Below are 57341 nucleotides of genomic sequence, written 5' to 3'. Positions count from 1 at the left end.
CAACGTCGACGAGGCCGAACTCGGCAACGCGGCGTTCCTCGACGAGCTGCGGGCGCTGGTCGCCCCGGCCGAGGCGGTCTTCATGGACGCCAAGGTCGAGTCGGAGCTGATCGACCTGCCCGAGGAGGAGGCCCGCGAACTGCTGGAGTCGATCGGCCAGGCCGAGCCCGGCCTGCACCAACTCATCCGGGTCGGCTTCCGGACGCTGGGCCTGCAGACCTACCTGACCGCCGGGCCGAAGGAGGCCCGGGCCTGGACGATCCCGATCGGCGCGACCGCGCCGGAGGCCGCCGGCGTCATCCACTCCGACTTCCAGCGCGGCTTCATCAAGGCCGAGGTGGTCTCCTTCGACGACCTGGTCGCCGCCGGCTCGATGTCGGCCGCCAAGGCGGCGGGCAAGGTCCGGATCGAGGGCAAGGACTACGTCATGCAGGACGGCGACATCGTCGAGTTCCGCTTCAACGTCTGAATCCGGCCCGTTCCCGAGACCAGGGATCAGTCTCGGGACGTGGGTGACATGTCCGGCTTGACGAGTCCGTCGATCGAGAGCCGCACTTTGCGTTTTTCCGCCTCCTCGGGCCTGCCGGGCTGAAGAATGAGTCGGTGGCTGATGGTAGGGCCGGTGGCCGGTCGACCGGACGTGGCCGAAACCAGCAATCTCCTGGTCAGAAGGTGGAAAGCAGCTCGGCGAGCGCGGCAGGCCTGACGCGCCGGGCGAACTTCCTGGAGTTGTTCTTCGACCTGGTGCTGGTCTTTGCCCTGCTGGGGGTCGTCTCGCGGGTCGTGCTGGACATGTCCGCCGACAGCTTCCTCCAGCCGTGGGCGGGGCTGTTGTATGTCCTGGTGCTGGTCCTGCCGATCATGTGGTTGTGGACGACCACCTCCCACATCACCAGCCGCTTCGACCCGCGGCGACCGGCCGTCCAGGTGGTGGTGCTGCTCACCGCACTCGGCGTGGTGTTCATGGCATCGTCGTTGCCCTACGCGTTCATCGAACGCGGCTATGCGTTCGCCGTACCGTACGTGGTCCTTCAGGTGGGGCGGCCCCTGGTCCTCGTCGGGCTCCTGCGGGATCGCCTGCAGCGAGCCCTGTACATCCGGTCGGCGATCTGGTTCACCGTTTCGGCCGTGCCGTGGCTGGCCGGCATCCTGGTCCAGGGCGGGGCCAGAGTGGGCCTGTGGGCGGTGGCCATCGCGATCGATCTCGTGGCGGCCCGCTTCTCCTGGCCGGTGCCCGGCATGGGCCGGCAGTTGGACAGCGCCTGGGACCCCGCCAAGACCCATCACCTCGCCGAGCGGTACGAACAACTTCTGCTGATCGCACTCGGCGAGAGCGTGCTGGCGCTGGGGCTCACCTACACCCGGACGCCGGTGTCACTGGCCGCGGCGCTTGCTCTGGTGGTCGGCTTCGCCACCACGGTGTTCCTGTGGCGGATCTACTACTACCGGGCGGGGCAGGTGCTTCCCGAGGCCGCGACGCGGCCGGAGACCGGGTCAGAGCCGGCCGCAATGTCGGGCGCGCCCATGTGCTGATGGTCCTGGGCATCGTGCTCGTGGCGATCGGCTACGAACTTGTCGTGACCCACCCGGTGGACCACATGCGCCCAGCCTGGCTGGTCGTGATCCTCGGCGGGCCGATCGTCTTCGTCATCGGTCGGATCGGACTGGAACGCGTGGTGTTCAACCGGGTCTCCCGAAGCAGGCTCATCGGCATCGCGGCTCTGGCGGCCGCGGCGCTGCCGCTGGCCTTCACCACACCGTTGATCGCGGGGACAAGCGCCCTCGCAATCCTTCTCGGCATGGCCCTGGCCGACGCCCGGCACGCCCGGGGTCGACCACTGGAAGCCCCGTCGCCAGCGACGGAACCTCCCGGCGCCCCGAACTGAGCCTGACCAGCGCGTCAGCCTGTCGCGGGTTGCGGAAGCGACGGTCCAGGTTCCGCTTCAACGTGTGCGGTCGGCGGTCACCAGTCGCGCCACTCGTCGGTGAGTTCGTGGCGGGGCATGCCGTGTCGGGCGGTCAGTGCCGCCACGTCGACTCCCGCGTCGGTGAGCGAGTCGTCGATGTACAGGCACAACTCCTCGCGCTCACCGGTCTCGATACCGGTCCCGGTCTGCCGGTAGTTGACCTCGTTCAGTGCCTCGACGACGCGTCGCACCACCTCGAAGACCTGCTTGTCGTCGGGGGCGGTCAGGGCGCGGACGTCGGCCTCGAAGGCGGTGAGCACCGCCTCGGTGTCGGTGATGAGCTGTTCCGGCCAGAGCCGGTGGGCGTATGCCTTCTCGGCCGGCAGCGATCCGTCGGCCATGGCGGTCGCCTCTTCGTCGACCCGTCTGCGCCACTCGTTCGTCGGTCTCGTCGGCATCCGGGGAGCTTAGCGGCGGGGTCCGACGGCCACGGTTTGAACCCTTGCGGGTCGCTTCCGTGATCGGTTGACTACGCACCGACGGTGCGTCCGTCGATCCTCGACGGTCGCGCCGCCGGTCGGACCGGTGGGAGAGAGCGAGATCTACATGGGGCAGGCGAACGACCTGTTGCGGAATGCCCGGCTGAACCGGCCGTCCACGTCGGGCTCGGGCCGGGCGATGTCCCGTCAGGAACTGGCCGAGGCGGTCAATGCCCGGATGTTCGCCGTGACCGGACGGGTGGGCGGCCTGGACGGCAACTACGTCGGCAAGCTCGAACGCGGCGAATACCGCTGGCCGGGCGCCGACTACCGGGCGGCGTTCCGCGCCGTGCTCGGCGCGGCCAGCGACGCCGACCTCGGCTTCTACGTGAACCGTCGGGCACCGGGCCGGCTGCCCGCCGCCATCCGGCCGCCGGTGCCGGTCGACGACCTGTCGAACGGGGCGGCTGATCCGGACCGGGACGGGACGGCGCTGCGGCTGGTCGTCGTACCCGGCACCGCGATCACGGTCGCGGTCGGGCCGCTCCAGCTACGGATCGAGGCGACCTCGGAGCGGTCGGGCGTGGCGGAGCGGGCCGCGGTCGTCGCCGCCGGGGCCGGGGTCTACACGCTCCAGCGCCGGGCGGGCTGAGAGCGCGGCGGCGCGTCTAGGAGATGTAGTGGAGGATCACGTTGTGCACGTGGTGGCTCTTCTGGTCGCCCCGGAACTCGATCTCGTAGGTGTGGGTGCCGACGTGGATCGCGATCGCCCCGGTGGAGAAGAAGTTGCCGGTCCATGACCGGTTGCTCACCACGCTGACGCTGGTGATCTTCGAGTAGGGGATGCTGGTGATCGCGATCTTCTTGCCGACGAACGACTTGTCCTGGAGGATCACCCGCCGGTTGGTGAGGCCGATGAAGCCGGTGCCGACGCCGATCGCGTCGTAGACCGCGATGATCTGCTCGTTCTGGAGCAGGCCGGACTCGATCTGCTGGAGTTGTTCCCGCCGGTCATAAGTCGCGTTCGCCATGCGTCCGAGGGTAGATCGACAGTGCCACCGGGCCCGCCGGGTCGGGTGCCGGCGCCAGCGGCGAACCGGCGGACGGGCCGGTGGCCGCGGGTACGGCCGGGGTGGCGCTCGGGGCCAGCTGGATCGGCGTGGCCGTCGCCGTCTGGGTCGGGATCCGTACGGTCTCGATCGCCGGCTCGATCCGGCTGGCCGGGCGCGGCCGGTCGGCGACCGGCCCCCGCTGGGCGGGGGTACGTGGCTGCCGGGCCAGCTCGTCCTGAAGGACGATCTTCGGGATCTCCATCGTGATGTCGCCGGCGTGGTCGGGCGTACCCGGCCGGGCGGGTCGAGCCTGGCCGGCCCGCTTCGACTGCCACACCTCGCGGCGCCACAGCACGATCGGCGTGATCGACACGAGCAGTGCGACGGTCGGCCACAGCAGGGCGGCCGGTGCGGCGTGGCCGAGGGCGAACGCGACGCCCAGCGCCCCGGCGAAGACCACCATCCAGCCGATGTGGTTGCGGAACGTACGCAGGCCGTCGCTGCTCGACGACTCGCCCTTGGGGGTGACGACGAACCGGGCCGGCCGGCGCAGGAACGTGCTCACCAGCATCGCCGCGTAGATCGGTGCGGAGATGACCGACATCAGCATGCCCTTGAGGCCGGCGGAGCCCTCCGCCTCGTACGGGCTGACGTTGTAGCGCCGGTTGCTCAGGTAGAGCCACAGCGAGAAGGCGGTGGCGTCGACGTACAGGGCGAACCAGATGGTGGGGGCGACGATGATGCCGCTGACCCCCAGCGCCAGGAACAGGATCGCGTTGACCGCGCCGAGTAGCCAGCCGACGGCCATCGAGGGATAGAAGGTGGTGATCAGCCCGTAGTGCAGCAGCCGGCCGGGGGAGAGCCGGAAGACCCGCTTCCAGAACTCGCCGTGCAGGATCTCGAAGGTGCCCCGCGACCAGCGGCGCTGCTGGCTGAAGTAGTCGGACCAGCTCGACGGCCCCTCACCGGCGGCGAGCACGTCGGGGGTGTAGACGGACTTCCAGCGCCGCCGGGTCTGCGGGTTGCGGGTGGTGTGCAGCTTCAGCCCGGTGGCCATGTCCTCGGTGATCGAGTCGCTGAGGCCGCCGATGCTGCGCAGCGCGGAGATCCGGATGGCGTTGTTGGTGCCGACGAGCATCGCCGCGTTGTATCGGTTGGCCGCCCGCTGGATGACACTGTGGAACGGGAACTGCTGTGATTCGGCGGCCCGGGTGACGAAGGTCTCGCTGTTCTTGTAGCACTGCGGGCCGACGACGTACGCCACGTCGGGGTCGCGGAAGTAGCCGAGGATGCGTTCGGCGAAGTTGGCCAGCGGCACGTGGTCGGGGTCGACGGAGAGGAAGACGTCGTACTCGTCGCCGTGCCGGTCGACCCAGGCGTTGTAGTTGCCGTGCTTGGTCTTGGCCCGGAACGCGCCCTTGTGCTGGTTGTAGTGCTCGATCCCGTTGCGGGAGAAGTGCCGTACGCCGAGTTGCTTGCACAGCGCGATGACGGCCGGGTCGTTGCCCTCGTCGAGCAGCCACACGTCGAAGACCCCGCGGTGCCGGATGCGCAGGGCGGCCCGCAGGGTGTCGCGTACGACCGACAGCGGCTCCTTGCTCGGCACGATCGTGGTCAGGAAGGCGACCCGCATCGTGCTGTCGGGCGCGACCGGCACGGGGTCGCGGGCGGCCAGTGAGGCCAGCGACAGCGACACCACATTGATCAGTCGGAGCAGCTCGACCAGACCGATCGAGCAGATCACGAAGACGTTGGCGACGGCCTCCCACCGGCCCGGGTTCGGTTCGGCGAAGTGGCCCGGCCGCAACAGCCAGAAGACGAAGAGGCCCTCGAAGGTCAGGTTGAGTACGGCGATGAAGACCGCCTTGCTGAGCCGGCCGAGGCCGTCGGTCTTGCGCATGTCGCGGTAGCGGACCCGGTAGGGCCGGTCGGTCGGCACTTCCCGCAGCGGGCCGGCCAGCCGGCTGAAGGCTTCGAGCCGTTCCCAGGAGCCCGCTTCGGCTGACGGGTTTGACGATGGGCTCACGGTGTCCTCAGGTTCGGTCCGAGCTGTCGCGGTGGCGAGCATATGTGTGCGGTGGTCGTGATCGACAGACGTTTGTCTGCTTCGCGCCGTATCCGCGGTGTCCGGGGCGGGATCGACGGGCGGGGAGGGTGACCGGGCGGCTGCACTACGCTTTGCAGACGACGAGGAACGGATGGCATCGATGATCGTCAGAAGGTTCGGGTTTCGTGGCCGGCTGCTCGCGGGCACCGGCGCGGCCCTCGTGGCGCTGGTGGCCGGCTGTTCCGGTGCGCCCGACGAACCCGACCCGCCGCCGTCGACGCCCCGGGCCGACGGGCCGGCACCCGGGCTGGCCGTGCCACCGGGCGACAACCCGCTCGCCGGGATGACCTTCTTCGTCGATCCGGACACGCCCGCGGCGGGGCAGAAGTCGCGCTGGGCGGCGGCGGGCCGGACCGACGACGCGGCGCAGATCGACAAGATCGCCAGCCGGCCGATCGCGTACTGGCTGACCGCCACCGACCCGGCCGAGATCACCGCCGAGGTCGACTCGGTCGTCCGCCGGGCCGGTGCCGCCGGGCAGATGCCCGTGCTGGTCGCCTATCACGTGCCGCAGCGCGACTGCGGCAGCTACTCGGCGGGTGGCGCGGACAGCGCCGAGGAATACCGGGCCTGGATCCGGGCGGTGGCGGCGGGCATCGGCTCGCAGGCCGCGACCGTGGTGGTCGAGCCGGACGCGGTCGCGCACGCCCTCGACGGCTGCAAGGCGTCGGCCAGCGAGCGGTTCGCCCTGCTCGACGACGCGGTCACGGTGCTCAAGCAGGGGCCGTCGACCCGGGTCTACCTGGACGCCGGCAACCCGACCTGGATCCGCGACACCGGGGCGCTGGCCGACGCGCTGCGCAAGGCGGGGGTGGAGCGGGCCGACGGGTTCGCGCTGAACGTCTCCAACTTCGTCTCGACACCCGACAACGTCGAGTACGGCGGGCGCCTCGCGCAGGCTCTGGGCGGTGCCCGGTTCGTGATCGACACCAGCCGCAACGGCGCCGGCCCGTGGCCCGGCGGGGAGGTCGACGGCGGGCCGAACTGGTGCAACCCACCCGGGCGGGCGCTCGGCGCCGAGCCGACCAGCGACACCGACCTGCCCGGGGTGGACGCACTGCTGTGGATCAAGCGCCCCGGCGACTCCGACGGTGCCTGCCGGCCGGGCGAGCCGGTGGCCGGCGAGTGGTGGCCGGACTACGCCCTGGGCCTGGCCACCCGGTCGTGACGTCGGGACGTATCGGCCCGGGATCGGCCGGGCCGACACGTCAGTCGACAACCTGGACCCAGTGGGCGGCCGACGGCACGCCCATCCGGTTGGTCAGGAAGAGCATGTAGTACCCCGGTGGTACGACCGCGGCCTCGGTCGGGATCGTCACCGTCACCTGGTCGCCCCGCTCGGTGAAGTCCAGCGCGATCGACCGCTGCTCGACGTTCGTGCTGTGGGTGACGGCGCTGGGCCGGACCAGCCGGGCCTTCTCGATGCCGGCGTAGTTCGCCGGCACGGTGAGGGTGGCCTCGTCGCCGTACCCGACGCTGGCCGGACCGGCGCTGATCACCGGTCGCGCGCCCTGGAAGAGGTAGGGCGGGCTGTAGATCTCCAGCCGCTGCTCGAACTCGCCCGGGATCAGGTTGTCCTTGTCCCGGAAGAGCGGGTCGGAGCCGGCGGTGAGGACGCGGCCGTCGGGCAGGAGGATCGCCGAGCCGTGGTAGTTGCGGCCGATGTTGGGGTCGGCGGCGAGCGTCAGGGTGTTGGTGTCCGGGTGGTAGATCCGGGCGTTGTGGTTGTCGCTGTTGCCCTTGCCCCGGTAGTCGCGGGACCCGTTGGTGATCAGCGTGGTGTCGTCGGGCAACTGGACCAGGTTGGGGTAGCGGGTGCCCTCCGGCAGGTCGGGGCCGGGTACGAAGCGCGGGGCGGCGTCGTCGAGCTTGATCAGGTCGATCCGGGCGCTGGAGCGGGGTGACTCGCCGATGCCGCCGCCGCCGACCACCATGATCGTCTGGTCCTGCACCGGGCCGACCCACCCCGAACCGCTGGTTTCCATCAGGTCGGCGTCACGCAGGCCGGGTACCGGCTCGAAGGTGTTGTCGCCGAGGTTCCAGAAGCCGGGCTGCCGGCCGTCGTCCTCCGGGCCGTAGCCCGTGCTGGAGCCGGTGTAGAAGAGCCGGCCGGGGGTGCTGGTCTGGAAGAGCGCCGGATACGTCGGGAAGTACTTGTCCAGGTCCGGCTGTACGGTCCACTTCTTCGTCTTCGGGTCGTAGATCTCGTTCACCGAGCCGTCGAGGACCTGGCCGGCACCGTCGAGCCCGGCGACGGAGAGCACCTGCCCGTCGGGCAGCCCGGTCAGCGTCGGATACCAGCGCTTCTCGGCCATGTCGCCGACCCGCTCGTACTCCTCGGTGCGTGGGTTGAACTCGTAGGTCTCCTTGGTTCCCTGGTAGTCCTGCTTGTCCAGGGTCATCTTGTCGGCGAGGCCGTAGAGGTTCTGCCGGTCGACGCCGGTCAGCCCGGTGATCGCGTACTGGGTGGGGGTGGCGCTGACCGAGCCGCCGCCCTCCTCCACGGCGTCCACCCAGAGGCTCGTCTCGCTGGCCGTGACGGTCACCCGGCCGCCGCGGAACTCGGTCTTGGTGGCGGGCTCGACGGTGAACTCGGCGGCGGCCACGTAGCGCCGGCCGTCCGGGGCGACGAACTCGGTGCCCTTGGGGAAGGTGCGGACGTCGTCGTCGGGGGACTCGTTCTTGACGATCATGGTCCCGCCGGCGCGGGTGACGTCCGGGGCGAGCACCTCGTAGCGCAGCGTGCCGCCGGCGACGAGCAGGTTGCCGTTCGGCAGGAACGCGTGCCCGGCGCAGAAGAGGTCGGTCGGGGTGCGTACGTCCTTGGTGTAGCCGCTGACCGGGTCGTAGACCAGGGTGCGGAACGATCCCGCCTCGAACTCGGCCCGGTTGTTGCCGGAGCCGGCGATCAGCAGCAGCTTTCCGGTGTCGAGCAGGGCGGCGTGGATGGCGTTGATCCGTACGTCGGACGGCAGTTCGATGACCTGCCACTGCCCGTGCCGGGCCTTGTAGGCGTCGCTGTTGATCTCACGTTCGTGGGCGTACGCCGAGACGAAGTTGTAGATCGGTGGAGCGTTGGCGGTGATCAGTACGGCCACGGCGAGCGCCTGGAGCGCGATTCGCCGGGGGAAGAGCCTGCGGCGGCGCTTCTCAGTGGTCATCGAGCCTCCATCCGACTGAAGCACGGTAGAGGCCGACTCGTCCCGGTTCAATGCCGGTCACGCGTCCCGGTGACGGGGTGGCGCGGACTATCGGCGGCTGATCAGCCCGAATCCGACGAATTGCTGAGAAAAGGCGAGACGAAAATCACCCCTGTATCGGGGTTTGAGTCACGAGATGGCGGTAACCGCGCGATACGCATCCTCGATACGCGCGGCGAGTGCGATCTCGCCCTCTGTGATCGGGCCTTCGTTGCGGCAGCCCACTCGGATCTGCGTGTGCCCGTCGAGGCGCCGGATCTCGGGCTGCAGATGCAGGGCGTCCGAGACGACCTTGATGCGCTCGGTGAGGGCCGCGTGCTGGCTGTCGTCGATCGTCAGGGTGCGTTTGATCTGGCAGCCCTCACGGGTCCAGCCGCTCAACTGGGTGAGGGCGTCGCTGAGGTAGTCGCGGCGGGTTCGACCGCTCCACAGGGCACGCATCGCCACACCTCCCAGGCGTCGTTGCCGGCTTGTGGCCAAATCGTCGCCTTCTCGTGTCATGGTCGGTGCTCCCAGTCTTGCCGCTGGGCGGCTGGGTGTCCACGCCCACATTTCCGTCTTCTGGTGTCCTACAGGACGGCTGCATTACCCGATTTACCGATTGATCTGGCACCCTGATTGCCCGTGGGGAACCAGCAAACGGCCCGCCGGGTCGTGGGGGCGGCGATCGTCGAGGCCGGTCGCGTGCTCGCCTGTGCCCGGTCGAGTCCGCCCGAGGCGGCCGGGAAGTGGGAGTTTCCCGGCGGCAAGGTCGAGACCGGAGAATCCGACGTCGCGGCGCTGATCCGCGAATGCGAGGAGGAACTGGGCGTCCGGATCGAGGTCGGCGACCGGGTCGGGCACGACGTGCCACTCGGGCGCGGCGACGCGGTGCTCGGGGTCTATCTGGCCCGGCTGCGGGACGAGGTGCGGCCCAGGCCGCTGGAACACGCCGAACTGCGTTGGCTCGCCCCCGACGAGCTCGACACCGTGACGTGGTTGCCCGCAGACGTGCCCATCGTCGCCGCCCTCCGTCCGATCCTGGCCAGCTACCCGCGCTGACCTGGTCCACCCTGCTCCGTCCGGCACGCCACTTCTGGCTGACACGCCGGACTTATGTAATAAAACCGGCATATGGCAACGGGGGTCGTGGAGCACAGCCCCACGACCCCCGTTGCTCGCGTCCTCAGTCGCCCTGCCGCGGATGGTGGTAGTTGAGCCTCTCGCTCGGCAGCGGGAACCGTACGTCGTCACCGAACGGCGACGGCGCGGCGGCGTTCTCCGACGTCAACTCGGTCAGCGGCAGCCGCCCGTTCTGGTCCACCGCCGAGGTCTGCGGTCGGGGCACCTGCCGGTGCCAGTTGACGCCGCGTTCGGCCTCCGCCTCCGGGCTGTGGTCGCCCCGGGCGGGCAGTTCCGACGCCGGCAGGCCGGTGGCGCCGACCTGATCGAGCTCGCGCTCGCTCTGGCCACGCCGGAAGATCTTGCTGCCCAGCCAGACCAGCGGGTCGTAACGCCGGTCGACGACCCGCTCCTTCATCGGGATGATCCCGTTGTCGGTGATCTTGATGTGCTCGGGGCACACCTCGGTGCAGCACTTGGTGATGTTGCAATAGCCCAGTCCCTGCGCCTGCTGCGCGTACTCCTTGCGGTCGGTCCGGTCGTCGAGCGGGTGCATGTCCAACTCGGCGGCCCGGATGAAGTAGCGCGGCCCGGCGAACGCCTTCTTGTTCTCCTCGTGGTCACGCACCACATGGCAGGTGTTCTGGCACAGGAAGCACTCGATGCACTTGCGGAACTCCTGCGACCGCTCGACGTCGACCTGCTTCATCCGGTATTCGCCGGGCGCCAGGTCGGCGGGCGGGGCGAACGCCGGGGTCTCCCGGGCCTTCTCGTAGTTGAAGGAGACGTCGGTGACCAGGTCCCGGATGACCGGGAACGTCCGCAGCGGGGTGACGGTGACGGTCTCGGTCTCCTCGAAGGTGGACATCCGGGTCATACAGCTCAGCCGGGGCATGCCGTTGATCTCCATCGAGCACGACCCGCACTTGCCCGCCTTGCAGTTCCACCGGCAGGCCAGATCGGGCGCCTCGGTGGCCTGCAACCGGTGGATGATGTCGAGGACGACCTCGCCCTCGTTGACCTCCACCTGGTAGTCCTGGAGGTCGCCGCCGTCCTCGTCACCGCGCCAGACCTTGAAGTGCCGCTTGCCCATCACGCCTCACCCTTCAGCGCGGTCTCGGCCGAGTCCGCGATCTGTCCGCTCGCCTTGCCGGCGTCGAACGCCGTGAGCTCGTCCTCGGTCAGGTACTTCGCCAGCTCGGCGCGATCGAAGAGCTGGACCAGGTCGGAACGCATCGTCGGCAGCGGCTTGTGCTCCAGCCGTACCTTGTCGCCGTCGAGCGAGCACACCAGGTTGACGGTCCGCCACTGGGCCTGCATGGCCGGGAAGTCCTCGCGGGTGTGGCCGCCGCGCGACTCCTCCCGCTCCAGCGCCGCCAGCGCCGTGCACTCCGACACGACCAGCATGTTGCGCAGGTCGAGGGCGAGGTGCCAGCCCGGGTTGTAGCGCCGGCCGCCGGTCGCCCGGACGTTGCGCAGCCGCTGGCGCAGCTCGGCCAGCCTGACCAGCGCGTCCTCCAGCTCGCCCTTGCGCCGGATGATGCCGACCAGGTCGCCCATCACGGCCTGAAGGTCCTGCTGGAGGTGGTAGGGGTTCTCGCCCTCGGTGCGGTTCAGCGGGGCGAGAGCGTGCTCGACCGCGTCGGCGGCGGCCGACTCGGCGACCTTCGGACGCTTGGCCAGCCCGTCGACGTACGTGGCGGCGAACTCGCCCGCCCGCTTGCCGAAGACCAGCAGATCGGACAGCGAGTTGCCGCCGAGCCGGTTGGAGCCGTGCATACCGCCGGAGACCTCACCGGCCGCGAACAGCCCGCGTACGGTGCCGGACGCCGCCGCGGTGTCCGGCTCGACCTCCACGCCGCCCATCACGTAGTGGCAGGTCGGCCCGACGTCCATCGGCTGCTTGGTGATGTCCACATCGGCCAGTTCCTTGAACTGGTGGTACATCGACGGCAGGCGGCGCCGGATCTCCTCGGCCGGCAGCCGGCTGGCGATGTCGAGGTAGACGCCGCCGGCCGGCGTACCCCGGCCGGCCTTGACCTCGCTGTTGATCGCCCGGGCGACCTCGTCGCGGGGCAGCAGCTCCGGCGGGCGCCGGTTGTTGTCCGGGTCGGTGTACCAGCGGTCCGCCTCCTCCTCGGTCTCCGCGTACTGCTTGCGGAAGACGTCGGGGACGTAGTCGAACATGAACCGCTTGCCCTCGGAGTTCTTCAGGATCCCGCCGTCACCGCGGACCGACTCGGTGACCAGGATGCCCTTCACCGACGGCGGCCAGACCATGCCCGTCGGGTGGAACTGGAGGAACTCCATGTTGATCAGGGTCGCGCCGGCCCGCAGCGCCAGGGCGTGCCCGTCGCCGGTGTACTCCCACGAGTTGGAGGTGACCTTGTAGGACTTGCCGACCCCGCCGGTGGCCAGCACGATCGCCGGCGCCTCGAAGAGGACGAACTCGCCGGACTCCCGGTAGTAGCCGAACGCGCCGGCGACCCGGTCGCCGTCGAGCAGCAGCTCGGTGATCGTGGTCTCGGCGAACACCCGGATCCGGGCGTCGTAGTCGCCGAACTCCTTCTTGTCCTCCTGCTGGAGCGACACGATCTTCTGCTGGAGGGTCCGGATCAGCTCCAGGCCGGTGCGGTCACCGACGTGCGCGAGCCGCGGGTATTCGTGACCGCCGAAGTTGCGCTGCGAGATCCGGCCGTCCTTGGTCCGGTCGAAGAGCGCGCCGTACGTCTCCAGCTCCCAGATCCGCTCCGGTGCCTCCTTGGCGTGCAGTTCGGCCATCCGGAAGTTGTTGAGGAACTTGCCGCCCCGCATGGTGTCGCGGAAGTGCACCATCCAGTTGTCGTTGCTGTTGACGTTGCCCATCGCGGCGGCGGCGCCGCCCTCGGCCATGACCGTGTGGGCCTTGCCGAACAGCGACTTGGAGATGATCGCCGTACGTTTGCCGGCCTGCCGGGCCTCGATCGCCGCGCGCAGCCCGGCGCCACCGGCACCGATGACGACGACGTCAAAGTGGTGTCGTTCGATTCGCGTAGTCATTTTTTGTCAGGGCCCTCAGTTGATGAACCGCAGGTCGTTGATCCAGCCGGCGGACAGCGCCATCACGTAGAAGTCGGTCAAGGCCAGCGTGCCGAGCGTGATCCAGGCGAGCTGCATGTGCCGGACGTTGAGCTTGGAGATGAACGTCCAGAACGCGTAGCGCACCGGGTGCTTCGAGAAGTGTTTGAGCCGGCCGCCGGCGATGTGCCGGCAGGAGTGGCAGGACAGCGTGTATGCCCACAGCATCACCACGTTGCCGACCAGGATGACGTTGCCGAGCCCGAACCCGAAGCCCTCCGGGCTGCGGAAGGCGAGGACGGCGTCCCAGGTGTTGATCAGCGAGATGATGACGGCGGCGTAGAACGCGTAGCGGTGCAGGTTCTGCCCGACCAGTGGGAAGCGGGTCTCGCCGGAGTAGCTCTTGTGGCCGTCGGGGACCGCGCAGGCCGGCGGGGAGAGCCAGAACGCCCGGTAGTAGGCCTTGCGGTAGTAGTAGCAGGTGAGCCGGAACAGCAGCAGGAACGGCAGGGTCATCGCCGCGTCCGGGATGATCCACCAGCCCGGCAGGAAGCGGCCGAAGTGGGCCGCCTCAGGCACGCACCGTTCGGTGACGCAGGGCGAGTAGAACGGGGTCAGGTAGTGGAAGTCCTCGACCCAGTACCACTTGTGCATGAAAACTCGGATGGTGGCGTAGGCGACCCAGGCGCCGAGGCCGATGACCGTGATAAGTGGGGGAAGCCACCAGCGGTCCGTACGCAACGTCTTCGCCGAGATCGCGGCGCGCCGCCGCGGTCCGCCCGGCCTCGTTGCCGTAGTCGTCATTACTGTCTCCCTGAGGGGCCCGGTCTGTGCGCCGGGCACGGAAATCAAGGCGGGGTCCGTGGACACGGGGGGCACATCCACGACCTCGCCACCAGGCGCTGCCTTACTGCGCCCACCGCATAACGGCGCAGTCCGGTGCACACGTTACGCCGCACGCGGCCGGCCGCACCCATAACAGCAGCCCGCGTGTGTCCCGCAGGTTACGAAAGAATCTGGCGTAATTCTAGTGTGGATGTGGGTATATCCATCAATATCACTGTTCGTCACAGGTCGGGGGCGGCCAGCCGCCGGACCGTGCCGGCGCACGACGGCGGCCCCTCCACCAGCCGGTCGACCACCGGCCGGCCCTCGCCCGTACGGGGGGCGATGAAGAAGGCGGGGTCGCCGCTCGCCGCCTGCCGGTCGAGGGCGTCGGCGTACGCCACCCGGGCGTCGATCAGGCGCAGCCAGCCCTGCTCCCAGCCGGACCGGTCGTCGAGGTCGTCATCGTCGAGGTCGTCGAGGTCTCCATCGTCGTGCCGCTGACGCAGTTCGTCGAGTTCGACCAGGAACGGCCGGACCGCCGCGTTCTCGTCGCGGATCGCGGTCGCCCGGCGTTGCGGGGTCGGCGCGGCCCCGGGTGGGGACAGCCGGTTGAGCCGGGTCTCCAGTTCGAGGCAGGCCGTCTGCACACGGTCGCGCCCGTGGGTGACCCGCTCGACCTCGTCGGCCGTCCGGCCGAGCACGACAGCCAGCCCCGCCGCCCCGACGCACCCCACCAGGACCAGCGTGCCGAACACGCCGGCGGCGATGGCGATCCAGAGCCGGCGGCGCCGCCGGGGCCGCTCGCCCGGCTCGTCCGGCTTGGTGGGCCCGGTCTTCGCGGCTGACGGGTCGGCGGCCCGGGCGCCGGGACCGCCGGGGGTGGGGTCGGCTCGTCCGCTCGCGGGGGCGTCGTCTGTCACGCCCGACAGTCAAGCATTGATGGGCGATCGTGGCATCCCCCGCGTCGCCCGGTCCGTCGGGTGGCACGGCCGACCATGCCCGTGCCACCCCCAACCGGTTGGCCCTACTCGTGCGGTAAGGCTTACCTAAGTTACGACGACCTGATGGCTGCGTCAACGTCAGCCCGAGGCGCCGCCGGTGAAGTTCCAGGAGGCCAGCCGCATGGCCGGCGCCGACCAGGTCGACGGGTGCCACTCGTCCGGCAGCAGCGTGGCCCGCCGGCCCAGGGCGAGGACCGCACCCGGTGCCAGCGCCTGTGGATAGGACTGGGTGAAGCGCAGGTTGCGGACCGGTCTGGTGACCACCCCGTCCTCGATAAGCCAGACCCCGTTACGGGTCAGGCCGGTCATCACCAGGCTGCGTGGGTCGAGCACCCGCGTATACCAGAAGTCGGTGATCAACAGGCCGCGCTCCACCCCGGACACCAGGTCGGCGCTGTCGGAGTCGACCGCCGGACCGGCCACCTCGGTCGGTGCGGGACCGCCGGACACCGGAACGAGCCCCAGGTTGCCCGCTGCCGGGCCCCAGGGGTTGTCGGTCGGTGGTGCGTGCCCGGTCGACGCCGTCCCGGCCGTGGCCGCCGTGCGCCGGTCGTGGGTGACGGCGGTGGTCCGCCCGGCCTCGACCAGCGTCAGCGGCGCCCGCGGGGTGCCCTCGTAGTCGAACGGCAGGCCGAGCCCGTTCGGCGCGTCGTCGCGCAGCGTGATCGCCGGATCGAACTGCGGCTCGCCCGGCTCGGCGAACGAGCGGCGCTCACCCACCACCTTGCCGTTGAACCCCCACAGCGCCAGGGTGTGCAGCAGGTCGGCGACGGCCGTCGGCTCCAGCACCACCTCGTAGCGGTCCGGCGGCAACTCCACCGGATCGGCACCGGCCCGCGCCTTCGCCGTCGCCCGCGCCCCGAGCACGGCACCGTCGAGATCGGCGAGCCGGCCGGACGCGAGCCGGGCCACCCCGTCGGCGCCACCGCCACGGGCGACACCGGCCATCGCGGTCGCCACGGTCCGTCCGGTCACCGCCTGGCCCGCGCTGTTGACGAAGGCCGCCGACCAGTTCCGGGTCAGGCAGTAGCCGGCCGCCTCCAGGCCGGCGGCGGCGTCGACGAACGCGCGTACGCGGGCGGCCCGGTCGTCGGCGGACGCGTTGGCGGTCGCCTCGTCGAACCGCCCCGGATCGACGACCGGGGCCGGCGGGGTCAGCCCCGGCCAGCCCGGATCCGGCGGGCAGACCCGGACGGCGGCGATCACCCGGTCGACCAGGGCCCGCAACCCGGGCTCGTCGACCATGGTCGTGGAGCCGGTGACCGTACGCCCGTCCAGGTGCAGCCGCAGCCGTACGGTGACCGCGGTGTCGGCGACGTTCTGGTGGATCGCCGAGTTGGCGAACCGGGTCAGCGCCTGCGCCACCCGGTCGGTGAAGACCTCCGCCTGGGCGGTCGGCCCGGCGGCCCGCCGGACGAGTTCGACCGTCCGGGCGGCGAGATCCAGTTCGGCCCGGCCCGAGAAGTCGGCGCTCATCCGCGCACCCCGATCCGTACGCCGGTGAACCGGGCGGGCGCCGCCGGATGGCCGGTGTGGCCGACCTGGCCGGGCTGCCCCTTGCCGCAGTCCGGCGTGCCCCACGCGAACGTCTCCGACGACAGCATGTCCATCGAGCGCCAGAACAGCGGCCCGATCCCGGTGTAGGTCGGGTTGCGCAGCATCCGGCCCCGCCGGCCGTTCTTGATCTCCCAGCCGATCTCGCAGCCGAACTGGAAGTTGAGCCGTTGGTCGTCGATCGACCAGGACCGGTTGACGTCCATCAGCACCCCGTCGTCGGTGGCGGCGATCATCTCCTCCAGCGTGTGCGGGCCGGGTTCGAGCCCGACGTTGGTCATCCGCACCATCGGCAGCCGGGACCAGCCGTCGGCGCGTACGCTGCCGGCGTAGTCGAGGCCGGCGGCCGCCGCCGAGTCCCGCCCGGCCAGCACTCCCACCCAGCGCCCCTCGCGTACGGCGTCGCGGCGGGTCGCCGGGGTGCCCTCGTCGTCGAAGCCGAAGCTGCCCAGCGCCCCGGGGATCGTCGGGTCGATGGTCACGTTCATCAGCTCCGAGCCGTAGCGGAGGCTGCCGAGCTGGCCGAGGTCGAGCCAGGAGGTGCCGGCGAAGGCCGCCTCCCACCCCAGGATCCGGTCGAGTTCGATGGCGTGGCCGACCGACTCGTGGATCTGCAACGCCATCTGCTCGCCGCCGAGGATGAGCGTCGTCTCGCCGGCCGGGCACTGCGGCGCGGTCAGCAGCTCGCGCGCCTCCTGGGCGATCCGCGCCGCGTGGGCGTCGAAGTCCATCGCCCCGATCAGCTCCCAGCCCTGCGTGCCGTAGTGGCCCGAACTGCTCGGGTACGAGCGGCGCTGCGTCTCGTCGGCTCCGATCGCGGTCGCCCGGATGCCTCCGCCGCACTCCCGGACCCGCTGGTCGACGCGGTGCCCCTCGCTGGAGACGAACCACTTCGTGGTGTCCCAGACCTGGTAGTCGGCCTCGGCCAGGTCGGCACCGTTCGCGCGCATCGTCTCGGTCGCCCGGACCAGCAGGTCGCCCTTGTCGCTCAGCGCGATCGTCAGCGGGTCGATCTCGCACGGCGACGTCCACGAGCCGCTGCGGCCGTCGACCGGGATCAGGCCGCTGTCCCGGCCGGGCACCGTCGCGCTCGCCGCGGCGATCTCCGCGGCCCGGACGCCGGCCGCGCGGGCGGCGGCGTCGGAAAGCTCGGGTACGGCGTAGAAGCCCCAGCTCGAGCCCACCAGTGCCCGTACGCCGATGCCGGCGTCCTCGCTCTGGCCGAGCTGCTCGACCTCGCCGTTGCGGGCCGACATCGACTCGTGGCGGCGGTGCATGACCCGGGCGTCGGCGTAGTGCGCCCCCGCGTCGAGTGCCGCCTGTACGGCCGCGGTGGCCGCGTCGAAATGCGTCATGCGTCTCCTCGCCGGTCGTCGCCGGGTCCCGGCCGGTCGAGCCGGGTCACAGTGAAGCCACTGTAGGCGAGGTGTCGCCCTGCGTCAGGTGTGCAGATCCTCGGGGTGGATGTCGACGGCGACCGGCTCGGTCAGTCGCAGCACCTCGCCGGGCCGCACGACCGCGTGCTCCACGTAGGACACCCCGCGCAACGGGGGTGGGGAGGGTGAAGACGGGGTGACCCGTCGGCTCGCGTCCGGTTATTGACCTGCGCCCATGCCTGATGCACAGTCGTTACGCCGGGCGGGGTGGCCCCGCCGACCCTCGTAGATTATTTTCACGGGCAGAGGCTCATTGCAGGTTCCTTTCGCGGTCGTCGTCGATGCCGCCCGCGTCCGGGGGGACGGGGGAGCCGACGAGGGGAGGCGGCATGAGCGAGCAGCCGGTCGGCCTTGTCAAGGCCGCGGCGGAGCCGGACGAGAGCCCGCCGCCGGATGTCCCGGTAGGAAAGGCGGCGGATCGGGTCGACATCGTCGGCCGGTCGCCCGGCCAGCTCGCCTGGCGGCGGCTGCGCCGCGACAAGGTCGCCATGGTCAGCGGCGGGATGCTGGTGTTCTTCGTCCTGGTGGCGGTGGCCGCGCCGCTGATCGAGCGGCTCTACGGCAAGGGGCCGCTCGACCGCTTCCCGGCGCGGCTGGACCGCAACGGCTTCCCGCTCGGCTACGCCGGTGTGGACGCCGACCACTGGCTGGGCATCCAGCCGAACATCGGCCGTGACGTCTTCATCCAGCTCGTCTACGGGCTGCGTACCTCGCTGATGGTGGCGTTCACCGCGGCGGTGCTGACCATCGCGTTCGGCATCCTGATCGGCATCTTCGCCGGCTACGTCGGCGGCCGGTTCGACGCGGTCGTCACCTGGTTCGTCGACCTGACGATGGCGTTCCCGTTCTACATCTTCTGCTTCGCGTTCATCCCGGTGGCGGTGAACCAGTTCTACGGGGTGCGTGACGCCGAGCCGACCTGGTTCCGGCCCGTACTGCTGATCATGATCTTCGTGATGTTCAACTGGACCTACACCGCGCGGTTGGTCCGCGGTCAGGTGCTGTCGCTGCGGGAACGGGACTTCGTCGAGGCGGCGCGGGCGTCCGGGGCGGGTCTCGGGCACATCATGTTCCGCCAGTTGCTGCCCAACCTGTGGGCGCCGATCCTGGTCACGTTCTCGCTCAACGTGCCGGCGCTGATCACCGCCGAGGCGGCCCTGTCGTTCCTCGGCATCGGCATTCTCGAGCCGACGCCCGACCTCGGCCGGCTGATCAGCGAGAGCGTTCGGTTCGTCCGCGAGGTGCCGACCTTCACCCTGGTCGGCGGCACCACCCTCTTCCTGCTGGTGCTCTCCTTCAACCTTTTCGGCGACGCGCTGCGTGACGCGCTCGACCCGAAGTCGGACCGGTAGGGGGCGGCGTGCTGCGGTTCGTCATCAAGAAGCTGCTGCTCGCGGTCAGCACCCTGCTCGCGGTGAGCGTGCTGACGTTCGGGCTGTTCTTCGCCGTACCGAACAACCCGGCCGAGTTGATGTGCGGCAACCAGAAGGTGTGCAGCCCGGACCGGCTTGCCATGATCGAGTCCCGGATGGGGCTGGACGCCCCGGTGCCGCAGCAGTACGGCGAGTTCATGAAGGGAATCTTCGTCGGGCGTACGTTCGGCGAGGGCGACGCGGCCCGGGAGTGCCCGGCGCCCTGTCTCGGCTTCTCGTTCCGCAACGACGAGCCGGTCTCGGAGATCGTCGGCCGGACCCTGCCGGTGACGCTGAGCATCGTCTCGGGCGCGGCCGTGGTGTGGCTGCTCATCGGCATCACCGTCGGCATGGTGTCCGCGCTGCGCCGGGGGACGGTGTTCGACCGGGGCGCGGTCGGCGTCTCGCTGGTCGGTGCCTCGATGCCGATCCTGCTCTTCGGTCCGCTGCTGCTGATCGTGTTCGTCTACGAGTCCGGCCTGCTCGGCTACCCGACCTATGTGCCGATCACCGACAACCCGTTGGCCTGGGCGAGCGCGATGATCCTGCCCTGGCTCGCGCTGGGCTTCCTCAACTCCGCGTCGTACGCCCGGCTGTCGCGGGCGCAGATGGTGGAGACGCTGTCGGAGGACTTCGTCCGTACGGCCCGGGCGAAGGGCCTGTCCAAGGGCCGGGTGCACGTGCGGCACGCGCTGCGGGCGGCGATCACGCCGATCGTCACGATCGCCGGCCTCGACCTCGGCACCTATCTGGGCGGCACGGTGATCACCGAGACGATCTTCGGGTTCACCGGGCTGGGCAAGGCGTCGCTGAACGCCGCGATCAACCTCGACATGCCGGTCGTGATGGCCACCGTGCTGCTGGCCGCGGTCTTCATCGTCGTCGCCAACGTCGTCGTCGACGCCCTCTACGCGGTGATCGATCCGAGGGTGCGACTGGGCTGACCGGCCGCGCCGGCGACGTTCCGATCATCGATCGGACTCGTTGTCCACGCGTTATCCGAAAGAAATATCCATTCATCATCATCTAGGCGGAGGATTTCTTCGTCTTCCAGTATCGGGAGGGACGACTGATGCGACCAAGACGTGCGGTTGCCGCGACGGGCGTGGCCCTGGTCCTGGCGTCGGCGTTGGCCGCGTGCTCGGAGAACACCGGCGAGTCCGGTACCGAGGACGAGAAGGTCCAGCAGAAGACCAGCGCCATCGCCACCGATCCGAAGGAGTCGCAGGGCCCGGCGCCCGAGGTGCCTGGCGCCAAGCGGGGCGGCACCATCCGGGTGATCCAGCAGAGCGACTTCGAACACCTCGACCCGCAGCGGACCTACACCGTCAACGCGATGGCGGCGCAGCACATGATCGTGCGGACGCTGACCCAGTTCCGCGAGGACGGCGAGGGCAAGCTCACCCTGATCGGCGACCTGGCCGAGACGCCCGGCACCGACGTCAACAAGGACTGCAAGGTCTGGGAGTACAAGCTCAAGAAGGGCATCAAGTACGAGGACGGCACCGAGGTCAAGGCCGCCGACGTCGCGTACGGCATCGCCCGCTCCTTCGAGGAGACCATCGACGGCGGCGCCACCTACATCCAGGAGTGGCTGGCCGACAGCCCGGCCTACAACGAGACCTACAAGGGTCCGTACACCTCCGGCAGTGCCGACGTCCCGGGTCTCGAGGTCCGCGACGACCACACCCTGGTCTTCACCTTCAACCAGCCGCACTGCGACCTGCCGTTCGCGGTGTCGCTCCCGACCACCGCGCCGGTGCCGCCGGCCAAGGACACCAAGACCGAGTACGACCGGCGGATCTTCTCGTCCGGGCCGTACAAGATCAAGGAGTACATCAAGGACACCCGCCTGGTGCTGGAGCGCAACGAGCACTGGGACGCCGCCACCGACCCGCTGCGGCACGACTACCCGGACAGCTACGTCTGGGAGATCGGCCCGGACAACACCGCGCAGACCGAGCGGATCATCGCCGACGCCGGTGACGACGCCTACTCGATCAGCAGCAACGGCGCCCCGCAGGCCCTGGTCAACCAGGTGCTGAACAACGCGGCGCTCAAGGAGCGCACGATCTCCACGTCGCAGCCGTTCGTCTACTACCTGAGCATCAACAACGAGCGGATCACCGACATCAACGTCCGCAAGGCCATCGCGTACGCCATCGACAAGCAGGGCATCGTGCTGACCCAGGGTGGCGACGCCGGTGGCAAGGTGACGCACACGCTGCTGGCCGACACCACGATCGGCTGGACGGACTACCCGAACCCGTACGACGGCGGCCCGAACGGCAACCCGGAGAAGGCGAAGGAACTGCTCGCCGGCAAGCAGCCGGAACTGGTGATGATGGCCCGGTCCAGCGCCTTCGGCCAGAGCACCCACCCGGTGGTCAAGGAGAGCCTGGAGAAGGCCGGCTTCAAGGTCACCGTCAAGACCGTCGAGACGCCGCAGCACAACCCGATCGCCCGGACCCGGGGCAACGAGTACGACATCTACATCTCCAACTGGGCCGCCGACTGGCCGAGCGCCGCGTCGACGATCCCGGTGCTGTGGGACGGTCGAGGGCTCGGCCCGCAGGGCAACTCGAACGTGTCGTACTTCAACTCCGACGAGGTCAACACCAAGATCGACGAGGCGGCGGCGCTGCCGGCCGGTGAGGCCGGTCCGCGCTGGGCCGAGATCGACCAGCTGATCATGGATAAGTACGTGCCGGTCGTGCCGCTCTTCCAGAGCAAGTTCACCGGCGTCTACGGCTCGAAGGTCGGCGGGGTCTTCCTCTCCGACAACATCGGAACCCACATCCTCTACAACGCGTACGCGAAGTAGCCGGACCGGGGCGCCGCCCGAACGGGCGGCGCCCCGGCGCGCGCTCACAGCGACCGGCGGACGAAGTCCAGTTCCAGCCGCAGCAGGCGGCCGGTCGTGCCGTCCGCGGCGGCGGACCCGGTCGCCGGCAGCGGGAGCACCGAGTGCGGCCGCCCGGTCGACAGGAGCGCCGCCGACAGGCGCAGCGTGTGCGCCGGCACCACGTGCCGGTCGGCGAGGCCGTGGATCAGCAACAGCGGGCGGGCGTCGTCGGGCACCACCACCGGTTCCTGGGCCAGCTCGACCAGGCTGTGGTGGGCGTAGACCTCGGTCGCGTCGGCCGGCAGCCCCAGGTAGCGCTCGCTGTAGGCGGTGTCGTGAAGGGTCCAGTCGGTCACCGGCGTCCCGGCGATGCCGCACCGGAAGAGGTCCGGCCGGCGGAGCAGCGCCAGACCGGCGAGCCAGCCGCCGAACGAGAAGCCGCGGATCGCCACCCGCGCCAGGTCCAGGTCGGGATGCTTGCCGGCCAGCGTGGTCAGCCCCTCGACCTGGTCGGTGAGCATCACGTCCGCCAGCCGCCGGTGCACCGCCTTCTCGAACGACGGAGCCACGCCGGGCGTACCCCGGTTGTCGACGGTGACCACCGCGAACCCGGCGTCGGCCCACCACTGCCGCTCCAGCCAGGCCGACCGCTCGGCCCGCACCTCCTGCCGGCCCGGAGCGCCGTTGACGTCGACCAGCACCGGCAGCCGCCGCCCGGCGACGTGGCTGCGCGGATAGAGCACCGCCGCCGGCAGCCGCCGGTCGGTGACCCGTTCCAGGACCGGCCGCGGCGCGGACGGCGCGGACGCGGCGAGCGACCTGATCTCGGTCACCTCGACGTCGTCGTGCCACACCGTCCAGCGGGTGCCCGCCCGGTCCAGCGACCCTGCCCCGACCACCACCGTCGTGCCGCCGACCGCCCCGACGTGCCAGCCCGGCTCCGGGGTCAGCCGGCGGATCTCGATCCCGCCCGCGCCGACCGTCGTACGCACCCGGAAGAGGTGCTGCTGGCTCGGTTCGCCGTCGCTCGCCTCGACCAGCAGGTCGGGTGCCCCGCCGCCGCCGGACAGCCGCCCGACGACCCGCCGTACGTAGAGGGACGGCGGGGTCAGCAGGGTGCCGTCGGCGAAAAGGCACCGCGCGTCGTAGCCGTCGTGGGCCAGCTCGCCGCCGACCAGCACCCGACCGTCGGGCAGGTGCACCGGGGTGCCGGCGACCGGCTCGACCCAGCGCGGGTCGGCGAGTTCGGCGTGCACCTGCGTCTCGCCGGTGCGGGGATCCACGGCCAGCACCAGCCCGTGCTGCTGCAACCGGCGCAGCACGGTGATCAGCGGCCCGCCCTCGACCCAGTGCACCGAGACCAGGTAGGGGTAGGTCTCCCGGTCCCAGTGCACGTCGACCCACCCGCCGTCCAGGTCGAGCAGGTGCAGGCTGACCTGGGCGTTCGGGCCACCGGCCTGCGGATGGACGTAGGTCCGCGGCGGCTCGTCGGGGTGGGCCGGGTCGTGCCGGTGCCAGCGGGCCAGGCGCGAGTCGTCGACGCGGGCGGCGAGGATCGACCGGCCGTCCGGCGCCCACCAGTAGCCGCGGTCGCGGCCGAAGTCCGCCGCCGCGACCTGCTCGGCCACCCCCCAGCGTGTCCCGTTGTCCTCACCGGCGAGCAGCGTGTCGTCGCCGTCCGGCCCGACGACCCGCAGCGTGCCGTCGGTGACGTAGGCGATGCGGGTGCCGGTCGGGTCGGGCCGGGGATCGGCCACCGGCCCCGGTGCCGGGACCTCGACCACCCCGCCGTCGACCAGGTCGGCGCGGAAGAGGCGGCCGGCGAGCGCGAACGCGGCGACCCGCGCCGCCGGGTCGGTCGCGTAGCCGGCGATGCCCTCGACGGTCGCCGCGTCGTCGAGCAGCACACCCGGGGCCGCGACCAGGTGCTCGGTCGCCGTCACCACGTCGAGCCGCCAGAGGGCGTCGGCCGGGTCCCGCGGCCCGGTGGACCGCAGGAAGAGCACCCGGGCGCCGTCCCCGGCGACGGTCACCGCCCGCGGCGCACCGCTGGTGAACCGCCTGGTCTGCGCCGCCAGCTCGGGAAAGTCCACACCCGGATCGTAGGCCCGTGCGTTTGCCCGTGGGGCCGGTCGCGGCAGTCGACGCGCGGGTCGACGTACGGCCGCACCGGCGGGCCGGCGCTGGACGGCGCGTAGAGTGACGCGGGTGGCACGACGACTGATGCTGGTCCACGCCCACCCCGACGACGAGGCGATCGGGACCGGGGCGACGATGGCCCTCTATGCGGCGGGTGGCGCCCAGGTGACCCTGGTGACCTGCACGCTCGGTGAAGAAGGCGAGATCCACGTGCCGGCACTGGCCGGCCTCGCCGCCGCCGAGGCCGACCAGCTCGGCGGCTACCGGATCGCCGAACTGGACGCGGCGTGCCGGGCCCTGGGGGTCGCCGACCACCGGTTCCTCGGCGGCGCCGGGCGCTACCGCGACTCCGGGATGATGGGGCTGCCCACCAACGACAACCCGCGCGCGTTCTGGCAGGCCGATCTCGACGAGGCCGCCGGGCACCTGGTCGAGATCATGCGGGAGACCCGCCCGCAGGTGCTGGTCACCTACGACCCCAACGGCTTCTACGGCCACCCCGACCACATCCAGGCACACCGGGTGGCGGTGCGGGCGGCCGAGATCGCGACGGTCGAGGGCTTCGGCCCGGCCAAGATCTACTGGACGGCGATGCCGCGCAGCGTGCTCGAGGCCGGCCTGGCCGCGTTCGGAGCGTCGACCGACAACCCGTTCGCCGGCATCGACGACGTCGACGGCTTTCCGTTCGGCACCCCCGACGAGCAGATCGCGGCCCGGATCGACGGCACCGACTGGCACGCCGCGAAGGAGGCGGCGATGCGGGCCCACGCGACCCAGATCCCGGACACCTCCTGGCTCTACTCGATCGCCGGCAACTTCGGCAGCGAGTTCATGGGCGTGGAGTACTACACGCTCGCGGTTGGCGAGAAGGGGCCGGGCAGCGGGCCGCACGGCTGGGAGAGCGACCTGTTCGCCGGGCTGCCGGATCCCGCCGACGTCACCCCGCCGACCCAGGCCGGCAGCACACCGCCCCCGGCCGAGGCCGGCGCGCCACTGCGCGCCGGGGCACGGTGACCGGCCCCGGCCCGGCACCGCTGATGACACCCGAGGCGCCGTCCGGGGCTCAGCCGCCCGAACCGAGAAAGCCCCCGGCGTACGCCGCGGCCGTCGACCTCGCCCTGCGGGTGGTGGGTGGCGTCCTCGCCGTGGTGGCGGCCCTGCTGACCGCCGTGCTCGAACTGCTCTTCGCGACCGTGCGCGTCGGTGGTCACCTGATCGGGGTGTCCGCGCTGATCGCACTCGTCGGCAACCTGGCCCTGAGCTGGTTCGCCTACCGCGCGGTCGGCAAGCGGTGGGCGGTCGCCCTGCCGGCCCTCACCTGGTTCGCGATCATGGTCGTGGCGGCCGGCCGCACCGACGAGGGCGACCTGCTGCTGACCGGCGACAACTGGGTGGGGCTGGCGACCATCGTCACCGGCTCGATGGCGTTTGCCATCATGGGCTTCCGGTTGATCCTGTCGCCGGCGCGCTGACCGCGCCACCCGCCGCCGGCCACCAATGGTGTCCAAGCGGTTATCCGTACCACCTGGCGGATCATCCACGGGAACGGTAAGAGTTCTAGCGGGAAGTTCACCTGGATGTCGGGAGGGTGTGCAATGAAGGACCGTTGGGTGCCGATCGGGGTGCTCGCAGGGGCGCTGTTCCTGGTGAACGTCGTCGCCCGGTTGGTCACCCGGTTCGGGTTCGACGCCAATCCCGAGGTCGAGGACCGGGTCTCGCTCGGCATGTTCGCCGTCATCGCGGTGATCCTGGCGGTGCTCGCGTTCCTCTGGGGGCAGCAGCACCCGCTGTCGAGGTGGGCCGCCGACGTGGCCGGCGCGGTGCTCGTCGCCATGCTCCTGACGGTCTTCGTGGGTCCGTTCGTCAGCGGCTCGTACCCGTTCGCCAACGGGGCCGGCTCGTTCTTCTCGCAGATCTGGCTCTACGCCGCGTTCACCTTCGGTGGCACCGTGGTCGGCTACCTCGTGCTGATCGCGCTCGGTCGTGACTACCGCTCCCGGTCGCTGCAGCAGTACAGCGAGGCCAAGCTGGCCAAGCCCCGGCGGGTCGTCCGGCGCTGATCCGCGCCGGTCGTCACGGCGCGACGCGGGCGCTGATCCGCGCCGGCCGTCACGGTGCGACGCGGGTCAGATACGTGTGGTGGGTGGTGAAGCCGAGCCGTCCGTAGAGCGTGACCGCCGGCGTGTTGCGCTCCTCGACCTGGAGGAAGGCGTCGGTCGCCCCACCCCCGGCCGCCCACCGGGCGAGCGCCCCGATCATGTGTGCGGCCAGGCCGCGCCGGCGGGCGGTGGGGACCACCTCGACCAGCCCGATGCCCAGCCAGCGTCCGCCGCCGGTGATCGTGCCGCGGGCGGTGCCGACCAGTTCGCCGTCGTCGTGCAGGTGGACGAAACAGACCCGGTCGACAGCGGTCAGCAGGTGGTGCGCGGCGTCCGGCAGACCACCCTTGCGGCCGGCGGCGACGGCCAGCCAGTCCGCGGACGGTGCCGGCTCCAGCCGTGCTTCCGGCAGGTCGTCGCGGGGCGGCAGGACCGCCAGCAGGTCGGTCAGGCCGGTGGTGCGGACCAGCGTCAACGGCCGCGCGTCCCAGCCCCGCTCGTCGAGCGCCACGCCGACCGGCCCGGCCAGCGGGAGCGGCACGTTGATCATCGCGGGCTGGCCACGGGTGGCGTACCAGTCCTGGACGGCGTCGACGGCCGCGTCCAGGGGCCGGTCGGGGTCGCCGACCGGCAGCGCCGAGTTGCCCCGCCCGGTCCAGCCCTGCGCGCTGCGCAGCAGCCAGTCGCCGAGCCGGTCCTGGTCCGGTGCCGGCCACGCCTCGTTGGCCGCGAGTTCGAGGGCCACGACGTCCGCGGCGGTCGGGCGCCGCGAGGCGGGTACGCGCTTGGCCCGGTGCACCTCGGTCAGCGGTACGCTCAGCGGGCCAGTGGAGGTGGCGATGGTGAGATGCGTCTCGGTGAGGTCGACGAGTTCGCCGAGCGCGTCGGAATACAGGGCTCTATCGTTTCGGACCCCGACAATTCGCCGGACCACGACCCGATGTCCCACATCCTGCTGCCTGAGCACGATCGACCCCCTCCCCGGCGAGATACTAGGCTCTTACCGCCGCGGATGATCGCGGCGTAGCTTGCGGAGGAGATGACCCGTGACGTACATCATCGCCGAGCCGTGCGTGGATGTGCTCGACAAGGCGTGCATCGAGGAGTGCCCGGTCGACTGCATCTACGAGGGCAACCGGATGCTCTACATCCACCCCGACGAGTGTGTCGACTGCGGGGCGTGCGAGCCGGTCTGCCCGGTCGAGGCGATCTTCTACGAGGACGACGTCCCGGAGAACTGGAAGGACTACACCACCGCCAACTACGAGTTCTTCGAGGACCTCGGCTCGCCCGGTGGTGCGTCGAAGGTCGGCAAGGTGGAGAAGGACGCGACGTTCGTCGCGGCGCAGCCGCCTCGCGGCGAGGGCCACTGAGCGGCGTGCCGGCCGACACACCGGCGGCGGGGCCACCGGTCACCGCCGTCTCGGCGGGGCTGCCCGACTTCCCGTGGGATCTGCTCGAGCCGGCCAAGCGGCTCGCCGCCGGGCACCCGGACGGCATCGTCGACCTGTCGATCGGCACGCCCGTCGACCCGGTTCCGGCGCTGATCCGGGCTGCCCTCGACGCGGCCTCGGACGCGCCGGGCTATCCGCTCACCGCCGGCACGCCGGCACTGCGGGCGGCGATCACCCGATGGCTCGGCCGGTCCTGTGGTGCCTCCGCCGACGGGCTGGGTGTGCTGCCGCTGATCGGGTCCAAGGAACTGGTCGCGTGGCTGCCCACCCTGCTCGGCGTACGCGCCGGTGACGTCGTCGTCCTGCCGCAGGTCGGCTACCCGACGTACGAGGTCGGGGCGCGGCTGGCCGGGGCGACCGTGGTGCGTACCGACTCGCTGACCGCGCTCGGCCCGACCCCGCGGGTGCGCCTCGTCTGGGTCAACTCGCCGTCCAACCCGACCGGCCGGGTGCTGCCCACGGCCCATCTGCGCAAGGTCGTCGACTGGGCGCGGGAGCGCGGCGCGGTCGTCGCCAGCGACGAGTGCTACCTGTCGCTGGGCTGGGCGGACGAGCCGGTCTCGATCCTCGATCCGCGGGTCTGCGACGGCTCGTACGACGGGCTCCTGGCCGTCCACTCGCTGTCCAAGCGCTCCAACCTGGCCGGCTACCGGGCCGGCTTCCTGGGCGGTGACCCGGCCCTGGTCGCCGAGCTGCTGGCCGTACGCAAGCACGCCGGAATGATCATGCCGGCACCGGTGCAGGCGGCCATGATCGCCGCGCTCGACGACGAGACGCACGTCCAGGAGCAGCGCGGGCGCTACGCCGCCCGGCGCGAACTGCTGCGGGCCGCGCTCACCGGTGCCGGGTTCGAGCTGTCGTATTCCGAGGCCGGGCTCTACCTGTGGGCGACCCGGGGTGAGGAGTGCTGGGCGACGGTCACCTGGCTGGCCGAGCGGGGCATCCTGGCCGCGCCGGGCGCGTTCTACGGCCCGGCGGGGGAGCGGCACGTCCGGGTCGCGCTGACCGCCACCGACGAGCGGGTCGCCGCGGCGGTCGAGCGGCTCGCCCGCTGACCTTCCCGGCGCCCGCCGCCCCGGGTGGCTAGGCTGAGGTCATGGTCGATGGTCCGGTTCTGGCGGTACGCGGCGAGGCGACCCGGGAGGTCCCACCGGAGGTGGCCCGGTTCGCGGTGACGGTGGCGGCCCGGGACCGTGACCGGCAGGCGACCCTGACCCGGCTCGGCGAGCGGGCCGCCGCGGTCCGCGCCCTGATCGACGGCTACGGCGACGCGATCGAACGCCGGGAGACCGGCACCCTGCAGGTGCGCCCGGAGCTGAAGCGCTCCGGCGAGCGGGTGGTCGCCTACCAGGGCTCGGTCACCACCACCGTGACCGTCACCGACTTCACCGTCCTCGGCGAACTGATGTTGCGTCTCGCCGACCAGGAGCAGACCAGTGTCGCCGGCCCCTGGTGGGAGCTGCGCCCGACCAGCCCGGCCTACCGTGACGCCCGCCGGGCGGCGATCGACGAGGCGCTCGCCCGGGCGCGGGAGTACGCCGGGGCGCTCGGTGCCCGGGTCACCGCCCTGCTCGAGCTCGCCGACACCGGCATGACCAACCAGCCGATGATGACCCGGGCCGCGTTCCACCTCGACGCGATGGGGAAGGGGTCACCCGAACTCGACCTCGACCCGCAGGTGCAGACGGTGCAGGCCAGTGTCGAGGCCCGGTTCTCGATCAGCGAACCGACGGTGCTGGCCGACTGACCGGCGCGGCGGCCCGCGCCGACGGCGGTGACCGGGTGGGATAGTCGGCCGGTGACCGATCCCAGCCTGATCGCCCGCGCCCGTGCCCTCGCCGACGCGGGCCCACGCCAGCTGCTCGGCATCGCCGGTGCGCCCGGCGCCGGCAAGTCCACCCTGGCCGCCGGGATCGTCGCCGCCCTGGGAGACATGGCCGCCCTGGTGCCGATGGACGGCTTCCACCTCGCCGGGACCGAACTGCACCGGCTCGGCCGGCAGGCCCGCAAGGGCGCGATCGACACCTTCGACGGCGCGGGTTATGTCGCCCTGCTACGCCGGCTGCGGTTTCCCGACGACGCCACGGTCTACGCGCCGGAGTTCCGCCGCGAGATCGAGGAGCCCGTCGCCGGGGCCGTCCCGGTGCCGCCGTCGGTACGGTTGGTCGTCACCGAGGGCAACTACCTGCTCGTGCCCGAGCACCCGTGGGACGGCGTACGGCCGCTGCTCGACGAGGTGTGGTTCCTCGATCCCGGCGAGGACGTACGGCTGCGCCGGCTGACCGAGCGGCACGTGCGGTACGGCCGTGACCTCGCCGAAGCCACCGCCCGCGCGTACGGGTCCGACCAGGTGAACGCGGAACGGATCGCCGCCACCGCCGGCCGGGCCGACCTGGTGCTCAGGCCGGAGTCCTCCGTGGATCGGTGATCTGCCAGATATCGGTCACAATCAGTGTCCGGCGGGGTGATGGCGGAGCGTGGGCCGGGCTGGTAAACCAAAGCGACGGACGCGTCCACGCCGTGTCCACTGTGACGATTCCGGTGCCGGCAGGGGAGGCGCGTGTCCACGCGGAAGGCCGTCGTCGGCTATTGCTCGGTCATGGCGGTGCTCGGCGTCGCCGTGTTCGCCGTACCCCCGCTGCGTCCGGTCGCCTGGGCACTGGTCGGGCTGGCCAGCCTCGCCGCGGTCCTGCTCGGGGTGCGCCGGCACCGGCCGCGCCGGCGCTACGCCTGGTATCTGATCGGGGCCGGGCTGGCCGTCTTCGCCGCCGGCGACATGAGCTACAGCCTCACCGCCGACTCGCGGGGCTCGGCGTCGCTGCTCGCCGACATCTTCTACCTGGCGATGTTTCCGCTGCTGGCCACCGGGCTGCTCGGCCTGACCCGGATCAGTTCGACGATGCGCGACCGGGCCCGCTTCCTCGACCTGCTGATCTTCACCACCGCCGCGATCTTCCTCGGCTGGGTGTTCGTGATCGGCCCGCTGTTCAACGGCGGGACGCGGGCCGTCGACCGGTCGGCGGCCGCGGCGTACATCTTCGGCGCCCTGCTGGTCTTCGCCACCACGGTCCGGCTGGCGTTCATCGCCCGGCGCAACACGGCGGTGCGGCTGCTGCTGATCGGGGCCACCGGGCTGCTGGTGTCCGATGTGCTCTACGTGCTCGCGTTGCGGGACGGCGGCTGGCCGGACGGCAACCCGGGTGAGATCGGCTGGCTGGTCTTCTACACCGCGTGGAGCGCGGCCGCGTTGCACCCGTCGATGACCGCGCTCACCGAGCCGGCCCAACCCCGGGCCGCGCAGATCAGTCGGCTCTGGCTCGTCCTGCTCGGAACGCTCGCGCTGGTCGGGCCGGCGGTGCTGCTTCTGCGGGCGCTGGCCGGGCAGCCGCACGACGACGTCGTCATCTCGGTCGTGTCCGGGGTGATGTTCGTGCTCGTACTCAGCCGCTTCGCCGACGTCGCCGACGCACACCGCAGCGCCGTCGGCCGGGAGCGGGGGCTGCGGGTCGCCGGTGCCGCCCTGGTGTCCGCCGCCGGCGCCGACGAGGTGGCCGAGGCGGTCCGGACGACGGTCGCCCGCCTGATGCCGCGCGGCGCCACGCACCGCATGGTCTTCTCCGTCAACCGCTCCGACGGGGTGCCCGCCGCCGCGTTCAGCGTGTGGGGGCACGGGGCGCCGCAGCCCTACCCGATGTCCGGGGCGGCGGCGCTGCGCCGCACCCGGATGCTGCGTACCGGCACCCTGCACCCGGGCCTGGCCAACCAGTTGCGCGCCTACGAGCAGACGCTGCTGTGCCCGATGGTCCTCGACGAGGGCGCCGCCGGGATTCCCCGGGTCGGTGCCCTGCTGGTCGCCGCCGAGGCCGAGGTGCTGGTCACCCTGCGCGACGCGCTGGAGGCACTGGCCGCCCAGGCCGCCCTGGCGCTGCAACGGATCAGCCTCAGCGAGGAGATCAACCGGCGCAACAGCGAGGCGTACTTCCGGACCATCGTGCAGACCACGACCGATGTCATCCTGATCGTCGACGACGACCACCGGCTGCGCTACGCCAGCCCGGCGGTCGCCACCGTCCTCGGGGTCGAACCGGCGCCCGGCACCCCGCTCGGCGAGATCGTCGCGGCGGAGACCGGGGTGCCGGTCACCGAACTGCTGGCCCAGGCGCGGGCGTCCGGCGGGCGGCCGGGGCAGTGGGCCGACTGGCGGCTGGTCCGGCCGGACGACACCCCGGTCCAGGTCGAGGCGAGCTATCGCGACCTGCGCCGGGACCGGACCGTACGGGGACTGGTCATCACCCTGCGCGACGTCACCGACCGGCGCCGGCTCGAACACGAGCTGACCCACGGCACCCGCCACGACGCCCTGACCGGGCTGGCCAACCGCACGCTCTTCCACGACCGGGTCAGCGAGGCGGTGGGGCGGGCCAGCGAGACCGGGCGGATCGTCGCCGCCCTGATCATCGACTTCGACGATCTCACCGCCGTCAACGAGACCCTCGGCCACACCGCCGGCGACGAGCTGCTGATCGCCGTCGCCCGGCGGTTGACCACGGCGGTCGGCGGGCTCGGCACGGTGGCCCGCAACGGCGGCGACGAGTTCGCCGCCCTCGTCGACGACCTGGGCAGCCCGGCCGAGGCGGAACTGGTCGCGGAGCAGGTGATCGCGGCGCTCGCCGAACCGTTCACCATCGATGGCGCGGAGGTCCGGGGCTCGGTGAGCATCGGCATCGCGACCACCGCCGACGCCGCCGACGCCGGCGAACTGCTCCGGCACGCCGACCTCGCGCTCTTCGTGGCCAAGGGCGACGGCAAGCGCCGGTGGCGCCGGTACGAGGCCTCCGTGCACACCGCGATCGTCGAACGGCTCGAACTGCGGGCCGCGCTCGCCCGGGCGGTCAGCGAGCGTACGTTCACCCTCGACTACCAGCCGATCGTGGTGATGGGCAGCGGTGCGATCCTCGGCTTCGAGGCACTGGTCCGGTGGCGGCATCCCACGCTGGGCTTCGTACCGCCCGCGGAGTTCATCGCCATCGCCGAGGAGACCGGACTCATCGAGGCGATCGGCGACTGGGTGCTGCACGAGGCGGTCCGGACGGTGGCCGGGTGGCGGCAGGTCCGTGCCGGGCGTGCCACGCCGTACGTCAGCGTCAACGTCTCGGCGCACCAACTGCGGGCGCCGGCCTTCGTCGACAAGGTGAGCGCGGCGCTCACCGCCGCCGGGGTCGACCCGTCCGGCGTGATGTTGGAGATCACCGAGTCGTCGCTGCTGCGCGACGACGACCGGGCCTGGGCCGAGCTGGCCGCCCTGCGGCGGATCGGCGTACGGGTCGCCATCGACGACTTCGGCACCGGGTTCTCGTCGCTGAGTTATCTCCAGCGGATGCCGGTCGACGTGCTGAAGATCGACCGGTCCTTCACCTCGACCATCTCCGGCTCGCCCCGGCAGCGGGCCCTGGTGGAGGCGATCGTCGGGCTCGCCGGCACGCTCGGGCTCGAGGTCATCGCCGAGGGCGTCGAGTCGCGGGTCGAACGCGACCTGCTCGGCGATCTGGGCTGCCCGTACGGACAGGGGTATCTCTTCTCCCGGCCGCTGGCCGCGGCGGCGGCGACGGCGCTGCTGAGCGGCCCGACCGCGGTCGTACCGCCGGCCCGCTCGACGCTGCCCGACCGTTCAGGGTGACCGTGGGGCGGACTCCGCCGGGCGGTCCGACGGCACCGGTGCCGCCTCCGTGGGCCGGTCGTCGGGGCCGCCCGTCCCGGTCGGCACCGGGGTGGCCGGCAGGTCCGGGACCGGTGCCGGGGGCCGGGCCGGCACGGTCGGCGTGGCCCGGGCGGTCGGCGTGGCCCGGGCGGTCGGCGTGGCGCCGCCGGTCGGGGCCGGCGGGGTCGGCCGGGCGGTGGCCGCCGGGCCGCCGAAAGTGACCAGATACCGGTCGCCGGAGAGTTCGACGGTGCCGGCGGAGCTGCCCGGTGTGGTGGATCGCCCGGCGGCGCCGACGGCGAACGGCCCCAGCGCCGGGGTACGCGGGTCGGCGCGGCCGGCGGCGTACACGGTCAGGGTGGGGCCGGCCGGGTCGGTGTCGACGGTGACCGGCCGGGGCCGGCCGTCCCAGCCGGCGAAGACCGAGCCGGGCTCGGGCGGGCCGGGATAGACCACCACCAGGGTGGTCGCCGCGTCCGGGTTGGCCGGCCACTCCACGGTCCACGACGGGGCGTTCGGACCGGTCGCCGGCACGTCACGCCCGTCGACGCGTACCGTGCCGTAGCGGGCCGAAGGCGGTGGCGGCGGCCCGGACGGCGGCGGGACCGGTGCGGGCGACGCACCGGCGGCCGGGTCGGGGACGGTGATGGTGACCGGGTGGCTGCGTTCGCTCTCCGGGCCGGTCCAGTTGGCCTGCACCGGCCGCACCGTGTAGGTCCAGGTGCCCGGTGGTACGGCGGCGTCGGTGCAGTTCGAGCCGGTCACGATCTCCTCGCACACGCCCCGGGCGGGCTGCGCCCCACCGGCGCGGTCGTACCGGGTGATCCGGTAGCCCGACACGTCGTGCCCGGCGACGATCTGGCTGGGTGCCCACCGCACGGTGACCGTGCCGCCGGCCGCGCCGACCTCCGGCCGGTTGCCGGGGGACAGCGTCACCGCCGTGGTCGACATCGTGGTCGGTTCGCTGGTCACGACCCAGGCGGCCAGGGCGGTCGCGCCACCGGCGAGCACGGCCACCCCGGTTCCGATCGCCACCACGGCGGGCGACGCGGTGAGCAGGCGCCTCATTCGGCGGCGCTGACGCCGGCGAAGGTGAAGCCGAGGGTGAAGGTGGCGCCGGCGCAGGCGGCGGCGGACTCGTTGGTCATCCGGATCGCGCCGGGCAGCACGACGTCCTGCGGTCGGGCCTGGGCGTCGACCAGCACCGGCCGGGTCTGCGGCTTGAGCAGGATGCCGCTGTTGTCGGCGGTGCAGCCCGGCTTGTCGGTGGTGAGTTGCCCGAGGGCCAGGCTGGTCACCGCGACCTTGAACCGGTTGGGGTTGGTGACCCGAAGCCGTACGTCGGCGACCGCGCCCGGGTAGAGCTGGGTGACCGGCTCGGCGGTGGCGGTCAGCGCCTGCACGGACTGGGCCCGGGCGGTGGCCGTACCCGAGCCGGTGACCGACCACGCGGCCCAGGCGACGCTGGCCACGCCGAGGGTGACGACCGAGGCGAGCATGACGATGGCACCGCGCTTGGACAGTCTGATCACGGTGGATCCTCCGGATGGGTGCGGCGCCGGGCGGTGGGCGCGTGGGGGGAGTCGGCGCGGCGCGACGGTCGCCGGCAGCCGCCGGTAGTCTCTTTTCGGGCTCAACCGGACGAATCTCAAGATGGTGATGGTCGGGTCGCTGTCGGCTGGCTGACAGTCCGTCGGGACGGTCAGTCGACCGAACCCTGGAAGAGCGCGGTCCCCATCCGGGCCGCCGGGGTCACCCGGACCTCGATGAGTGACAGGTCGCCGGTCGGGACACTGAACGTCAGGTCGACCGTCTGCTGCCGGCCCGGCTCGACGACGCCCCGGAAACCCGGGCCGGCGCCGTCGGCCAGGGTCACCGGGGTGCGGGCCGCGCCGACGTTCGCGCGTACGACCGCGTCCGACACGTCGAGCGGTTCCGGCCGGCGGTTGGTGATGGTGACCGCGAAGCGTACGGCGGTGGTGTGGCCCGCCCCCGCCGTTCCGGGCAGGACGACCACCGGTTCGCCGGTGGCGACGGTGATCTCCGACGCCAGGGTGAAAGGCTCACCCCCCATCCAGGCGGTTCCCGGCGCGGCGGTCAGCGGGATCTCCAGGATGTATCCGGGGGTCGGGCCGGCCGTGCCGGTGGCGGGGCGACCGGTGCCGCAGGCGGCCAACGGCAGCACCAGCATCAGCAGTGCGGTGGCGAGCAACCGGTGACCTGGCACGGACAGCCTTCCCTGGTGGTTAGGGGGGCAGGCCCATCATGCCCGGGAGTGGGAACGCCCTACGGCGGATGCTGGGTTATTTACATGATGTGCACCAGTTTGCCCAGCTCTGCCCGAGAAGCCTGACCGCACTGCTAGAGGCGCTGGCCGGGGACGGCGGGGGCAGTCGGGTTCCAGTCGATTGCCACCTGATTCCCAACGGCGGGTGCCGTAATGATCTGATGAGACGTACCCGTGCCTTCGTCGTGGGCCTGCTGGCCGCCGCCACCGCCGTCGTCCTGCCCGCGGTCCCGGCCAACGCGGCGCCCTACTGCGACCGGCCGAACCCGCCGCCCATCTGCAACGAGGATCCCGGCGACCCGCCACCTCCACCCCCGCCCCCATCGGACAAGAGTCCGGTCGGGGCGCTGGAGTCGTACCAGTACCTCGGCGGCGCGCAACTGCGCGTGTCCGGCTGGGCGTCGGACGCCAACGGCGGCCCGGTACGGGTTCGGGTCCGGGCGTACAACTACGACTACGGCCTGTTCTACGCCGACCAGTACCACGCCGGCCGGGGCGGCTGGGTAGGCTTCTCGACCACGGTCCCGATCCCCGGCACCTACGGCACGCACGAGTTCTGCGCCTACGTCGAGAACTACCGCGACTGGACGACGCCGGTCGCGCCGGACCGACTGCTCGGCTGCCACACCTACAAGGTCGAGCCGCCCGCGCCGACCGGCCTGACCCTGTCGGCCTCGACGCACTACACCGACAGCACGATCCGGATGAGCTGGCTCGACAACTCCTGGAACGAGCAGCGCTACCACGTCAGCGTCAACTGGATCAGCCGGGGCCACGACAAGAGCTGCTGGGAGGTGTGGGACGGGGAGGGGCTGCCGCCGCGCTGCATGCCGTCGGGCACCGCGATGCGCAAGGACTACACCGTGACGGCCAACCCGGGCACCGGTCGGATCTACTTCGACGCCACCGGCCTGGCACCGAACACGTTCTTCAACATCATCGTGAACACCGTGCAGGACGGACGCTTCTCGCCGGCCGCGACCGGGGGCGTCAAGACGCCGGAGTGACACCAGAGACCGCCGGTTCCGGCCCGCCACTGCCTCGGCGGGCCGGAACCGGTCTTCAGTCGTTGGCGTGCAGCGCGGCGTTGAGCTCGATGCCGGTGCCGGTACGCGGCTTCGCCTCCAGCGCGCCGGTGACCGAGTTGCGCCAGAACAGCAGTCCGTCCACACCGGACAGCTCGCGGGCCTTGACCACCCGGCCGTCGGGCAGGAGGAGCTTCGAGGCTGCGGTGATGTAGCAGCCGGCCTCGACCACGCAGTCGTCGCCGAGCGAGATCCCGACGCCGGCGTTCGCACCGATCAGGCTGCGCTCGCCGATGCTGACCCGGTCCTTCCCGCCGCCGGACAGCGTGCCCATGATCGAGGCGCCGCCGCCGATGTCGGAGCCGTCACCGACGACCACCCCGGCCACGATCCGGCCCTCGACCATCGAGGCGCCCAGCGTGCCGGCGTTGAAGTTGCAGAAGCCCTCGTGCATCACCGTCGTGCCGGACGCCAGGTGGGCGCCGAGCCGCACCCGGTCGGCGTCGGCGATCCGCACCCCGGACGGCACCACGTAGTCGGTCATCCGGGGGAACTTGTCCACCCCGTACACGGCCAGGTGGCGGCCGGCGGCCCGCTCGACCAGCCGCAGCTCGTCGACCCGGTCCGGCGGGCACGGGCCGGCCGACGTCCAGGCGACGTTGGCCAGCGCGCCGAAGATGCCGTCCAGGTTCAGCTCGTTCGGCCGCACCAGGCGGTGCGAGAGCAGGTGCAACCGCAGGTAAGCGTCGGCGGCGTCCTTGATCGGGTCGGCCAGCGAGCCGATCTCGGTGACCACCACGACGGCACGTAGACCGGGCAGCGTCCGGTCGCCGGTGCCGCCGGCGAGCCGGCTCTCGTCGGTGTCTGCCGGCCGGGCACCGAGCCCGAGTAGGCCGGCCGGATACCAGGTGTCGAGCACCTGTCCGTCGGCAGTGGTCGTGGCCAGGCCGATGCCCCAGGCGGGCTGCGTGTTTGTCACGGCCTCGAAGGTACCGTGCGGGGCATGGTGAACCCGCTGACCCCCGAGGTACTGGCCGACCCGGTCGCGCTGACCCGCGCCCTGGTCGACATCGAGTCCGTCTCGCTCGACGAGAAGGAGATCGCCGACCGGGTCGAGGAGGTGCTGCGGTCGCAGCCCCACCTGACCACCTACCGGCACGGGAACACGCTGATGGCGCGTACGGACCTGGGCCGGGCGCAGCGGGTCGTGCTGGCCGGCCACCTCGACACCGTGCCGCTCAACGACAACTTCCCGTCCACCGTCGAGGGCGACCGGATCTACGGCTGCGGCACCAGCGACATGAAGTCCGGGGTCGCGTTCGCGCTCAACCTGGCCGTCACCCTGCCCGAGCCGCGCTACGACGTGACCTACTTCTTCTACGAGGCCGAGGAGATCGATTCCCGCTACAACGGGCTCAACCTCGTCGCGCAGGCGTACCCGCACTGGCTGGAGGCGGACTTCGCAGTGCTGCTCGAACCGACGTACGGGGTGGTGGAGGCCGGCTGCCAGGGCACCATGCGGGCGACCGTACGGACCCGCGGCCGGCGGGCCCACTCGGCCCGCTCCTGGAAGGGGGTCAACGCGATCCACGCCGCCGGGGCGGTGCTCGACCGGCTGGCCGCCTACGAGGCCCGCACGGTCGAGATCGACGGCTGCACCTACCGCGAAGGGCTCAACGCGGTCCGCATCCACGGCGGTGTGGCCGGCAACGTGGTGCCGGACCTGTGCGAGGTCGAGGTCAACTACCGGTTCGCCCCCGACCGGACGCCCGACGAGGCGCACGCGCACGTACAGGAGGTCTTCGACGGTTTCGAGGTGACGCTGACCGACTCGGCGGCCGGCGCGCTGCCCGGTCTCACCGCCGCCCCGGCGGTGGAGTTCCTGGCCACGGTCGGCGCGGCCCCGGTCGGCAAGCTCGGCTGGACCGACGTGGCCCGGTTCGCGGCACTGGGCATCCCGGCGCTCAACTTCGGCCCGGGCGACCCGAACGTGGCCCACGCACCCGACGAGCACGTCGAGATCGGTCTGATCCGCGAGGGCGCCGCCACGCTGCGCCGCTGGCTGGCCTGAGCACGACCGGCGGCCGGCCCGCGCCGGCGCCGGTCAGGTCGTGGCCGGGCCGGGCTCCGGATCGTCGGCGCCGTCGGTCCGGCGCGGCGGCCGGGCGACCTCCACCCGGCGCTGGGCCACCACCTCACGGATTCGGCGCTGCATCTCCCGGCGCTGCCGGATGATCTCCGACCGGGTCATGGAGACACCCCGTCCGGTACGCCGCGCTCGCCCTGCGTGCGGTATTCGCTCATGGCGCTCCTCCCCCCGAAGGCCCCGGCGGCGGTGCCGGGGCGCCGCGCATACGCAGTATGTGGAATAAGAGACGCTGCCACCACCGATTTGGTTGCACCCGGTGCGGATCTTTTTCTCTCCACCGCTGGTGGGCGCGTTCATGCCGCCGGGCGCCGCCAACTACCGTGGGCGTCATGAGCGAGCGAATCCTTCCCGGCGGGCCGGAGTGGCACCGGGGCCCGGTGACCCTGCGCCGTGACGCGATCCCACGGGCCACCGCCGACCAGGGGCTGCTCGACTCACGTGGCCGGGGCGACTGGAAGACCCGGGACGCCTGGCGGGCGCTGCGCATCCTGTCGGAGTTCGTCGAGGGCTTCGACAGCCTCGCCGACCTGCCGCCCGCGGTCAGCGTCTTCGGCTCGGCCCGCAGCAAGCCCGACAGCCCCGAGTGCCAGCTCGCGGAGCGGCTCGGCGCGGCGCTGGCGCAGGCCGGCTACGCGGTCATCACCGGTGGCGGGCCGGGCGTGATGGCGGCGGCCAACCGGGGCGCGACCGAGGTCGGCGGCCAGTCGGTCGGGCTCGGCATCGAGCTGCCGTTCGAGCAGGGCATCAACGAGTGGGTCGACCTGGGCATCAACTTCCGCTACTTCTTCGCCCGCAAGACCATGTTCGTCAAGTACGCGCAGGCGTTCGTGGTCCTGCCGGGCGGGTTCGGCACCCTCGACGAGATGTTCGAGGCGCTCACCCTGGTGCAGACCGGCAAGGTGACCCGCTTCCCGGTCGTGCTGATGGGCGAGGCGTACTGGCGGGGGCTGCTGGACTGGCTGCGCGACACGCTGGCCGCCGACGGCAAGATCGGGCCGGCCGACCTCGACCTGATCTGCGTGACCGACGACGTGGCGACGGCCGTACGGCACATCGTCGACGCCGACGCGGCGCTCGCCGCCGAGCAGGAGGCGATCCAGGAGACCGCGGCCGCCCAGGTCGAGGCGGCGCGGGCCGAGGCGAAGGCGACCGCCGAGGCGGTCGAGCGGGGGTCGGCGGGGCAGCCGTCGGCGACCGAGCGCCCGGCGGGCCGCTGACCATGGCCGCCATCTGCGTCTTCTGCGCCTCGTCGCGCACCCTGGACCGCCGTTTCCTCGACCTGGCCGACCAGGCCGGGCGGGAGATCGCCCGCCGGGGGCACACGCTGGTCTCCGGCGGCGGCTGTGTCGGCATGATGGGCGCGGTCGCCGACGGCGCCCGGGCCGGCGGTGGCCGTACGGTCGGGGTGATCCCGCAGGCGCTGGTCGACCTGGAGGTCGCCGACACGCACTCCGACGAGCTGGTGATCACGGCCGACATGGCGAGCCGCAAGACCGTCATGATCGACAAGTCGGACGCGTTCCTGACCCTGCCCGGTGGCCTCGGCACACTCGACGAACTCTTCGAGGTGTGGACCACCGCGACCCTGGCCATGCACCGCAAGCCGATCGTCCTGGTCGACTCCGACGGCTTCTACGCCGGACTGGTCGACTGGCTGGCCGGCCTGCCGGACCTGCGGTTCGCCAAGGAGGCCGCGATCGACCTGCTGCTCGTCGTCGACTCGGTGCCCGCCGCCCTCGACGCCATCGAGGAGCGTCTCGGCTGAGCCGGCCGGCGGCCCGGCGTGCCACGGGTCCTGGGCCGTCGTGGTGTCGGTGCGTCATGGTGAGATGAGCGGATGCAGGCGTACCGGCTGGTCCGTCGGCCGGCCGAGGCCGCGCCGGCGACTGTCCGTGACCCCGGCCACGAGACGGCCGTCGCCCACGTCGACGGGCCGCTGCTGGTGGTCGGCGGGCCGGGCACCGGCAAGACCAGCACCCTGGTCGAGGCGGTCGCCGCCCGGGTCGCGGAGGGCACCGACCCGGAACGCATCCTGGTGCTCACCTTCGGCCGGCGGACCGCCACCGCGCTGCGGCACCGGATCGAGGCCCGCATCGTCGGTGCCGCCGGCCGGGTGGTGCACGAACCCCTCGTCCGCACCTTTCCCGCGTACGCGTTCGGGCTGCTGCGCCGGGCCGCCGCCGCCCGGGGCGAACCGTCGCCCCGGCTGCTGACCGGCCCGGAGCAGGACCTGATCATCCGGGAACTGCTCGACGTGGTCGGCCCCGACGAGGACGGCGACGATCCGTACGGCTGGCCGCTGGACCTGCGGCCGGCGCTGCGCACCCGGGCCTTCGCCGGGCAGTTGCGCGACCTGCTGATGCGGGCGGCGGAGCGCGGCGTCGGGCCGGCGCAACTGGCCCGCCTGGGCGAGCAGCTCGATCGCGCCGACTGGCCGGCGGCCGCCCGGTTCCTGCGCGAATACGTCGCCGTGCTGGCCCTGCGCGACGCGACCACCCGCGGTTCGGTCGCCTACGACCCCGCCGAACTGGTCCGGGCCGCCACCGGCCTGCTCGCCGACGATCCCGAACTGCTCGCCGCGGAACGCCGCCGGCTCGCCCACGTCTACGTCGACGAGCTGGCCGACACCGACCCGGCCCAGGTCGAGCTGCTGGCGAGGATCGCCGACGGCGGCCGGTCGCTGGTGGCCTTCGCCGACCCCGACTCGTCGACGTACTCGTTCCGGGGTGCCGATCCGACCATCGTGGCCACGTTTCCGCAGCGGTTCCGCACCGTGTCCGGCGCCCCCGCCGCCACGGTCACCCTGCACACCTCCTACCGGGCCGGTGGCCGGCTGCTCGCCGCCACCAACCGGCTCGCCCGCCGGCTGCGCGGCCCCGCCGGCCACCGGGAGCTGCGCCCGCTGACCGGCATCCCGCCCGGCTCGGTCGAGGTGCGCACCTTCCGGTCCGCGACCAGCGAGTCGACGTACGTCGCCCACGCGCTGCGCGAGGCACACCTGGTCGACGGTGTGCCGTGGTCGCGGATGGCGGTGATCGTCCGTTCGACCGCCCGCCAACTGCCGTCGCTCCACCGGGCCCTGCACGCCGCCGCCGTTCCCACCGTCGTGCACTCCGAGGACCTGCCGTTGCACCTGCAACCGGCGGTGGCCCCGCTGCTGCTGTTGCTGCGCTGCGCGCTCGAACCGGACCGGCTCGACGAGGAGGCGGCGGTGGCGCTGCTGCACTCGCCACTGGGCGGCGCGGACCCGCTCGCCGAGCGGCGGCTGCGCCAGGGGCTGCGGGCCCTCGCGCTCGCCGCCGGCGACCGGCGGCCCTCCGGCGAACTGCTGGTCGAGGCGCTGCGCGACCCGACCGAGCTGGTCGCGGTCGAGCGCCGCTGGGCGGCGCCGGCGCAGACGGTCGCCGCCCTGCTCGGCACCGCGCGCGAGGCCGCCGCCGCACCCGGGGCGACCGCCGAGGACGTGTTGTGGGCGGTGTGGCGGGCCACCGGGCTCGCCGAGCGGTGGCACGGTCTCACCTCGCGCGGCCCGGTGACGCCCGGCGAGCCGGACACCGTACCCCGGATGCGGGCCGCGGCCGCCGACCGCGACCTCGACGCGGTCGTGGTGCTGTTCGACACCGCGGCCCGGTTCGTCGACCGGCTGCCCGGGGCGCGCATCGAGGTCTTCCTCGACCATGTGCTCGGCCAGCAGCTGCCGGCCGACACGCTCGCCCCGAGCGCCGACCGCGGCGAGGCCGTACGCCTGCTGACCGCCCACGCGGCCAAGGGACTGGAGTGGGACCTCGTGGTCGTCGCCGGGGTGCAGGAGGGGGTCTGGCCCGACCTGCGGTTGCGCGGCAGCCTGCTCGGCTCGGAGCGGCTGGTCGACGTGCTCGCCGGCCGGGCCGCCGGAGCCGGCACCGCGGCCGCGATGGCCGGGCAGTCGGCGGCCATGCTCGCCGAGGAGCGCCGCCTCTTCCACGTCGCGGCGACCCGGGCCCGGCGGCGGCTGCTGGTCACCGCGGTCGCCTCCGCCGGGGCCGGCGGCGGCGCGGACTACGAGGAACAGCCGAGTCGTTTCCTCTACGAGCTGGGCGCCGGCACCGTGGACCCGCCGACCGGCGACGGTTCTGGCGGTGCCGGTCCGCGTGGCGACGGGCCGGACGACGGGTCGGACGGGTCCGGCGCGGCCGGGAACGGTCCGGGCGGACCGGGGCTGGGCGGGAACGGTTCGGACGGACCCGGGCTGGGCGGACCCGGGCCGGACGGAGACGGTTCGGGCGGACCCGGGCCGGACGGGGCCGGTGCCGGCGGGGCGGACGACGCTCCGGTGGAGCTGCCGGTCAGCCGGCCGCCCCGGGCGCTCACCCTGGCGGCGTTGGTCGCCGAGCTGCGTACCGCGGTCACCGATCCGGCGACGGCGCCGGACCGGCGGCGGGCCGCCGCCGCCGAACTGGCCCGGCTCGCCGCCGCCGGCGTGCGCGGCGCGCATCCCGACGAGTGGTGGGGGCTGCGCGCGCTCTCCGACGACCGGCCACTCGTCGACGAGGGCGAACCGGTGAAGGTCACCCCGTCCTCCATGGAGAGTGCGCTGCGGTGCAGCCTGCGCTGGCTGCTGGAGAAACACGGCGGAAGCGCGCCGGCCGGGGCCGCGCAGGGCGTCGGCAACCTGGTGCACGCCGCGGCGATGCTCGCCGAGGACGCCACCGCCGACCGGGCGCAGCTCCTGGAGTACGTCGCCGCCCGGTTCGACGCCATCGACCTGGCCGCCCGGTGGATGGCCGGCCCGGAGCTGACCCGTGCCGAGGCGATGGTCGACAAGCTGCTGCGCTGGCTCGCCGGCAACCCCCGGCGGCTGCTGGCGATCGAGCACGAGTTCGCCGTACGCCTCGACGACCCGACCCGCCCGGTGGACCTGACCGGCCGGGTCGACCGGCTGGAGGTCGACGCCGACGGGCGGCTGGTCGTCATCGACCTGAAGACCGGCAAGTCGACCTCGGTGACCGGCGCCGAACTGGCCGAGCATCCGCAGCTCGGCGCCTACCAGGCGGCGGTCGAGGCGGGCGCGTTCGCCGAGTTCGGCGACGAGGCCGGGGGAGCCGCCCTGGTCCAGCTCGGTACATCCACGAAGGATGCCCGGGAGCAGGGCCAGGAGGCGGTCGGCGAGGCCGAGGACGCCGGCTGGGCGCGGGCGATGGTGCGGCGTACGGCCGAGACGATGGCGGCCTCGACGTTCTCCGCGGTGGCCAACTCGAAGTGCCGGGTCTGCCCGGTGCGGACGAGTTGCCCGGTCTCCGGCAAGGGCCGCCAGGTGGTCGAGCCCCCGACCCCACGCAGGCCGGAGACCAACCCGTGACCGAGCGGAGCGAGGGAGCGCCGTGACCCAGCCTTCGTTGTTCGCGGCGGCGCCGGCGCCCCGGCGGGCGCCCGACGCCGGCCCCCGTTACACCCCGCTCGAACTGGCCCGGCTGCTCGGGCAGCGGCACGCCCCGACCCTGGAGCAGTCGGAGATCATCGCCGCGCCGGTCGAGCCGCTGCTGGTCGTCGCCGGTGCGGGGTCGGGCAAGACGGAGACGATGGCGGCCCGGGTGGTCTGGCTGGTGGCCAACGACTACGTGCGGCCGGAGCAGATCCTCGGCCTCACCTTCACCCGGAAGGCCGCGGGTGAGCTGGCCCACCGGGTGCGTACGAGGTTGGGGCAGTTGGTCCGCCGGCTCGGCCGGGAGGGGCGGGATCCGGCCCGGGATCTGCTCGGCGGCGAGCCGACGGTGGCCACCTACCACTCGTACGCGGCGCGGGTGGTCGGCGAGCACGGGCTGCGGGCCGGCTACGAGCCGTCGACGCGGCTGCTCACCGAGGCGTCCCGCTGGCAGATCGTGGACATGGTGGTCCGCAACCACGACGGTGACATGTCCGATGTGGACCGGATGCCGAGCACGGTCACCGACGCCGTACTCGCGCTCGCCGGCGAGCTGGCCGAGCATCTGGTCACCCCGGACGAGCTGGCCGCCTGGACCGGGCGCTTCTTCGCCGACGTGCAGGATCCGCCGGGCAAGGTCTACGCCGACGTACGCAGGTCGCTGGCCGTCCAGCGGTTGCGGCTCCGCCTGCTTCCGCTGGTCCGCGCCTACGAGCAACGCAAGCAGGACTTCGAGGCGATGGACTTCGGCGACCAGATGGCGCGGGCCGCCCGGGTCGCCCGCGACCATCCGGAGGTCGGCGCGATCGAGCGGGAGCGGTTCCGGGTGGTGCTGCTCGACGAGTACCAGGACACCAGCCATGCCCAGGTGGTGCTGCTGCGGTCGCTGTTCGGCGGTGGTCATCCGGTCACCGCGGTCGGCGACCCGTGCCAGTCGATCTACGGATGGCGGGGGGCGAGCGCGGGCACCCTCGACCGGTTCCCCGGCGACTTCGCGACGGCCGAGGGCCGTCCGGCACGTACGTCGACGCTGACCACGAGCTGGCGCAACCGGCCCGAGATCCTCGGCGTGGCCAACTCGCTGTCCGCCCCGCTGCGGGTCGCCGGGGCCCGGGTCGCCGAGCTGGCGCCCGCGTTCCAGGTCGACGAGCCGATCGTGGGCAGGACCGCCCGGGGCCGGCCGGGCCGCACCGTCCACTGTGCGCTGACCGAGACCTACGTCGACGAGGCGGCCTGGATCGCCGACGGCATGCTGGCCGCCTGGCGGGGCGCGGCCGGGATGCCGGACGCGTTGCCCGAGCACATTCCGCTCGACCGCCGGCCGACGAGTGCCGTACTGGTGCGGCTGCGCAGCCAGATCCCGCCGATCGAGGCGGCGCTGCGCGCGCGTGGCCTGCCGGTCGAGGTGGTCGGTCTCGGCGGCCTGCTGGACACCCCCGAGGTACGCGACGTCGTCTGCACGCTGCGGGTGCTGGCCGATCCGACCGACGGCCCGGCCCTGCTGCGACTGCTCACCGGTGCCCGCTGGCGGATCGGTCCGCGCGACCTGGTGGCGCTGCACCGGCGGGCCAAGGTGATCTCGGCCGCCCGCCGCGAGCTTTCCCGGGCCGACGGCGAGCCGGAGATCGTGACCGACCGCCTCGACGACGCGACCCTGGTCGAGGCGCTGGCCGACCTCGGGCCGGCGCAGACCTACTCGGCGGAGGGGTATGCCCGGCTGCGGGCGTACGGCCGGGAACTCGCCCTGCTGCGCCAGCGGCTCGACCAGCCGTTGCCCGACCTGATCGCCGACGTCGAGCGGACCATCGGGCTCGACGTCGAGGTGGCCGTACGCGCCGGTGCCGGCCGGGGCGGTGACGCCGGGCTGGCCCGTGGCCATCTCGACGCGTTGGGCGACGTCGCGGCCCGGTTCACCAGCGACACCGACGGCGCGGCGCTGCCCGGCTTCCTGGCGTTCGTCGCGGCGGCCGAGGACGAGGAGCGCGGGCTGGCTCCCGGTGAGGTCGAGGTGGTCGAGGGGGCGGTGCAGATCCTGACCGCCCACGCCGCCAAGGGCCTGGAGTGGGACGTGGTCTCGGTGGCCGGGCTGACCCGGGGGGTGTGGCCGGGCCAGGTCCGCGCCTCCGACCACCATCTCGCCGGGCTCGGCGTGCTGCCGTTCCCGCTGCGCGGCGACGCCGACGGGCTGCCCCGGCTCGATCTCGACGGCGTGCGGGACCAGCGGGCGGTGCACGCGGCGTTCGGCGAGTTCCAGCGGAGCTGGCAGGAGCACGACGAGCGGGAGGAGCGGCGGCTGGCGTACGTCGCCGTCACCCGGCCCCGGCGGCTGCTGCTCTGTTCCGGCTTCTGGTGGGGGGACGGGGTGCGCAGGGCACGGGGCCCCTCGGTGTTCCTGGACGAGATCCAGGAGCGCTGTCGGGCCGGTGACGGCGTGGTCGACGAGTGGGCGCCGGAGCCGGCGGGGGACGCGGTCAACCCGACCACGGAGATGGTGCTGCGGGCCGAGTGGCCGGCCGATCCGCTGGGTGCCCGCCGGCCGGCGATGGCGGAGGCCGCCGCACTGGTCCGGCGGCTGATGATCGAGGAGGCGCCCGCCGGGGACGTGCCGGCGGCGCCCGGGCCGGATGCTGCCGGGGTCGGGGAGCCCGGTCCTGCGGGTGAACCCGAGGGTGGGGACGACCCCGTCGTGCGGCGGTGGCGGCGGGAGGTCGGCATGCTGCTGGCCGAGCGGGAGCGGCTGTCCGGCGCCGGATCGCGGGAGGTGGCACTGCCCGGCCACCTGTCGGTGTCGCAACTGGTGGCGCTGCGGCGCGACCCGCAGGCGCTGGCCCGCCGGCTGCGCCGGCCGATGCCGGCCCGACCCGACCCGTACGCCCGCCGGGGCACCGCCTTCCATGCCTGGCTGGAACAGCGGTTCGGGGCCGGCCGGCTGTTCGACGTCGACGACCTGCCCGGTGCGGCCGACGAGGACGCCGCCCCCGACGAGGCGCTGGAGTTGTTGCGGCAGCGGTTCCTGGAGAGCGGGTGGGCCGACCGGGTGCCGCACGAGGTCGAGGTGCCGTTCGCCACAATCGTCGCGGGGGTGGTCGTACGCGGCCGGATGGACGCCGTCTACGCCGACCCGGGCGGCCGCTACGACGTGGTCGACTGGAAGACCGGCCGCCAGCCGACGGGTGCCGAGGCAGCCGCCGCGGCGGTGCAGTTGGCGGCCTACCGGCTGGCCTGGGCGGAACTCGCCGGAGTGCCGGTCGAGCACGTCCGCGCGGCGTTCCACTATGTACGCGACGGGGTGACGGTGCGGCCGGCGGACCTGCTCGACGCGGCGGGGCTGACCGAACTCGTCGCCTCCGTGCCCGAGGCCACACCGTGACCTTCGCCGGGATCTGCCAGCATTGCCGTTTGTCGCGTGTTAGGCTGCGGACGTTGCTGCTTTGGTTCCCATGACCATGTTGATTGGTCCCAGCTCTGTGCGCGCCCGTGGGATTGCGACCCCGGGCGCCATTTGTTGTGTCCGGAGTTTCCGGCGGGGCGATCACGACCGCGACGACAATCCGCGCGTTCGGCGCGGACAAACACATCGGATCCCGCAACCGTGCGGGGCCGACCGTTCCGTCAAAGGAGACGAGACACAAATGGCAATTGGCACTGTCAAGTGGTTCAACGCTGACAAGGGCTTCGGGTTCATCACCCCCGACGGCGGCGGCGCCGACGTCTTCGCCCACTTCTCGGCGATCCAGAGCTCGGGCTACCGCAGCCTCGACGAGAACCAGCGCGTCGAGTTCGACGTGACCCAGGGTCAGAAGGGCCCGCAGGCGGAGAACATCCGCCCGCTCTGAGTGGCTCTGCCGACCGGCCCGCGCCATCGGCGCGGGCCGGTCGCGTATCGGGGCCGATTACGCAGCGTGACGGCCGGGTGGCGTCCGTGCCGCGTCTTTCTAAGGAATTCACCGAATCGCGTCTGATCGGCGACTGCATCCGGCACTCCGGTACGTAATCCTGTGAACTGGGGGATTCATCGGCGACCGGGGGGTGCCGATGACCGGGACGGGCGGTGGGGGAGGACGTGTGGAGGCGGGTGTCGGCACCGGTGCGGTGCGGGAAATCCTGGTGGTCGTGGGGGTTGCGGTGGGGGGCCTGCTACTCGCCGTAGTCGCAGCGTTCGCGCCCTGGTACAACGTGTCGGCCGGTCCCGGCGAGACGGAGGTCGTCGAGATGCGCGCGCCGGCCGGGCGCGTCGTCGGCGATCTGGCCACCTCGCCCGACGCCGGCTGAGGCGACCCGGCGGGTGTGGTTCGCGGCCGGGTGTTTCACTAGTGGAGATGTCCGCAGAGCCCCCGCCGCCGCAGCAGCCCCGATCCTCGTCGGGGCCGGACTGGTCGGCGGGTGCGGTCACCCGGCTGACCGTCCCGGCGCAGGCGCCGTCGTCGCCGCCACCCTCACCACCGGCTGACCGGAGCGGGGCTGATCGGCGCCGGCTGTGGCTCTTCGGTGGTGCCGCCGCCGCGGTGCTGGTCGTCGGCCTCGTCGTGGTCCTGGTGATGGCGTTGTCGGGCAACCCGGATCCGTTCCGTCCGGACCCCGGTCCGGTCGTCGATGCCCGGCCACCGCTGGCCAAGCTCTGTCCGGCGCCGACCGGATCGCCGCCGGCCGATCCGGCTCCCGCCGAACCGCTTCCGCCGGTGAGCGGGAACCGGACCGTCGACACCGAGGCCGGTATCTCCTATCGGGCCTACGACGCGCCGTGGCAGCCGTGGAACACGGTGTGGAGCGCCGGCTCGCTGGAGGTGCCGTACAAGGTCGGTCAGCACTTCGTCACCGAGCGGCAGTACAACGGGTTCAGTGACTACCACGCCTCGATCCTGTCGGCGGCGGTGCCGGCGGCCGACAACGACGCCCTGTCGGTCAACATCGAGTGTGTCGGCCGGCAGGTGGCCGCCGACGTCCGGGCGGAGTACTACCCGCAGCCCAACCGGATGGAGATGATCCGCGACGAGCGGGCCGTCGTCGGTGGCCGGCCGGCGTGGGTGACGGTGTTCCGGCTGCACTTCACCCAGCCCGGCCTGCAGGCCACGAACGAGTTGGCCGCGGTGGCCCTGATCGACGTCGGCCGGCCGACCGCCGCGATCCTCTACATCTCGATCCCCGGCACCCACCGGCAGTACGACTACGTGGTCGACGACGCGCTCGCCTCGGTCCGCCCGCTCTGACGCCCTGCCCTGTCCCGGTGGAGGCTGGCGTTCAAGGCCCTCATTTCCTATCGTGTTTATAGGAGTTCGGGTGGGCTCCCGGCGAGGGGGGACACGATGGCGGAGACGGTGGCGGTCGTCGGCGGTGGTTGCAGCGGCGTGCTGGTCACCCGGGAACTGTTGCGATGTACCACCGGCAGGGTGCTGCTGGTCGACCCGGCCGACGCACCCGGCCGCGGGCTGGCGTACGGCCCCGCCCACCCCTGGCATCTGCTGAACTCCCGGGTCGGGGCGATGAGTGCCGACCCTGACTCCGGCGCCGACTTCCTCGACTGGTGCCGGCGCCGGCACCCGGCCGTCGGCCCCGACGACTTCGTGCCCCGGGAGTGGTTCGGCGACTACCTGCAGGAGACGCTGCGGGATGCCACCACGGTGAGCGGCGGCCGGCTGCGGGTGCACCGGGCCCGGGTCGCCCGCATCACCACGGGCGACGGCCCACCGGACACCGGGCGGGTGCCGGTGGTCGGCCTGGAACTCGACGACGGCGGTCGGCTGCGTGCCGACCGGGTCGTGCTCGCCATCGGGCATGCCGCCCCGGCCGACCCGTGCCCGATCGACGCCGCCGTCCGGGACCACCCGGGCTACATCGCCGACCCCTGGCGTCCGGCGGTGCTCGCCGGGGTACCCGTCGACCGGCCGGTGCTACTCGTCGGCACCGGGCTGACCGCGATCGACGTGACGCTCAGCCTGATCCGGGCCGGACATCGCGGACCGATCGTCGCGGTGTCCCGGCACGGTCTGCTGCCCCGGATGCACCGCCGGCGCGGCATGCCGTTCCGCCCGCCCGCATCGCTGCCCGAGACCGCTCCGTCGCTGCGTGGCCTGGTCCGCCAGTTGCGCGCGCAGGTCGCCGGCGGCGCCGACTGGCGGGCGGTGGTCGACGGGTTGCGGCCGCGACTCGACGCCCTGTGGGCGGACCTGCCGGCCGACGACCGCGACCGGTTCCTGCGTCACCTGGCCCGGCACTGGGAGGTGCACCGGCACCGGATGGCGCCGGCCGTCGCCGACGAGGTGGCCCGGCTGCGCGTCGCGGGCCGGCTGGAGGTGCGGTCCGCCGCCGTGCGCGGGGTGGCCGCGCATCCCGACGGTGGCCTGCTGGTCGCCCTCGATCCCGATCACGACCGCGTCCCCTTCGGCGCGGTGGTCAACTGCACCGGACCGGGGGCGCTGCCCGGCTCGACCGACCGGTTGGTCGGCGCGCTGATCGCCGACGGGGTGGCCCGACCGGGGCCGTACGGTCTCGGGCTGGACGTCGACGACGACGGTGCGGTGGTGGGCCGCGACGGGCGTCCGGTGCTTCCACTGTGGACGTTGGGCCCGCCGCGGCGGGGCCGGTTCTTCGAGACCACGGCCGTACCCGAGATCCGGGCCCAGGCCCGCGAGCTGGCGGTGCGGCTGGCCGCCGGTGCCGGTGCCGGGCGGACCGCCGGCCAGGTGGCCGTGCCGGCGTGAAATCCGGCGCTACCGGATATCCCTATTTAACTGGTAGACATAATCGGCTGGCGGTCGTCAGCGAGGCACCGGCGACGAGAGGCGGCGCGATGACCTTCCACTGGTTCCTTCCCACGTCCGGTGACAGCGACCAGGTCGGCTCGGCGACGGTCACCACCGGAGCCGCCCGGCACGACCGGACGGCGACGGTCGAATACCTCGGCGCGGTCGCCCGGGCCGCCGAGCAGGCCGGCTTCTCCGCCGCGTTGACGCCGGTCGGCTCCGGCTGCCCCGACCCGTGGATCGTCTGCAGCGCGGTCGCCCAGCACACGACGACGTTGCGGATGCTGGTCGCCGTACGGGCCGGGTTCGCCCTGCCGACCCTCGTCGCGCAACAGGCCCAGGCGTTCCAGGCGATCTCCGGCGGCCGGCTGGCGATCAACATCGTGACCGGCGGCGACCCGGCCGAGCAGCGGGCGTACGGCGACTTCCTGGACCACTCGGCCCGCTACGCGCGTACCGCCGAGTTTCTCCAGGTGCTGCGCCTGGCCTGGGCCGGGCGACCGTTCGACCACAGCGGTGAGCACTACCGGGTCGAGGCCGGCGGGCTGGCGGTGCCGCTCACCGACCCGCCGCCGATCTACTTCGGCGGCGCGTCCCCGGCGGCCGAGGCGGTGGCGGCCCGCTTCGCCGACGTGCAGTTGATGTGGGGCGAGCCGCCGGCGGCCATCGCCGACCGGGTGGAGCGGATCCGGCGGCTGGCCGCCGGACACGGACGTACCCTGCGCACCGGCATCCGGCTGCACGTCATCGCCCGGGAGACCGCGGCGGAGGCGTGGGCCGAGGCGGACCGGCTGCTGGCCGGCATGGACGCCGACCGGATCGCCGCCGCGCAGGCCCGGTTCGCCCGGATGGACTCGGTCGGTCAGGCCCGGATGACCGCCCTCAACGAGGGCACGACCACCGGCCTGACCATCGCGCCGAACCTCTGGGCCGGCGTCGGCCTGGTCCGCGAGGGCGCGGGCACCGCACTCGTGGGCAGCTACGACGAGGTCGCCACCCGGATCGACGAGTACGCCGCGCTCGGGGTGGACGAGTTCGTCCTGTCCGCCTGGCCGCACCTGGAGGAAGCCGTACGGGTCGGCCGGCACGTGCTGCCGCGCACCGCCGTCGGTCGGGCCGCCGCGACCCGAGTCGCGGTCTCGGCCGCGACATGACGCGCTAGGGTCGCCTTGTGGCTGCCCGCAGAGCAAGGATTCCGGCAACGAAATACCCCGTCGAGCGGCTGACGCTCGACAACGGCCTGCGGGTGGTGCTGGCACCCGACCGAACCGCGCCGGTGGTCGGCGTCGCCGTCGTCTACGACGTCGGCATCCGGTCCGAGCCCGAGGGCCGCACCGGCTTCGCCCACCTTTTCGAGCACCTGATGTTCCAGGGGTCGGCCAACCTGGAGAAGCTGGCGCACTTCCGGCACGTGCAGGGTGCCGGCGGCACCTTCAACGGCTCCACCCACTTCGACTACACCGACTATTTCGAGACGCTGCCGAGCAACGCCCTCGAACGCACCCTCTTCCTCGAGGCCGACCGGATGCGCGGCCCCCGGCTGACCGAGGAGAACCTGCGCAACCAGGTCGACGTGGTCAAGGAGGAGATCCGGGTCAACGTCCTCAACCGCCCGTACGGCGGCTTCCCCTGGCTGAAGCTGCCGCCGGTGCTGTTCGACACGTTCCCGAACGCGCATGACGGCTACGGCTCGTTCACCGACCTCGAAGGCGCCACCGTCGCCGACGCGGCCGACTTCTTCGAGCGCTACTACGCCTGCGGCAACGCGGTGCTCGCGGTGGCCGGCGACTTCGACGTCGCCGAGGCGACCGCGCTGGTCGAGCGCCACTTCGGTGACGTACCGGCCCGGCCGGCGCCGGAGCGGCCGAGCTTTGCCGAGCCCGACCTGACCGCCGAGCGCCGGCAGTCCTACACCGACCCGCTGGCGCCGCTGCCGGCGTTCGCGTCGGCGTGGCGGGTGCCGGACCCGATCGGCGACTTCGACGCCTACCTGCCGTACGTGGTGCTGGCCGAGGTGCTGACCGACGGCGAGGCGTCCCGGCTGGTCGAGCGGCTGGTCCAGCGGGACCGCTCGGTCACCAGCGTCGGCAGCTACCTCGGCTTCATGGGCGAGGCGTTCGAGGTACGCGACCCCACCGCGCTGCTGCTCCAGGCGCACCTGCCGCCGAGCGGCGACGTCGACAAGGTGCTGCGTACGGTCGACGAGGAACTGGACCGGCTGGCCACCGACGGGCTGGCCCCGGGCGAGCTGGCGCGTACCCAGGCCCGGATGGCGACGCACCTGTTGCGCGACAACGACGCGGTGCTCGGGCGGGCCCTCGGGGTGGCGGTGCTGGAGCAGCAACGCGGCGCCCCCGAGCTGATCAACGAGTTGCCGAGGCTGGTCGGTGCGGTGACCGAGGAGCAGGTGCGGGCCGCCGCCGCCACGTTGCGGCCGGAGCGCCGGGCGACGGTCGAGGTCATCGCCGGTGCCGCGGCCCCGGCCGGGAAGGGAAAGGCGAACCAGTGACGCACACGCTCCCGCCGCTCGGGCCCAGCCGCAAGCTCAAGCCGCCGAAGGAGACCGAGCGGACCCTGCCGAACGGGCTGACCGTGCTGGCCATCCGGCGCCCGGCCGTGCCGCTGGTCGAGGTACGGCTGCGGGTGCCGTTCGCCCGCGCCCACCTGGCCCGGTCCGCCCTGCTCTCCCAGACGCTGCTGTCCGGCACCGCCACCATGTCCACGGTGGACATCGCCGCCGAGTTGCAGACCGTCGGCGGCGCGCTGTCGGCGGGGCTGGACCCCGACCGGCTGGTCGTCTCCGGCAACGGCCTGGTGACCGGGCTCGACCGGATCCTCGACATCCTCGCCGAGGTGCTCACCGGTGCCGCCTATCCCAAGACCGAGGTCGCCGTCGAACGGGACCGGCTCGTCGACCGGATCCAGGTCGCGCAGAGCCAGCCGAGCCACCTGGCCCGCGCGGCGCTGCTGCGCCGGATGTACGGCAGCCACCCGTACGCGGTGCAGACGCCGGAGGTCGACCAGGTCGAGGCGGTCCGGCCCGGCCAGCTGCGGGCGCTGCACGCGGCCCGGATCCACCCGGCCGGCGCCACCCTGGTGCTGGTCGGCGACTTCTCGCCCGGCAAGGCGCTCGACTCGGCCGAGCGGGCGCTGGCCGGCTGGACCGGAGCCGGCGCGAACGTGACGCTGCCGCCGGCCCCGCCGCTGGCCCCCGCGCCGCTGCTGCTGGTCGACCGGCCGGGCGCGGTCCAGTCGTCGCTGCGGATGGCGCTGCCGGCGGTCGAGCGGACCCATCCCGACCACGCCGCGCTGCAACTGGCCAACCTGGTCTTCGGCGGCTACTTCTCGTCCCGCTGGGTGGAGAACATCCGCGAGGACAAGGGCTACACCTACGGCCCGCACTCGTTGATCGAGCACAGCGAGGCGGGCTCGTCGCTGGTGCTGGCCGCTGAGGTCGCGACCGAGGTGACCGGCCCGGCACTGCTGGAGACGCTCTACGAACTCGGCCGGCTCGCCTCGTTGCCGCCCAAGGAGGACGAGCTGGAGCAGGCCCGGCAGTACGCGCTGGGGACGTTGCAGCTCGGCATGTCGACACAGGCCGGACTGGCGAGCCTGGCCAGCACCTATGCCGGGTTCGGGCTGCGCCTGGACTACCTGACCGAGCACTCGGCGCGGCTGGCGAAGGCGACCCGCGAGGATGTCGCCGCCGCCGCCGCGAAATACCTCGCGCCGGCCGGTGCGGTCACCGTCGTACTCGGTGACGCGGACAAGGTCGGGGCAGCGGTGGCGGCGCTGACCCCGGTCGAGCGCGGGGTCGCGCGACCGTGACGGGATGGCCGGACGGCCCGGTGCCGCCGCTGGCCCGGTCGACCCTCGACCGGGCCGCCCACCGGCGTACCGACCCGGCCTGGCTCACCGACGCCTGGAAGCGGGCCCGGGTGCTGGTCGTCGACGTGGCGGGCGGTGGCCGAGCCCTGGTCGAGGGGCCGTCGACGGCACCGGTGCTGGTGCTCCTCGACGCCGACGCGGCACCGCGGGTCGATCCGGCGGGGCGGCTCTTCCTCGGTGTCGAGCCGGACGGCACGCCGCTCTTCGCGGTCGACGCGCCCCTACCGGTCCGGCCCGACACCCGGGCGGTGAACCTGCGTGATGTCGGGCACCTGCTCGGCGACCGGGACGCCGGGGCGTTCACCAGCGCCACGGCGCTGGCCAACTGGCACGCCGCACAGCCTTACTCGCCGGCGTCGGGGCAGCCGACCGCGGCCGCCGGGGCCGGCTGGTCCCGGGTCGACGGGGAGGGCGGGCAACTCTGGCCGCGCACCGACCCGGCGATGATCGTGGCGGTGCACGACGGGGTGCCCGGGCCGGACGGCCGCTGCCTGCTCGGCAACAACGCGGCATGGCCGGACCGCGACGGCGAGCTGCGGTTCTCCTGCCTGGCCGGCTACGTCGAGCCGGGCGAGTCGGCGGAGGCGGCGGTGCTGCGCGAGGTCGCCGAGGAGGTCGGGGTGACCCTCGACCGGATCGACTACGCCGGCAGCCAGGCGTGGCCCTTCCCGGGTTCGCTGATGCTCGGCTTCCTGGCCACGGCCGACCCGGGCCAGCCGCTGCGGCTCGACCCGACGGAGATCGCGGTGGCCCGCTGGTTCACCCGGCGGGAGGTCGCGGCGGTGCTGGCCGGGGAGCGGGTCGACGCGGGCGACGGTCGGGCGGTCACCCTGCCGATGGAGTCGTCGATCGCGTTCTTCCTGGTCAGCCGGTGGTTGGAAGGTTGAATTTCCGGATTTTCACCTAAAGTAGTCGAATAGTTGCATATGGTCGTTCTCGAATGAACTGACGGGACGCCGCCGCCAGGCGTCCGCAGGCAAGGAGAAGCCCCTATGCGCACCAGAATCCTCGCGGCCGCCGCCGCGACCGCACTCGCCGTCGCCGTCCTGGCCACCGGATCACCGGCCGTCGCGGCACCCACCGGCGACACCACCGCCACGTTCACCATTGAGGCCGGAACCCTCGACGTCGTCGTACCGGCGACCGCGACGATCGACCCGACCGTCGTGGACGGCACGATCACCGGTGCCCTGGGCACCGTGACCGTGACCGACGGCCGTGGCGAACTGTCCGCCGCCTGGGCCGCGACCGCCTCCGCCACCGACTTCACGACCGGCGGCGGTACCGCTTCCGAGACGGTGCCGGCCAGCTCCGTGGTCTACACGACCGGGTCGACGACGGTCGTCAGCGGTGAGCCGACCGCGACGCCCGGCGCCCCCGGACCGCTGGACGAGCCGCTGGAGGTGCTGGCGGTCACCGCCGTCGGCAGCAACGCCGTCAGCTGGAACCCCACCCTCACGATCACCCTGCCGGACGCCCTCGTCGCCGGCACCTACACCGGAACGGTGACGCATTCGGTGGCGTGACCGGTTGCCGTCGCGGGCTGCCGTGGTCCTGGCGATCCTCATCGCCGGGGCCACGGCAGCCGCCGTCCCGGCCTCGGCCGACGACGGACGTATCGGCATCCGGCTCCTGGAGGCACCCGTCGACCGGCGCGACGACCCACGGGCCCGGGTGTACGTCATCGACCACCTCAACCCCGGCACGAAGATCGAGCGCCGGATCGAGGTGGCCAACAACGCACCCACCCCGCGCACGATCGAGCTCTACCCGGCCGGCGCGGCGATCGAGGACGACGCGTTCACCATCGCCGAGGACCGGACGGCCAACGAACTGTCGGGATGGATCTCGCTCGACCGCCCCTCGGTCGACCTCGACCCGTACAGCCGGACGACCGTGCTGGCCACCGTCGACGTGCCGGCCGCCGCGGCCAGGGGCGAACGGTACGCCGTCGTGTGGGCCCAGGCCAGCGCGCCGACCGGGAGCCCGGGCGCGGGGAACGTCGGCGTCGTGCACCGGGTCGGCATCCGGGTCTATCTGGACGTGGGTCCCGGTGGCGAGCCGCCGTCGAGCTTCGAGATCGGCGACCTGACCGCGAGCCGGCGGCCGGACGGCGTACCGACGATCACGGCCGACGTGCGCAACACCGGCGAGCGGGCGCTCGACCTGAGTGGGTCACTGAACCTGGCGGACGGTCCGGGGGCGATGCGGGCCGGCCCGTACCCGGTGACCCTGGGCACCACGCTCGCGCCCGGCACCGCCGGCCAGGTGGTGGTCGAACTCGACGCCCGGCTGCCCGACGGCCCGTGGACCGCCGAACTGACCCTCGCCAGCGGCCTGCTGAAGGAGACGTCGACCGTGACGTTGACCCTGCCGCCGCCGGGCGCGTCGACCCGTGCCACGGCCGGCGACGGGCGTCCGTTCCTCGGGTGGACGCTGGTCGGGGTGGCGGTGGTCGCGCTGGTCGCGGCCGGACTGCTGG

Annotated in this window: 50 protein-coding genes and 1 pseudogene (2 of these 51 only partly in view); 33 read left to right on the top strand and 18 right to left on the bottom strand. The window is 72.5% G+C overall.

The genetic code is table 11. The features are described 5' to 3' along the window. From ychF to AB0I42_RS02365, 3 genes are all read left to right on the top strand, one after another. Positions 1-469: the 3' portion of a redox-regulated ATPase YchF gene (gene ychF, locus AB0I42_RS02375; protein WP_357533366.1), read on the top strand. Its footprint begins 617 nt before the window's first position; the window shows 469 of its 1086 coding nt (coding positions 618-1086); the start codon falls outside the window, past its left edge; it ends in the stop codon at positions 467-469. A 203-nt stretch (positions 470-672) separates the two neighbouring features. Continuing rightward, positions 673-1533, top strand: coding sequence for a low temperature requirement protein A (locus AB0I42_RS02370; RefSeq protein WP_357533365.1), 861 nt, complete (start codon positions 673-675; stop codon positions 1531-1533). Further along, complete coding sequence (locus tag AB0I42_RS02365; RefSeq protein WP_357533364.1) at positions 1533-1886, top strand: low temperature requirement protein A; 354 nt, start codon at positions 1533-1535, stop codon at positions 1884-1886. Before AB0I42_RS02370 ends, AB0I42_RS02365 begins: the two co-directional genes overlap by 1 nt. A gap of 77 nt (positions 1887-1963) precedes the next feature. Here the strand turns inward: AB0I42_RS02365 and AB0I42_RS02360 are convergent, their stop codons facing one another. Further along, positions 1964-2365 carry a hypothetical protein gene (locus AB0I42_RS02360; protein WP_357533363.1) on the bottom strand — a complete coding sequence of 134 codons (402 nt, stop codon included), beginning with the start codon at positions 2363-2365 and terminating at the stop codon, positions 1964-1966. A gap of 220 nt (positions 2366-2585) precedes the next feature. Between AB0I42_RS02360 and AB0I42_RS02355 the strand changes: the two are divergent. Further along, a pseudogene (locus tag AB0I42_RS02355) lies at positions 2586-2783 on the top strand (transcriptional regulator); the annotation flags it as partial. A 271-nt stretch (positions 2784-3054) separates the two neighbouring features. Here the strand turns inward: AB0I42_RS02355 and AB0I42_RS02350 are convergent. Together AB0I42_RS02350 and AB0I42_RS02345 are read right to left on the bottom strand one after the other, a co-directional pair. Then, positions 3055-3417 carry a PH domain-containing protein gene (locus AB0I42_RS02350; protein WP_357533362.1) on the bottom strand — a complete coding sequence of 121 codons (363 nt, stop codon included), beginning with the start codon at positions 3415-3417 and terminating at the stop codon, positions 3055-3057. Further along, positions 3398-5464: a glycosyltransferase family 2 protein gene (locus AB0I42_RS02345; protein WP_357533361.1), complete on the bottom strand. Its 2067-nt coding sequence runs from the start codon at positions 5462-5464 to the stop codon at positions 3398-3400. The genes AB0I42_RS02350 and AB0I42_RS02345 overlap by 20 nt, the downstream gene beginning before the upstream one ends. 181 nt (positions 5465-5645) lie before the next feature. Between AB0I42_RS02345 and AB0I42_RS02340 the strand changes: the two genes are divergently transcribed. Next, entirely contained in the window at positions 5646-6713 is a 1068-nt protein-coding gene (locus tag AB0I42_RS02340; RefSeq protein WP_357533359.1) for a glycoside hydrolase family 6 protein, read from the top strand. Positions 6714-6753: 40 nt separating this feature from the next. On the opposite strand, the gene AB0I42_RS02335 is transcribed toward AB0I42_RS02340, so the two are convergent. Then, positions 6754-8706: a kelch motif-containing protein gene (locus AB0I42_RS02335; RefSeq protein ID WP_357533357.1), complete on the bottom strand. Its 1953-nt coding sequence runs from the start codon at positions 8704-8706 to the stop codon at positions 6754-6756. Positions 8707-8874: 168 nt separating this feature from the next. Further along, positions 8875-9186 carry a 4a-hydroxytetrahydrobiopterin dehydratase gene (locus AB0I42_RS02330; RefSeq protein WP_357533355.1) on the bottom strand — a complete coding sequence of 104 codons (312 nt, stop codon included), beginning with the start codon at positions 9184-9186 and terminating at the stop codon, positions 8875-8877. A 183-nt stretch (positions 9187-9369) separates the two neighbouring features. On the opposite strand from AB0I42_RS02330, the gene AB0I42_RS02325 reads away from it, so the two are divergent. After that, positions 9370-9786 carry a (deoxy)nucleoside triphosphate pyrophosphohydrolase gene (locus tag AB0I42_RS02325; RefSeq protein WP_357533353.1) on the top strand — a complete coding sequence of 139 codons (417 nt, stop codon included), beginning with the start codon at positions 9370-9372 and terminating at the stop codon, positions 9784-9786. Between the two features lie 124 nt (positions 9787-9910). On the opposite strand, the gene AB0I42_RS02320 is transcribed toward AB0I42_RS02325, so the two are convergent. From AB0I42_RS02320 to AB0I42_RS02295, 6 genes are all read right to left on the bottom strand, one after another. Beyond that, positions 9911-10939 (bottom strand): succinate dehydrogenase/fumarate reductase iron-sulfur subunit, encoded by a 1029-nt coding sequence (locus tag AB0I42_RS02320; RefSeq protein WP_357533351.1) that lies wholly within the window; start codon positions 10937-10939, stop codon positions 9911-9913. Next, positions 10939-12885: a fumarate reductase/succinate dehydrogenase flavoprotein subunit gene (locus tag AB0I42_RS02315; RefSeq protein ID WP_357533349.1), complete on the bottom strand. Its 1947-nt coding sequence runs from the start codon at positions 12883-12885 to the stop codon at positions 10939-10941. The genes AB0I42_RS02320 and AB0I42_RS02315 overlap by 1 nt, the downstream gene beginning before the upstream one ends. Before the next feature lie 15 nt (positions 12886-12900). Continuing rightward, complete coding sequence (locus AB0I42_RS02310) at positions 12901-13707, bottom strand: hypothetical protein (protein ID WP_357533348.1); 807 nt, start codon at positions 13705-13707, stop codon at positions 12901-12903. A gap of 263 nt (positions 13708-13970) precedes the next feature. Then, positions 13971-14651, bottom strand: coding sequence for a hypothetical protein (locus AB0I42_RS02305; protein WP_357533346.1), 681 nt, complete (start codon positions 14649-14651; stop codon positions 13971-13973). Positions 14652-14810: 159 nt separating this feature from the next. Further along, positions 14811-16208: a metallopeptidase TldD-related protein gene (locus tag AB0I42_RS02300; RefSeq protein WP_357533344.1), complete on the bottom strand. Its 1398-nt coding sequence runs from the start codon at positions 16206-16208 to the stop codon at positions 14811-14813. Beyond that, the gene (locus AB0I42_RS02295) at positions 16205-17641 is read right to left on the bottom strand and encodes a TldD/PmbA family protein (RefSeq protein WP_357533342.1); all 1437 of its coding nucleotides are present in this window, start codon (positions 17639-17641) and stop codon (positions 16205-16207) included. Before AB0I42_RS02295 ends, AB0I42_RS02300 begins: the two co-directional genes overlap by 4 nt. 410 nt (positions 17642-18051) lie before the next feature. Between AB0I42_RS02295 and AB0I42_RS02290 the strand changes: the two genes are divergently transcribed. The 3 genes from AB0I42_RS02290 (at position 18052) to AB0I42_RS02280 (ending at position 21958) form a co-directional block, all read left to right on the top strand. Next, the gene (locus tag AB0I42_RS02290) at positions 18052-19074 is read left to right on the top strand and encodes an ABC transporter permease (protein WP_357533340.1); all 1023 of its coding nucleotides are present in this window, start codon (positions 18052-18054) and stop codon (positions 19072-19074) included. Positions 19075-19082: 8 nt separating this feature from the next. Next, positions 19083-20078 carry an ABC transporter permease gene (locus AB0I42_RS02285; RefSeq protein WP_357533339.1) on the top strand — a complete coding sequence of 332 codons (996 nt, stop codon included), beginning with the start codon at positions 19083-19085 and terminating at the stop codon, positions 20076-20078. Between the two features lie 128 nt (positions 20079-20206). Next, on the top strand, positions 20207-21958 hold the full coding sequence (locus tag AB0I42_RS02280) for an ABC transporter substrate-binding protein (protein ID WP_357533337.1): 1752 nt from the start codon (positions 20207-20209) through the stop codon (positions 21956-21958). Between the two features lie 44 nt (positions 21959-22002). On the opposite strand, the gene AB0I42_RS02275 is transcribed toward AB0I42_RS02280, so the two are convergent. Then, on the bottom strand, positions 22003-24072 hold the full coding sequence (locus tag AB0I42_RS02275) for a prolyl oligopeptidase family serine peptidase (RefSeq protein WP_357533336.1): 2070 nt from the start codon (positions 24070-24072) through the stop codon (positions 22003-22005). Between the two features lie 130 nt (positions 24073-24202). Here AB0I42_RS02275 and mshB point away from each other — a divergent pair, with 130 nt between their 5' ends. The 3 genes from mshB to AB0I42_RS02260 all read left to right on the top strand — a co-directional run bounded on the left by mshB (position 24203) and on the right by AB0I42_RS02260 (position 26178). Continuing rightward, positions 24203-25132, top strand: a complete 930-nt coding sequence (gene mshB / locus AB0I42_RS02270; protein WP_357533459.1) for an N-acetyl-1-D-myo-inositol-2-amino-2-deoxy-alpha-D-glucopyranoside deacetylase — start codon at positions 24203-24205, stop codon at positions 25130-25132. Between the two features lie 23 nt (positions 25133-25155). Continuing rightward, positions 25156-25590 carry a hypothetical protein gene (locus tag AB0I42_RS02265; RefSeq protein WP_357533334.1) on the top strand — a complete coding sequence of 145 codons (435 nt, stop codon included), beginning with the start codon at positions 25156-25158 and terminating at the stop codon, positions 25588-25590. A 123-nt stretch (positions 25591-25713) separates the two neighbouring features. Next, on the top strand, positions 25714-26178 hold the full coding sequence (locus AB0I42_RS02260; RefSeq protein ID WP_357533332.1) for a hypothetical protein: 465 nt from the start codon (positions 25714-25716) through the stop codon (positions 26176-26178). A gap of 49 nt (positions 26179-26227) precedes the next feature. Here AB0I42_RS02260 and AB0I42_RS02255 read toward each other — a convergent pair whose 3' ends face one another. Continuing rightward, on the bottom strand, positions 26228-27184 hold the full coding sequence (locus tag AB0I42_RS02255; RefSeq protein ID WP_357533330.1) for a GNAT family N-acetyltransferase: 957 nt from the start codon (positions 27182-27184) through the stop codon (positions 26228-26230). A gap of 79 nt (positions 27185-27263) precedes the next feature. On the opposite strand from AB0I42_RS02255, the gene fdxA reads away from it, so the two are divergent. From fdxA to AB0I42_RS02230, 5 genes are all read left to right on the top strand, one after another. Beyond that, the gene (fdxA, locus tag AB0I42_RS02250; protein ID WP_212826598.1) at positions 27264-27590 is read left to right on the top strand and encodes a ferredoxin; all 327 of its coding nucleotides are present in this window, start codon (positions 27264-27266) and stop codon (positions 27588-27590) included. 5 nt (positions 27591-27595) lie between these two features. Next, positions 27596-28726 (top strand): succinyldiaminopimelate transaminase, encoded by a 1131-nt coding sequence (gene dapC / locus AB0I42_RS02245; protein WP_357533328.1) that lies wholly within the window; start codon positions 27596-27598, stop codon positions 28724-28726. 41 nt (positions 28727-28767) lie between these two features. Beyond that, complete coding sequence (locus tag AB0I42_RS02240) at positions 28768-29418, top strand: SIMPL domain-containing protein (protein ID WP_357533327.1); 651 nt, start codon at positions 28768-28770, stop codon at positions 29416-29418. Between the two features lie 51 nt (positions 29419-29469). Further along, positions 29470-30099 (top strand): nucleoside/nucleotide kinase family protein, encoded by a 630-nt coding sequence (locus tag AB0I42_RS02235; protein WP_357533326.1) that lies wholly within the window; start codon positions 29470-29472, stop codon positions 30097-30099. A gap of 132 nt (positions 30100-30231) precedes the next feature. Beyond that, the gene (locus AB0I42_RS02230; protein WP_357533324.1) at positions 30232-33348 is read left to right on the top strand and encodes an EAL domain-containing protein; all 3117 of its coding nucleotides are present in this window, start codon (positions 30232-30234) and stop codon (positions 33346-33348) included. Here AB0I42_RS02230 and AB0I42_RS02225 read toward each other — a convergent pair. From AB0I42_RS02225 to AB0I42_RS02215, 3 genes are all read right to left on the bottom strand, one after another. Next, the gene (locus AB0I42_RS02225) at positions 33340-34437 is read right to left on the bottom strand and encodes a hypothetical protein (protein ID WP_357533323.1); all 1098 of its coding nucleotides are present in this window, start codon (positions 34435-34437) and stop codon (positions 33340-33342) included. The two genes, AB0I42_RS02230 and AB0I42_RS02225, sit on opposite strands and share 9 nt — an antisense overlap. Beyond that, the gene (locus AB0I42_RS02220) at positions 34434-34901 is read right to left on the bottom strand and encodes a hypothetical protein (protein ID WP_357533321.1); all 468 of its coding nucleotides are present in this window, start codon (positions 34899-34901) and stop codon (positions 34434-34436) included. The genes AB0I42_RS02225 and AB0I42_RS02220 overlap by 4 nt, the downstream gene beginning before the upstream one ends. A 170-nt stretch (positions 34902-35071) precedes the next feature. After that, on the bottom strand, positions 35072-35596 hold the full coding sequence (locus AB0I42_RS02215) for a hypothetical protein (RefSeq protein ID WP_357533319.1): 525 nt from the start codon (positions 35594-35596) through the stop codon (positions 35072-35074). A gap of 221 nt (positions 35597-35817) precedes the next feature. Here AB0I42_RS02215 and AB0I42_RS02210 point away from each other — a divergent pair, with 221 nt between their 5' ends. Then, positions 35818-36663 (top strand): hypothetical protein, encoded by an 846-nt coding sequence (locus AB0I42_RS02210; protein WP_357533317.1) that lies wholly within the window; start codon positions 35818-35820, stop codon positions 36661-36663. Between the two features lie 55 nt (positions 36664-36718). On the opposite strand, the gene dapD is transcribed toward AB0I42_RS02210, so the two are convergent. Beyond that, on the bottom strand, positions 36719-37660 hold the full coding sequence (gene dapD, locus AB0I42_RS02205) for a 2,3,4,5-tetrahydropyridine-2,6-dicarboxylate N-succinyltransferase (RefSeq protein ID WP_357533315.1): 942 nt from the start codon (positions 37658-37660) through the stop codon (positions 36719-36721). A gap of 24 nt (positions 37661-37684) precedes the next feature. On the opposite strand from dapD, the gene dapE reads away from it, so the two are divergent. Further along, the gene (dapE, locus tag AB0I42_RS02200; RefSeq protein ID WP_357533314.1) at positions 37685-38752 is read left to right on the top strand and encodes a succinyl-diaminopimelate desuccinylase; all 1068 of its coding nucleotides are present in this window, start codon (positions 37685-37687) and stop codon (positions 38750-38752) included. Positions 38753-38785: 33 nt separating this feature from the next. On the opposite strand, the gene AB0I42_RS02195 is transcribed toward dapE, so the two are convergent. Beyond that, entirely contained in the window at positions 38786-38932 is a 147-nt protein-coding gene (locus tag AB0I42_RS02195) for a hypothetical protein (RefSeq protein WP_357533312.1), read from the bottom strand. Between the two features lie 227 nt (positions 38933-39159). On the opposite strand from AB0I42_RS02195, the gene AB0I42_RS02190 reads away from it, so the two are divergent. The 14 genes from AB0I42_RS02190 to AB0I42_RS02125 all read left to right on the top strand — a co-directional run. Next, positions 39160-40047 (top strand): TIGR00730 family Rossman fold protein, encoded by an 888-nt coding sequence (locus tag AB0I42_RS02190; protein WP_357533311.1) that lies wholly within the window; start codon positions 39160-39162, stop codon positions 40045-40047. Positions 40048-40049: 2 nt separating this feature from the next. Next, positions 40050-40595 (top strand): TIGR00730 family Rossman fold protein, encoded by a 546-nt coding sequence (locus tag AB0I42_RS02185; RefSeq protein ID WP_357533309.1) that lies wholly within the window; start codon positions 40050-40052, stop codon positions 40593-40595. A 72-nt stretch (positions 40596-40667) separates the two neighbouring features. Then, positions 40668-44168: an ATP-dependent DNA helicase gene (locus tag AB0I42_RS02180; RefSeq protein ID WP_357533307.1), complete on the top strand. Its 3501-nt coding sequence runs from the start codon at positions 40668-40670 to the stop codon at positions 44166-44168. A gap of 22 nt (positions 44169-44190) precedes the next feature. Continuing rightward, the gene (locus AB0I42_RS02175) at positions 44191-47601 is read left to right on the top strand and encodes a UvrD-helicase domain-containing protein (protein ID WP_357533305.1); all 3411 of its coding nucleotides are present in this window, start codon (positions 44191-44193) and stop codon (positions 47599-47601) included. A gap of 262 nt (positions 47602-47863) precedes the next feature. Continuing rightward, the gene (locus AB0I42_RS02170; RefSeq protein ID WP_091595283.1) at positions 47864-48067 is read left to right on the top strand and encodes a cold-shock protein; all 204 of its coding nucleotides are present in this window, start codon (positions 47864-47866) and stop codon (positions 48065-48067) included. Between the two features lie 229 nt (positions 48068-48296). Next, the gene (locus tag AB0I42_RS02165; protein ID WP_357533304.1) at positions 48297-48503 is read left to right on the top strand and encodes a hypothetical protein; all 207 of its coding nucleotides are present in this window, start codon (positions 48297-48299) and stop codon (positions 48501-48503) included. 47 nt (positions 48504-48550) lie between these two features. Then, the gene (locus AB0I42_RS02160; RefSeq protein WP_357533302.1) at positions 48551-49438 is read left to right on the top strand and encodes a hypothetical protein; all 888 of its coding nucleotides are present in this window, start codon (positions 48551-48553) and stop codon (positions 49436-49438) included. 96 nt (positions 49439-49534) lie between these two features. Further along, on the top strand, positions 49535-50929 hold the full coding sequence (locus AB0I42_RS02155; RefSeq protein ID WP_357533300.1) for an FAD/NAD(P)-binding protein: 1395 nt from the start codon (positions 49535-49537) through the stop codon (positions 50927-50929). 89 nt (positions 50930-51018) lie between these two features. Continuing rightward, the gene (locus tag AB0I42_RS02150) at positions 51019-52125 is read left to right on the top strand and encodes an LLM class flavin-dependent oxidoreductase (RefSeq protein ID WP_357533298.1); all 1107 of its coding nucleotides are present in this window, start codon (positions 51019-51021) and stop codon (positions 52123-52125) included. A gap of 17 nt (positions 52126-52142) precedes the next feature. Continuing rightward, positions 52143-53480, top strand: coding sequence for a pitrilysin family protein (locus tag AB0I42_RS02145; protein ID WP_357533296.1), 1338 nt, complete (start codon positions 52143-52145; stop codon positions 53478-53480). Then, positions 53477-54799: a pitrilysin family protein gene (locus AB0I42_RS02140; RefSeq protein ID WP_357533294.1), complete on the top strand. Its 1323-nt coding sequence runs from the start codon at positions 53477-53479 to the stop codon at positions 54797-54799. Before AB0I42_RS02145 ends, AB0I42_RS02140 begins: the two co-directional genes overlap by 4 nt. Next, positions 54796-55746, top strand: a complete 951-nt coding sequence (nudC, locus tag AB0I42_RS02135) for an NAD(+) diphosphatase (RefSeq protein WP_357533293.1) — start codon at positions 54796-54798, stop codon at positions 55744-55746. Before AB0I42_RS02140 ends, nudC begins: the two co-directional genes overlap by 4 nt. Before the next feature lie 105 nt (positions 55747-55851). After that, positions 55852-56385, top strand: a complete 534-nt coding sequence (locus tag AB0I42_RS02130) for a hypothetical protein (protein ID WP_357533291.1) — start codon at positions 55852-55854, stop codon at positions 56383-56385. Between the two features lie 4 nt (positions 56386-56389). Then, a protein-coding gene (locus tag AB0I42_RS02125; protein WP_357533289.1) for a hypothetical protein crosses the window boundary here: on the top strand, positions 56390-57341 show its 5' portion. The gene runs 92 nt beyond the window's last position; only the first 952 of its 1044 coding nucleotides appear in the window; the start codon lies at positions 56390-56392; its stop codon lies beyond the right edge, outside the window.

The sequence above is a fragment of the Polymorphospora sp. NPDC050346 genome (assembly GCF_040655695.1).
Lineage (GTDB): Bacteria > Actinomycetota > Actinomycetes > Mycobacteriales > Micromonosporaceae > Polymorphospora > Polymorphospora lycopeni.
Note: the sequence above shows the minus strand (reverse complement) of the source record. Positions and strands in the feature narration are given on the sequence as shown.

Excerpts from the sequence above, each read along its gene's own strand:
- AB0I42_RS02365 (WP_357533364.1), top strand. The coding sequence starts at position 1,533 with ATGGTCCTGGGCATCGTGCTCGTGGCGATCGGCTACGAACTTGTCGTG.
- AB0I42_RS02360 (WP_357533363.1), bottom strand. The coding sequence starts at position 2,365 with ATGCCGACGAGACCGACGAACGAGTGGCGCAGACGGGTCGACGAAGAG.
- AB0I42_RS02350 (WP_357533362.1), bottom strand. The coding sequence starts at position 3,417 with ATGGCGAACGCGACTTATGACCGGCGGGAACAACTCCAGCAGATCGAG.
- AB0I42_RS02340 (WP_357533359.1), top strand. The coding sequence starts at position 5,646 with ATGATCGTCAGAAGGTTCGGGTTTCGTGGCCGGCTGCTCGCGGGCACC.
- AB0I42_RS02335 (WP_357533357.1), bottom strand. The coding sequence starts at position 8,706 with ATGACCACTGAGAAGCGCCGCCGCAGGCTCTTCCCCCGGCGAATCGCG.
- AB0I42_RS02330 (WP_357533355.1), bottom strand. The coding sequence starts at position 9,186 with ATGCGTGCCCTGTGGAGCGGTCGAACCCGCCGCGACTACCTCAGCGAC.
- AB0I42_RS02320 (WP_357533351.1), bottom strand. The coding sequence starts at position 10,939 with ATGGGCAAGCGGCACTTCAAGGTCTGGCGCGGTGACGAGGACGGCGGC.
- AB0I42_RS02315 (WP_357533349.1), bottom strand. The coding sequence starts at position 12,885 with ATGACTACGCGAATCGAACGACACCACTTTGACGTCGTCGTCATCGGT.
- AB0I42_RS02310 (WP_357533348.1), bottom strand. The coding sequence starts at position 13,707 with ATGACGACTACGGCAACGAGGCCGGGCGGACCGCGGCGGCGCGCCGCG.
- AB0I42_RS02300 (WP_357533344.1), bottom strand. The coding sequence starts at position 16,208 with ATGAGCGCCGACTTCTCGGGCCGGGCCGAACTGGATCTCGCCGCCCGG.
- AB0I42_RS02295 (WP_357533342.1), bottom strand. The coding sequence starts at position 17,641 with ATGACGCATTTCGACGCGGCCACCGCGGCCGTACAGGCGGCACTCGAC.
- AB0I42_RS02290 (WP_357533340.1), top strand. The coding sequence starts at position 18,052 with ATGAGCGAGCAGCCGGTCGGCCTTGTCAAGGCCGCGGCGGAGCCGGAC.
- AB0I42_RS02280 (WP_357533337.1), top strand. The coding sequence starts at position 20,207 with ATGCGACCAAGACGTGCGGTTGCCGCGACGGGCGTGGCCCTGGTCCTG.
- mshB (WP_357533459.1), top strand. The coding sequence starts at position 24,203 with ATGCTGGTCCACGCCCACCCCGACGACGAGGCGATCGGGACCGGGGCG.
- AB0I42_RS02265 (WP_357533334.1), top strand. The coding sequence starts at position 25,156 with ATGACACCCGAGGCGCCGTCCGGGGCTCAGCCGCCCGAACCGAGAAAG.
- AB0I42_RS02260 (WP_357533332.1), top strand. The coding sequence starts at position 25,714 with ATGAAGGACCGTTGGGTGCCGATCGGGGTGCTCGCAGGGGCGCTGTTC.
- AB0I42_RS02240 (WP_357533327.1), top strand. The coding sequence starts at position 28,768 with ATGGTCGATGGTCCGGTTCTGGCGGTACGCGGCGAGGCGACCCGGGAG.
- AB0I42_RS02225 (WP_357533323.1), bottom strand. The coding sequence starts at position 34,437 with ATGAGGCGCCTGCTCACCGCGTCGCCCGCCGTGGTGGCGATCGGAACC.
- AB0I42_RS02210 (WP_357533317.1), top strand. The coding sequence starts at position 35,818 with ATGAGACGTACCCGTGCCTTCGTCGTGGGCCTGCTGGCCGCCGCCACC.
- dapE (WP_357533314.1), top strand. The coding sequence starts at position 37,685 with ATGGTGAACCCGCTGACCCCCGAGGTACTGGCCGACCCGGTCGCGCTG.
- AB0I42_RS02195 (WP_357533312.1), bottom strand. The coding sequence starts at position 38,932 with ATGACCCGGTCGGAGATCATCCGGCAGCGCCGGGAGATGCAGCGCCGA.
- AB0I42_RS02190 (WP_357533311.1), top strand. The coding sequence starts at position 39,160 with ATGAGCGAGCGAATCCTTCCCGGCGGGCCGGAGTGGCACCGGGGCCCG.
- AB0I42_RS02185 (WP_357533309.1), top strand. The coding sequence starts at position 40,050 with ATGGCCGCCATCTGCGTCTTCTGCGCCTCGTCGCGCACCCTGGACCGC.
- AB0I42_RS02180 (WP_357533307.1), top strand. The coding sequence starts at position 40,668 with ATGCAGGCGTACCGGCTGGTCCGTCGGCCGGCCGAGGCCGCGCCGGCG.
- AB0I42_RS02170 (WP_091595283.1), top strand. The coding sequence starts at position 47,864 with ATGGCAATTGGCACTGTCAAGTGGTTCAACGCTGACAAGGGCTTCGGG.
- AB0I42_RS02160 (WP_357533302.1), top strand. The coding sequence starts at position 48,551 with ATGTCCGCAGAGCCCCCGCCGCCGCAGCAGCCCCGATCCTCGTCGGGG.
- AB0I42_RS02155 (WP_357533300.1), top strand. The coding sequence starts at position 49,535 with ATGGCGGAGACGGTGGCGGTCGTCGGCGGTGGTTGCAGCGGCGTGCTG.
- AB0I42_RS02150 (WP_357533298.1), top strand. The coding sequence starts at position 51,019 with ATGACCTTCCACTGGTTCCTTCCCACGTCCGGTGACAGCGACCAGGTC.
- AB0I42_RS02130 (WP_357533291.1), top strand. The coding sequence starts at position 55,852 with ATGCGCACCAGAATCCTCGCGGCCGCCGCCGCGACCGCACTCGCCGTC.